Annotated in this window: 50 protein-coding genes (1 of these 50 running past the window's edge); 21 read left to right on the top strand and 29 right to left on the bottom strand. The window is 50.8% G+C overall.

Annotation, left to right across the window (positions count from 1 at the left end; all coding sequences use genetic code 11):
* From IC617_RS06645 to IC617_RS06625, 5 genes are all read right to left on the bottom strand, one after another.
* Positions 1 to 387: the 5' portion of a SapC family protein gene (locus IC617_RS06645; RefSeq protein WP_369410376.1), read on the bottom strand. It extends 333 nt beyond the left edge of the window; only the first 387 of its 720 coding nucleotides appear in the window; its start codon is at positions 385 to 387; its stop codon lies beyond the left edge, outside the window.
* Between the two features lie 58 nt (positions 388 to 445).
* Positions 446 to 1,996 carry a tryptophan halogenase family protein gene (locus IC617_RS06640; protein WP_191144207.1) on the bottom strand — a complete coding sequence of 517 codons (1,551 nt, stop codon included), beginning with the start codon at positions 1,994 to 1,996 and terminating at the stop codon, positions 446 to 448.
* A 105-nt stretch (positions 1,997 to 2,101) separates the two neighbouring features.
* The gene (locus tag IC617_RS06635; protein ID WP_191144206.1) at positions 2,102 to 4,885 is read right to left on the bottom strand and encodes a TonB-dependent receptor; all 2,784 of its coding nucleotides are present in this window, start codon (positions 4,883 to 4,885) and stop codon (positions 2,102 to 2,104) included.
* A 359-nt stretch (positions 4,886 to 5,244) separates the two neighbouring features.
* On the bottom strand, positions 5,245 to 6,147 hold the full coding sequence (locus IC617_RS06630; protein ID WP_191144205.1) for an ElyC/SanA/YdcF family protein: 903 nt from the start codon (positions 6,145 to 6,147) through the stop codon (positions 5,245 to 5,247).
* Between the two features lie 47 nt (positions 6,148 to 6,194).
* Positions 6,195 to 6,803: a glutathione S-transferase family protein gene (locus tag IC617_RS06625; RefSeq protein WP_191144204.1), complete on the bottom strand. Its 609-nt coding sequence runs from the start codon at positions 6,801 to 6,803 to the stop codon at positions 6,195 to 6,197.
* A 162-nt stretch (positions 6,804 to 6,965) separates the two neighbouring features.
* Between IC617_RS06625 and IC617_RS06620 the strand changes: the two genes are divergently transcribed.
* Positions 6,966 to 7,814 carry a DNA ligase gene (locus IC617_RS06620; protein ID WP_191144203.1) on the top strand — a complete coding sequence of 283 codons (849 nt, stop codon included), beginning with the start codon at positions 6,966 to 6,968 and terminating at the stop codon, positions 7,812 to 7,814.
* Positions 7,815 to 7,818: 4 nt separating this feature from the next.
* On the opposite strand, the gene IC617_RS06615 is transcribed toward IC617_RS06620, so the two are convergent.
* Positions 7,819 to 8,976, bottom strand: a complete 1,158-nt coding sequence (locus tag IC617_RS06615) for a hypothetical protein (RefSeq protein WP_191144202.1) — start codon at positions 8,974 to 8,976, stop codon at positions 7,819 to 7,821.
* Between the two features lie 114 nt (positions 8,977 to 9,090).
* Between IC617_RS06615 and IC617_RS06610 the strand changes: the two genes are divergently transcribed.
* Positions 9,091 to 9,825: a phosphatase gene (locus IC617_RS06610; RefSeq protein ID WP_191144201.1), complete on the top strand. Its 735-nt coding sequence runs from the start codon at positions 9,091 to 9,093 to the stop codon at positions 9,823 to 9,825.
* 26 nt (positions 9,826 to 9,851) lie between these two features.
* Here the strand turns inward: IC617_RS06610 and IC617_RS06605 are convergent, their stop codons facing one another.
* Complete coding sequence (locus IC617_RS06605; RefSeq protein ID WP_191144200.1) at positions 9,852 to 10,703, bottom strand: AraC family transcriptional regulator; 852 nt, start codon at positions 10,701 to 10,703, stop codon at positions 9,852 to 9,854.
* A 168-nt stretch (positions 10,704 to 10,871) separates the two neighbouring features.
* Here IC617_RS06605 and IC617_RS06600 point away from each other — a divergent pair, with 168 nt between their 5' ends.
* From IC617_RS06600 to IC617_RS06580, 5 genes are all read left to right on the top strand, one after another.
* Positions 10,872 to 12,227 (top strand): MATE family efflux transporter, encoded by a 1,356-nt coding sequence (locus IC617_RS06600; RefSeq protein WP_191144199.1) that lies wholly within the window; start codon positions 10,872 to 10,874, stop codon positions 12,225 to 12,227.
* A 408-nt stretch (positions 12,228 to 12,635) separates the two neighbouring features.
* Positions 12,636 to 14,423, top strand: coding sequence for an AMP-dependent synthetase/ligase (locus IC617_RS06595; protein ID WP_191144198.1), 1,788 nt, complete (start codon positions 12,636 to 12,638; stop codon positions 14,421 to 14,423).
* Positions 14,424 to 14,519: 96 nt separating this feature from the next.
* Positions 14,520 to 15,170, top strand: coding sequence for a sulfotransferase family 2 domain-containing protein (locus tag IC617_RS06590; protein ID WP_191144197.1), 651 nt, complete (start codon positions 14,520 to 14,522; stop codon positions 15,168 to 15,170).
* 12 nt (positions 15,171 to 15,182) lie between these two features.
* Positions 15,183 to 16,193 carry a glycosyltransferase family 8 protein gene (locus tag IC617_RS06585; RefSeq protein WP_191144196.1) on the top strand — a complete coding sequence of 337 codons (1,011 nt, stop codon included), beginning with the start codon at positions 15,183 to 15,185 and terminating at the stop codon, positions 16,191 to 16,193.
* Between the two features lie 8 nt (positions 16,194 to 16,201).
* The gene (locus IC617_RS06580; RefSeq protein WP_191144195.1) at positions 16,202 to 16,996 is read left to right on the top strand and encodes a hypothetical protein; all 795 of its coding nucleotides are present in this window, start codon (positions 16,202 to 16,204) and stop codon (positions 16,994 to 16,996) included.
* Positions 16,997 to 17,004: 8 nt separating this feature from the next.
* On the opposite strand, the gene IC617_RS06575 is transcribed toward IC617_RS06580, so the two are convergent.
* From IC617_RS06575 to nudF, 11 genes are all read right to left on the bottom strand, one after another.
* Positions 17,005 to 17,658, bottom strand: a complete 654-nt coding sequence (locus IC617_RS06575; RefSeq protein ID WP_191144194.1) for a sulfotransferase family 2 domain-containing protein — start codon at positions 17,656 to 17,658, stop codon at positions 17,005 to 17,007.
* 15 nt (positions 17,659 to 17,673) lie between these two features.
* A complete protein-coding gene (locus IC617_RS06570) occupies positions 17,674 to 18,474 on the bottom strand; it encodes a glycosyltransferase family 2 protein (RefSeq protein ID WP_191144193.1) in 801 nt (266 codons plus the stop codon).
* 170 nt (positions 18,475 to 18,644) lie between these two features.
* Positions 18,645 to 18,896: an RNA-binding regulator gene (gene rbp, locus IC617_RS06565; RefSeq protein ID WP_191144192.1), complete on the bottom strand. Its 252-nt coding sequence runs from the start codon at positions 18,894 to 18,896 to the stop codon at positions 18,645 to 18,647.
* A 147-nt stretch (positions 18,897 to 19,043) separates the two neighbouring features.
* The gene (rraB, locus tag IC617_RS06560; RefSeq protein WP_191144191.1) at positions 19,044 to 19,424 is read right to left on the bottom strand and encodes a ribonuclease E inhibitor RraB; all 381 of its coding nucleotides are present in this window, start codon (positions 19,422 to 19,424) and stop codon (positions 19,044 to 19,046) included.
* Between the two features lie 15 nt (positions 19,425 to 19,439).
* On the bottom strand, positions 19,440 to 20,162 hold the full coding sequence (locus IC617_RS06555; protein ID WP_224745854.1) for a 1-acylglycerol-3-phosphate O-acyltransferase: 723 nt from the start codon (positions 20,160 to 20,162) through the stop codon (positions 19,440 to 19,442).
* Positions 20,163 to 20,319: 157 nt separating this feature from the next.
* Positions 20,320 to 22,620 (bottom strand): DNA topoisomerase IV subunit A, encoded by a 2,301-nt coding sequence (parC, locus tag IC617_RS06550; RefSeq protein ID WP_191144190.1) that lies wholly within the window; start codon positions 22,618 to 22,620, stop codon positions 20,320 to 20,322.
* A gap of 32 nt (positions 22,621 to 22,652) precedes the next feature.
* A complete protein-coding gene (gene parE, locus IC617_RS06545; protein ID WP_191144189.1) occupies positions 22,653 to 24,542 on the bottom strand; it encodes a DNA topoisomerase IV subunit B in 1,890 nt (629 codons plus the stop codon).
* Between the two features lie 91 nt (positions 24,543 to 24,633).
* Positions 24,634 to 25,209 carry a YqiA/YcfP family alpha/beta fold hydrolase gene (locus IC617_RS06540; RefSeq protein WP_191144188.1) on the bottom strand — a complete coding sequence of 192 codons (576 nt, stop codon included), beginning with the start codon at positions 25,207 to 25,209 and terminating at the stop codon, positions 24,634 to 24,636.
* The gene (cpdA, locus tag IC617_RS06535; RefSeq protein ID WP_191144187.1) at positions 25,210 to 26,040 is read right to left on the bottom strand and encodes a 3',5'-cyclic-AMP phosphodiesterase; all 831 of its coding nucleotides are present in this window, start codon (positions 26,038 to 26,040) and stop codon (positions 25,210 to 25,212) included. It lies immediately after the preceding gene.
* Positions 26,041 to 26,044: 4 nt separating this feature from the next.
* Entirely contained in the window at positions 26,045 to 26,518 is a 474-nt protein-coding gene (locus IC617_RS06530; protein ID WP_224745853.1) for a DUF1249 domain-containing protein, read from the bottom strand.
* Positions 26,488 to 27,147 carry an ADP-ribose diphosphatase gene (gene nudF / locus IC617_RS06525; RefSeq protein WP_191144185.1) on the bottom strand — a complete coding sequence of 220 codons (660 nt, stop codon included), beginning with the start codon at positions 27,145 to 27,147 and terminating at the stop codon, positions 26,488 to 26,490. The genes IC617_RS06530 and nudF overlap by 31 nt, the downstream gene beginning before the upstream one ends.
* Before the next feature lie 157 nt (positions 27,148 to 27,304).
* Between nudF and tolC the strand changes: the two genes are divergently transcribed.
* Positions 27,305 to 28,624: an outer membrane channel protein TolC gene (tolC, locus tag IC617_RS06520; RefSeq protein ID WP_191144184.1), complete on the top strand. Its 1,320-nt coding sequence runs from the start codon at positions 27,305 to 27,307 to the stop codon at positions 28,622 to 28,624.
* Between the two features lie 70 nt (positions 28,625 to 28,694).
* On the opposite strand, the gene hldE is transcribed toward tolC, so the two are convergent.
* The gene (gene hldE / locus IC617_RS06515) at positions 28,695 to 30,119 is read right to left on the bottom strand and encodes a bifunctional D-glycero-beta-D-manno-heptose-7-phosphate kinase/D-glycero-beta-D-manno-heptose 1-phosphate adenylyltransferase HldE (protein ID WP_191144183.1); all 1,425 of its coding nucleotides are present in this window, start codon (positions 30,117 to 30,119) and stop codon (positions 28,695 to 28,697) included.
* Positions 30,120 to 30,271: 152 nt separating this feature from the next.
* Between hldE and lpxL the strand changes: the two genes are divergently transcribed.
* Positions 30,272 to 31,213: an LpxL/LpxP family Kdo(2)-lipid IV(A) lauroyl/palmitoleoyl acyltransferase gene (lpxL, locus tag IC617_RS06510; protein ID WP_191144182.1), complete on the top strand. Its 942-nt coding sequence runs from the start codon at positions 30,272 to 30,274 to the stop codon at positions 31,211 to 31,213.
* Positions 31,214 to 31,237: 24 nt separating this feature from the next.
* Here the strand turns inward: lpxL and IC617_RS06505 are convergent, their stop codons facing one another.
* From IC617_RS06505 to IC617_RS06495, 3 genes are read right to left on the bottom strand one after another with little or no spacing between them, the layout of a single operon-like run.
* Positions 31,238 to 31,726, bottom strand: coding sequence for a hypothetical protein (locus IC617_RS06505; RefSeq protein WP_191144181.1), 489 nt, complete (start codon positions 31,724 to 31,726; stop codon positions 31,238 to 31,240).
* Positions 31,683 to 34,580, bottom strand: coding sequence for a bifunctional [glutamate--ammonia ligase]-adenylyl-L-tyrosine phosphorylase/[glutamate--ammonia-ligase] adenylyltransferase (gene glnE, locus IC617_RS06500; RefSeq protein WP_191144180.1), 2,898 nt, complete (start codon positions 34,578 to 34,580; stop codon positions 31,683 to 31,685). Before glnE ends, IC617_RS06505 begins: the two co-directional genes overlap by 44 nt.
* Before the next feature lie 52 nt (positions 34,581 to 34,632).
* Positions 34,633 to 36,138 carry a CYTH and CHAD domain-containing protein gene (locus tag IC617_RS06495; protein WP_191144179.1) on the bottom strand — a complete coding sequence of 502 codons (1,506 nt, stop codon included), beginning with the start codon at positions 36,136 to 36,138 and terminating at the stop codon, positions 34,633 to 34,635.
* A gap of 148 nt (positions 36,139 to 36,286) precedes the next feature.
* Between IC617_RS06495 and IC617_RS06490 the strand changes: the two genes are divergently transcribed.
* The 4 genes from IC617_RS06490 (at position 36,287) to putA (ending at position 42,317) form a co-directional block, all read left to right on the top strand.
* Entirely contained in the window at positions 36,287 to 36,967 is a 681-nt protein-coding gene (locus IC617_RS06490) for a TIGR00153 family protein (RefSeq protein ID WP_191144178.1), read from the top strand.
* Positions 36,968 to 36,990: 23 nt separating this feature from the next.
* Positions 36,991 to 38,259: an inorganic phosphate transporter gene (locus tag IC617_RS06485; RefSeq protein ID WP_191144177.1), complete on the top strand. Its 1,269-nt coding sequence runs from the start codon at positions 36,991 to 36,993 to the stop codon at positions 38,257 to 38,259.
* A gap of 194 nt (positions 38,260 to 38,453) precedes the next feature.
* Entirely contained in the window at positions 38,454 to 38,990 is a 537-nt protein-coding gene (locus IC617_RS06480) for a TIGR04211 family SH3 domain-containing protein (protein WP_191144176.1), read from the top strand.
* A gap of 153 nt (positions 38,991 to 39,143) precedes the next feature.
* Positions 39,144 to 42,317, top strand: a complete 3,174-nt coding sequence (putA, locus tag IC617_RS06475; protein ID WP_191144175.1) for a bifunctional proline dehydrogenase/L-glutamate gamma-semialdehyde dehydrogenase PutA — start codon at positions 39,144 to 39,146, stop codon at positions 42,315 to 42,317.
* Positions 42,318 to 43,119: 802 nt separating this feature from the next.
* Here putA and IC617_RS06470 read toward each other — a convergent pair.
* Together IC617_RS06470 and IC617_RS06465 are read right to left on the bottom strand one after the other, a co-directional pair.
* The gene (locus tag IC617_RS06470; protein ID WP_191144174.1) at positions 43,120 to 43,875 is read right to left on the bottom strand and encodes a general secretion pathway protein GspB; all 756 of its coding nucleotides are present in this window, start codon (positions 43,873 to 43,875) and stop codon (positions 43,120 to 43,122) included.
* A complete protein-coding gene (locus tag IC617_RS06465; RefSeq protein WP_191144173.1) occupies positions 43,876 to 45,420 on the bottom strand; it encodes an ExeA family protein in 1,545 nt (514 codons plus the stop codon).
* Between the two features lie 187 nt (positions 45,421 to 45,607).
* On the opposite strand from IC617_RS06465, the gene IC617_RS06460 reads away from it, so the two are divergent.
* Together IC617_RS06460 and IC617_RS06455 are read left to right on the top strand one after the other, a co-directional pair.
* A complete protein-coding gene (locus tag IC617_RS06460; RefSeq protein WP_191144172.1) occupies positions 45,608 to 46,831 on the top strand; it encodes a multifunctional CCA addition/repair protein in 1,224 nt (407 codons plus the stop codon).
* A 51-nt stretch (positions 46,832 to 46,882) separates the two neighbouring features.
* Positions 46,883 to 47,077, top strand: a complete 195-nt coding sequence (locus tag IC617_RS06455) for a hypothetical protein (protein ID WP_224745852.1) — start codon at positions 46,883 to 46,885, stop codon at positions 47,075 to 47,077.
* A 75-nt stretch (positions 47,078 to 47,152) separates the two neighbouring features.
* Here IC617_RS06455 and IC617_RS06450 read toward each other — a convergent pair whose 3' ends face one another.
* Positions 47,153 to 48,301, bottom strand: coding sequence for an iron-containing alcohol dehydrogenase (locus tag IC617_RS06450; RefSeq protein WP_191144171.1), 1,149 nt, complete (start codon positions 48,299 to 48,301; stop codon positions 47,153 to 47,155).
* Positions 48,302 to 48,463: 162 nt separating this feature from the next.
* On the opposite strand from IC617_RS06450, the gene IC617_RS06445 reads away from it, so the two are divergent.
* Positions 48,464 to 49,342 (top strand): AraC family transcriptional regulator, encoded by an 879-nt coding sequence (locus IC617_RS06445; protein ID WP_224745851.1) that lies wholly within the window; start codon positions 48,464 to 48,466, stop codon positions 49,340 to 49,342.
* A 22-nt stretch (positions 49,343 to 49,364) separates the two neighbouring features.
* Here the strand turns inward: IC617_RS06445 and IC617_RS06440 are convergent, their stop codons facing one another.
* The 3 genes from IC617_RS06440 to folB are packed head-to-tail and all read right to left on the bottom strand — an operon-like array spanning position 49,365 to position 51,040.
* A complete protein-coding gene (locus IC617_RS06440; RefSeq protein ID WP_191144170.1) occupies positions 49,365 to 50,168 on the bottom strand; it encodes an undecaprenyl-diphosphate phosphatase in 804 nt (267 codons plus the stop codon).
* A 26-nt stretch (positions 50,169 to 50,194) separates the two neighbouring features.
* Positions 50,195 to 50,680 (bottom strand): 2-amino-4-hydroxy-6-hydroxymethyldihydropteridine diphosphokinase, encoded by a 486-nt coding sequence (folK, locus tag IC617_RS06435; protein WP_191144169.1) that lies wholly within the window; start codon positions 50,678 to 50,680, stop codon positions 50,195 to 50,197.
* A gap of 3 nt (positions 50,681 to 50,683) precedes the next feature.
* Entirely contained in the window at positions 50,684 to 51,040 is a 357-nt protein-coding gene (gene folB / locus IC617_RS06430) for a dihydroneopterin aldolase (protein WP_191144168.1), read from the bottom strand.
* A 125-nt stretch (positions 51,041 to 51,165) separates the two neighbouring features.
* On the opposite strand from folB, the gene plsY reads away from it, so the two are divergent.
* Complete coding sequence (gene plsY / locus IC617_RS06425; protein WP_369410377.1) at positions 51,166 to 51,789, top strand: glycerol-3-phosphate 1-O-acyltransferase PlsY; 624 nt, start codon at positions 51,166 to 51,168, stop codon at positions 51,787 to 51,789.
* A gap of 15 nt (positions 51,790 to 51,804) precedes the next feature.
* Here plsY and tsaD read toward each other — a convergent pair whose 3' ends face one another.
* Positions 51,805 to 52,818 carry a tRNA (adenosine(37)-N6)-threonylcarbamoyltransferase complex transferase subunit TsaD gene (gene tsaD, locus IC617_RS06420; protein ID WP_191144166.1) on the bottom strand — a complete coding sequence of 338 codons (1,014 nt, stop codon included), beginning with the start codon at positions 52,816 to 52,818 and terminating at the stop codon, positions 51,805 to 51,807.
* Between the two features lie 208 nt (positions 52,819 to 53,026).
* Here tsaD and rpsU point away from each other — a divergent pair, with 208 nt between their 5' ends.
* The 4 genes from rpsU (at position 53,027) to rpoD (ending at position 57,532) form a co-directional block, all read left to right on the top strand.
* Positions 53,027 to 53,242 carry a 30S ribosomal protein S21 gene (gene rpsU / locus IC617_RS06415; RefSeq protein WP_087506114.1) on the top strand — a complete coding sequence of 72 codons (216 nt, stop codon included), beginning with the start codon at positions 53,027 to 53,029 and terminating at the stop codon, positions 53,240 to 53,242.
* 24 nt (positions 53,243 to 53,266) lie between these two features.
* On the top strand, positions 53,267 to 53,716 hold the full coding sequence (locus tag IC617_RS06410; protein WP_369410375.1) for a GatB/YqeY domain-containing protein: 450 nt from the start codon (positions 53,267 to 53,269) through the stop codon (positions 53,714 to 53,716).
* A 110-nt stretch (positions 53,717 to 53,826) separates the two neighbouring features.
* Positions 53,827 to 55,590, top strand: a complete 1,764-nt coding sequence (dnaG, locus tag IC617_RS06405; protein WP_191144165.1) for a DNA primase — start codon at positions 53,827 to 53,829, stop codon at positions 55,588 to 55,590.
* 100 nt (positions 55,591 to 55,690) lie between these two features.
* Positions 55,691 to 57,532: an RNA polymerase sigma factor RpoD gene (rpoD, locus tag IC617_RS06400; RefSeq protein WP_191144164.1), complete on the top strand. Its 1,842-nt coding sequence runs from the start codon at positions 55,691 to 55,693 to the stop codon at positions 57,530 to 57,532.
* The last annotated feature ends 139 nt before the right edge of the window (positions 57,533 to 57,671 follow it).

Here is a 57,671-nt window from a genome sequence, read left to right as displayed (position 1 = left end):
ACTCTCGCCGCCGGTTTGAGTCACCCTTGGGTGGTTCATATCGATCGTCACCACCGTGTTTTCTGGCGTTGCCGCAGTGCCAGTAGGACCGTTGACCGCCACCATAAATGGCTGCCGACGAATATGCAGCGGAATGTAATTGGCCTGCCAACGTTCTGCTTGCAAAAACAAATTGTTGCCCGGTTCAAATCCCAGTAGCGCATGCATGCCAAACTGGCCGGTATTGGGGTCTTTTAACAGGCACACTGGATACTCCAACACCAGCTGGCGCAGCTCATCGGCGACAACTGGCACCAAATGAATGTTTTCGCCGTAGTCGGCACCACGGTCGGTGATGACGCGGATGTTTTGATGGCTAGCTGGATCGAGCGGGGTAAAATTGCTCACTACATTATTCCTTACTTTGTTCATACTGGCGGTGCTTAATACCTGCAATCTAGTACGGTTACACCGGTTGTAAGCCATGCTGATAAATCTTATTCAGAAGCTCTCGATTGCTCGGCATCGACGCCAGTAGCTGTTTAACTTGCATTGAGTTTTTAGCGAACCATTTGTTCGCATTGGCATGGCTAGCTGCTGTCAGTGGATGTGGCGATTGAGTTTGGAAGCCCATGCCATACATCACATATTGATAACTGGCGGCAGGAAACACTTCTTGCAGGCGGTCAAAATCACTGTGCCATGGCGGCTGGTGTTGCCAAAGGGTGAGCATTTCCTGCAAGTGATCGGGGATGCTGGCGCTTGCTCGGTTGTCAATCCAGAATTGGCTGTCGGTGCGCTGCGATAACAGGTAATGCAGCTTGAGAAAATCGATGATCCGTTGCCAACGGTAATCAAAACTTTCGTTGTAGCGCTTGGCCACAACATCCATGCTGCTGCGAGTCGCCGGTAACTGCTCGGCAATGGTGCTAGCGGCGATTTCAATCAGCATCAGCGCTGATGCTTCGAGCGGCTCCAAAAATCCAGCAGCCATGCCAACCGCAACGCAATTATTGACCCAGAATTTAGCTCGATGACCAGGGTTAATCTCAATGGTTCTTACCGATAACGACTCAGCATCTGAATAGCTCGGTTTGATGTAATCAATCAACTCTTGATGGGCTTGCTGCTCGCTAATATGAGCAGAGGAAAAAACATGGCCAACGCCGCGACGCGATGGCAGGCCAATATCCCATATCCAACCTGCACTTTGCGCTGTTGAGATGGTGTGGGAGGCAATCGGACTTTGCTCATTTGGGTATGGCACATGGGTCGCCAACGCGCGGTCGGCAAACAATACATCGCGGCAGGACACAAACGGCACTTGATAATGCTGACCTAACAACAACGATTTAAAGCCGGTGCAATCAATAAATAAGTCGCCAGCAAGCTTGCCATGATTGGCGGTCTGCAAGGCGGCGATGTCACCATTAGTGGCGGCGTCAATGCCGGTGACATGATCAAGAATATGGCGAACACCCAATTGCTCAACACAGTGCTCACGGACAAAATCAGCAAATGCGCCGGCATCAAGGTGATAGGCATAGTTGGCCAGCGCATCGTATTCAGCAGTCGTAATTAATTTGGGCGCAAGGCCCTGCTCACACAAGGCTTGCTGATAACAAACGGAATCAGAAAATGACTTGTGTTGATGCTGTTCGAGCCAGTTCAAGACTAAGTTACTGTTGTCAAAGTCTTGCGGCAAAACCAGCGGATGGTAGTAATAATCATCGGTGGTACCGGTGGTCCAGCGGGCAAATTTTGCCCCCTGCTTAAACGACACCTGACACCGGCGAATAAAATCGGTCTCGCGGATCCCCATGTTTTTGAGGGTGCGGCGCATGGTCGGCCAAGTGCCCTCGCCCACACCTATGGTGGCAACGTCCGGGGATTCGATCAGGGTGACTTGAATGGCACTGCCATGTTGTTTGGTAATTTGCGCCGCTAAAGTGCCCGCTGTGATCCAACCGGCACTGCCGCCGCCAACAATGACAATCGATGTTACTGCCTGATTCATTCAGCTACTCCTTCAAACAATAACTCAGAGCCCACCTGTCTATTCCCTGGCAGACTCTGGTGTTAATTCACTAATGCCCAGCCATAAGCGGCCGGGCGTTTAGTGTTACCACTTGGCGCGAACACCAAACGTGTAACGCGGGCCATACTGCTCGGCAGTCAACAATTGCTCTTCGAATCGAGCGTGACGACGCACGGTCTCATTGAGCAAGTTGATACCGTCGGCAAATACCGAGAAGGTGTCGTTGATGTCGTAGCTAATGCTGGCATCCAACTGACCATAAGACTCGGTGTAGGTTGGCTCATTGCCTAGCGCTTGTAAGAAGTCATCGCGCCAGTTGTAAGCGAACCGCACTTCCAGGCTATCGTTTTCATAGAAACCCACTAAGTTGGCAGAGTCACTCAAGCCGGTAAGCGCGACTGTGGTGTCAAAGTCAAAGCGATTGAAGCTCTCATCGCTATCAACAATGGTGTAGTTCGCCACGGTACCAAAGCCGGTGTCGCCAAACATGTACTGCACGTTGAATTCCCAGCCATCAATCTCATTGTTTTGCAGGTTTGATGGCGTCGAGACTTCCCAAATGATCACTGGATCATCAGGCTGGCTCAGACAGTTCGGATTTGGCGTGGCCGATGAGTCAGGACAACCTGGACGCGGATTGACACTCGGATTAGTCAGCGCGTTCCCATTGACATCAGCGATGGTGCGGTTTTCAACACCGGCGCCAATAAAGTTCTCAACAAATTTTTTGAAGTAACCGACCGACGCATAACTACCATCATCGCCGTACCACTCCAACGAGAAGTCGAAGTTATCCGAGGTGATTGGCAACAAGCTTGGGTTACCTTGCGAGGCCAAATACGGACCATCAGGACGTGCATCTGTGGTGGTACCGGGGAACATCGCGCTAATATCGGCGCGAGAAATGGTCCGGCTGTACGAGAAGCGGGTAACGATGTCATCGGTGACATCCAACTGGAAGTCAACGTTCGGCAAGATCCGCGTGTAATCACCCGATAGCTTTTGCGGCGTGGCACTATCGGCATAGACCTCTCGCAATTCCTCTGGGTGGTTGAAGTTCATCGCGACGATGCCGGGCTGAACGGAATAGGCATCAACGTCAGTATCTTCGTAACGGACACCGGCATTAATCCGCACCGGTAACTGGTTGAATTCAGTTTCAATATCTACCGACAAGTAAGCTGCAATGGTGTCTTCTTCCATGCCATTGGTGGTGATATTCGGCGCCTGATAAACGCCTTCCGCTTCAACAATGTCGATAAAGTCATGAACATTGTATTTTGGGATGTAAGGGAATAGATCTTTGTAGCCCGAGAACTCATCCATGGTGTCGCCGGCATCGACAAACTTCAGATCTAAGTCATCAAGCGGCACATTGACGAAGGCAAACACTTCACTCAGATAAGTATCCACCTCGTATTTAGTTTTCTGAATACCAAAGGTAATTTTGTTGAGATCACCTGAGCCATCGTTAAACCAAGTACCGGCTAGGTGAGCCTGCTTGATGGTGTTTTCCACTTCATAGCCACGCTGCTGATACAAATCAGAAACGATATTGGCCTTGTCGTATGCGCCACCTGGCAGCGATGAATCATCGACAATGATGGCTGGAATATCACCGACGAAATCAGCGCCGATGAGATCCACTGAGCCCGGCGGGTTTTTCAGGTTGGCTAGGGTTTCAGCGGTATCGCCATCTGGGTTTGAGTGAGACTCTGAGTCATGGTAATCAAATTCAAAGCTCAACTTGTCACTGTAATCCCACTGCAAGTTCAAGCCCAGCGAATCGTTTTCTTTTTCCTCGTAGTATTCCCAAGCCCAAAAGTTCAATTCATCATTTGGGTTGCGGGGCATCAGCAGCGTGCCGTTCTCATCGGTGGCGCCGGTTGGATCATCAAACCAGAATGCCGAGCGGTTGGTGTAGCTCTTTTCTTCAAAACGAGAGATGGTGTAATCGGCTGTCGCTGTCAACGAATCAATCGGTGAATACTGCAACACCAATTGAGCATTGGTACGCTCGCGCTCGGTGTCATAATGCTCAGATGTTGCGGTCCACGCAGTCCAAAAGGCCTGCTCGGGATTTTTGCTGGTATCAATGGCACTGGTGTCGATTTTGTCGCGGTTACCACGGTTGCGAACCCAACCATCGGTGCCGGCGCGGTCACGGTGGCTGTCGCGCTCTGAGTAGGATGCAGAAACCAGTACGCCGAGTTTGCCATCAAGGAAGGTATTGGCAATCATGCCAGACACTTCTGGAGTTAAGTCATCGCCCTCTTCAACACTGGTATCATGAATGGCTTTGGCGCTAACGAATGCCTTAAAGCCGTCGTAGTCAAACGGCTTGGCAGTTTGAATATCAATGGTGGCACCAATACCACCGGAGCTGACATAGGCCTTGCCGGTTTTGTGTACTTCAACCCCTGAAACCGTCTCTGATGCGATTTCACGGAAATTAAAGCTCCGCGAAATGCCTGCCGACTGCAGTACCGACGAGTTCGGCATTTGCCGTCCATTCAAGGTCACTAGGTTAAAATTCGGACCAAAACCACGAACAGTGACCTGATTACCTTCGTTGTTGTCACGATCAATTGAGACGCCTGAAATACGCTGTAAAGATTCAGCAAGGTTGGTGTCGGGGAATTTGCCGATGTCTTCGGCGGTAATTGCGTCAACCACACCATACGATGAACGTTTGACGTCAGCCGACTTGGTTAATGAACCTCTAATGCCAGATACTTGGATTACTTCAACCTCTCCATTCTGGTCTTGCTCTGCTTGTCCTTCAGCCGCGTGAGCGGTGGCGACTGAGCCGGTGGCCATCAGTATCGCCATGTAAACAGAATTTAGTTTAAATCTGTTGTTTATCATTATCGCTGCCCTTAGTGCATTAGATTTATAAGTTAGATAAACAAGCCCAGGTCAGACGATTCCCCCCAGATTCGATCCCTGAACTTGCTCGCAGAACATATGCGACATTGACATTTCTGCAACAAAGAAACCGGTTTTTTGTTAACAATCTACGGTTTTTTGTTTGTTATATGTTCAAATTCATGGCTCAGTTCGAAGTTTTAGATTTGTTTTGATCCAGGTCAAAATATCGATCGATGGCCTTTGATCGTGGTTAACAATCAAATTTATACCATCAACAAAACAGCAGAAGGATTAGTTTCTCTAATCGGTAGGAAAGCGGCAGCCAAGCCGAAATCAGCGTGACTCAGGCTGGCAGGCTATATTGCTTCAGGTGCGTCAGTGGTTGGTTCTTGAGACGGCTCGCCGCTATCGTTTGGGGTAGGCTCTTCAGGTGCCTTTGGCGATAAGTCTAAAGGTGGCGGCGGCTGTGGTTTATCCTCGCTAGCAAATAAATTTTGCAAGGTAACCAAGGTGTTACCCAGAGTGGCATACCAAGCTCGCTCGGAGTTATAGAGATTGGTGGCTTTCGGGATCCATTCTCGCCAGCTACTTTCTTGGCCCGATGGCGCTCGCACTAAGTGCTCAGAAGGCGCCGCAATGACGGCAATATCATGACGAGCAAACAAGCGCACCGCTCGCTTCATGTGAGTGGCCGATGTCACCAACACAGGCGGATTGGGGCCGAGTAGCTTTTTAACCGCAATGGCTTCGGTTTCGGTATCGCGGGCGACAGGGCTAATGATGATTGCGTCTCTGGGCACACCAAGAGCAATCAACAAATTGGCACCCAGCTCGGCATTACTAAGCTGACCAAAGCGAGTTTTTCCCCCTGACAAAATCAGTTTGGCATTGGGGTGGAAACGCCAGATCCGCATCGCTTCAATCAAGCGCATTGACGAGCAGGGGTGCAACTGGGAGCTGACCGGCAACTGAGGATCCTCAATGCCATAGCAACCCAGCACAATAATTTGATCGACGGGCCGGTCAAGCTGAGCGCTATAAGCCGGATAAAGCCCTTCATACTTGAGCAGCCAAGATGACGCGACTGGATAAACACTCAGACTACCGAGCATTAGCCAGGCCACACTGAGTGGCCAGCAAACCCAGCGGGAGGCAGCGGAAAACCAAGCGGCCAGCAACGCCAATGTCATCAGCAAAAATGCAAATGGCATCGGCGAGACTAAGGTCGCAACCAGCTTTTTAATGACAAAAAAGTCCATGCCTCACCCAGCAAACAACAATTGCAATGAAACGCTCTACCTGAATCCTACAACTCATTGTCTTTCATTGGAATATATCCGGCTATTTCAGTGATCCGCTGCAACCAATCGGTGATCGCCGGATAACCAGATAAATCAAAACCGCCTTCATCAGCGACATGGGTGTAACCATACAGGCTGATATCAGCAATCGTTGCTCCCGAGCCAACCAGATAATTGGTTTGGGATAGCTGCTGCTCCATCACGGCCAGTGCTTTGTGGCCACCGAGTTGCTTGCTGTCGTATTCCGCTTTGCGCTCGGCCGGTAATCCCAAATACACCGCAATGTAACGAGCAACAGCAATAAATGGTTCGTGACTGTACTGCTCAAAAAATTGCCACTGCAGTACTTTGGCGCGCAGCCAAGGTTGTTGCGGCAACCACTCGGTGCCTTCGGCCAAATAATTAAGGATGGCGTTTGATTCCGATAGGGTTTCGCCGCTGGCCAGCTGCAACAGCGGGATCTTGCCATTGGGATTAAGCTGCTTGAATGCTGGCCGCTGGCATTCGCCGGCCAGAATATCGACATGACGCCATTCGTGTTCAATATTGAGAAATGAAAGTAATAGTTTGATTTTGTAACAATTACCCGATGCTGTGTCGCCATAAACGATCATGGGCTGCTCCTTGTTATCTTGCTATGTCACTACCACAGCGAACCGGCGGTGATGGTGACGATCAGAATCTCTAAAAGTGACAGAAATCATCCAACAATTGCAATACTGGTCATTTTTTAGGCTAGGATGAATTTGTGAGTCACAATCAAGGAGGATTAACTCATGCTAAAAAGCCACACCCTGACACTGATCGGCTGCGCCTTACTGCCGGCCCCTGCCCTGCTAGCAGGGCAACATCCGCAACCACCGTTGATGCTTGCCAGCGAATATCAAGAGCAGATTCAACTTGGTAATTATCTGGTTAGCGAAAAGTTCGATGGCATTCGAGTTTTTTGGGACGGCCAACACTTACTGACCCGCTCGGGCAACCTAATTAACGCCCCGAGTTGGTTTACCCAAGGTTTTCCACAGATCCCGCTCGATGGCGAGCTATGGCTCGGTTATGGTCAATTCAGCCAATTATCATCGGTGATCAATAGCGCCAAACCACCACTCGATATTTGGCACCGAGTCCAGTTTATGGTGTTTGACTTGCCAACCATCCGAGCGCCGTTTGATATGCGATACCAACAATTGGGTAATCTTCTCGCTGAGCTCAAGCAAACTCAGCTAAGGCGTGTTGAGCAACACACGCTGAGTTCCGATCAGGAGGTCCGCCAAGCGCTGACTTCGGTACTGCAACGAGGTGGAGAAGGGCTGATGTTTCGCCATCGCAACGGCTTATATGAGCCCAAGCGAAGTATGCAGTTATTAAAACTAAAGCCTTGGCAGGATGCCGAAGCACAAGTGATTGGTCATCGCCCCGGTCAGGGCAAATATGCGGGCCAATTGGGCGCGCTAGTGGTGCGGGCAGCCAATGGTCAAGTGTTTAAAATTGGCACCGGCTTTAGCGATGAGGAACGGCAACAACCGCCCTCGGTAGGCACCACGATTACCTATCGTTACAGCGGCTTCACCAATAGCGGCAAACCTCGTTTCGCCAGCTATCTGCGCCCTCGGCCCGTCGAATGACGGGCTACATCAGATTGTTCAAGGCGGCAATTTTGCCGCCATATCGGGCATTTTGCTCTCGCGTCGTACTCAATTCCTGGGCCTTTTCCAACGCCACTAAGGCATCTTCATATTCGCCCAATGCCAATAACACTCGCGCCTTGCCAAAATAGAAGTTGTGAATGTAGTCGGCTCGGCGTATCGCTTTATTGTAGTGGCGCAAGGCATCGTTGTAAGAGCCTTCTAGGTAGTAGCTTTCCGCTTCACGCGCTAACACAAACGGACTTTCAAGCTTGATTTGGTCAAGTCGAAGTGACATCAGCAATGCTTCATAATCTCGATTTTCGGTGCGGTAGAAAAATGCCAAATTGTTGAGCAGTACCGGATCCATGGCATCGAGTTGCATACCAATGTTGTAGGCCTGCTCCGCCAACTCTACTTCTCCCATACGCCTCAGCACGATACCAATCAGCGAATAACTTTTTGATTTTTGCGGCGCATTTTGCAGGGCGTGGTAAGAGAAACTGTAAGCCAAATCCAGATCGTCAGCGGCCAGCGCTTCTGCCGCTCGGTTGTGGTAGAAGGAGCCGACAATATCGTCTTTACTCAGCTCGTAGCGTTTCGCATAGCGGTACAGGTCATTCTCAGTGAAATCGACAATAAAGCCACTCGAGCCCCAGATTTTGTTGAGATTTTGGCGGCTGCGGATATACACATTGATGTGGTCGCCGAGGGTTTCAAAGCTATCATGCATTTCCCAGAAAAATGGTACATCCGGCTCAAGAAAGTAGGCCTTGAGTTGAAGGTGCTCAGCAAAGGCATGAGTGAGTATCGATAGCGACAAACAATTACCGGCCTGCTCGTGAAAGGTTTGCGACGCGGTAAATGTGGTCTTGTTGTCATACACCACATCAAAACCATCAGGCTGAGTCATCCAGCGGCGAAACGACGACATCAGCCGTTGTTCATCTTGACGATGCCGATTGAACTTGTCATCAAGCACGGCTTTGGCTTCGTCCGGCAAGGCAAATATCTGCTTGCGCGTCGGAATATCCTGACCGAGTTGGTGAGTTGGTGGCGGCAAATTCAACTGGCTGAGTTGAACTTCAGGCGGAGGCGTGTCGGTCGAGCTGCAAGCAGCTAAACTAACCAGTGCAATGAGCGCAATGAACAGTCTATTCATGGTTTAATACCTTTGCCATAGACAAGCTCTAGTATAGAAAATCGCCAAAAAAACGGTTTTCGCCACATCACAGTTTTATCAGAAAGCAGCCCAAACAGCCACGCTGAGGTAGTCATGAAAATATTGGTCGATACCCACGCTCACACCATCGCCAGCACTCACGCTTACAGTACCGTTCATGATTATTTGCAGGTGGCCAAAGAGCGCGGCTTACAAGCCTTTACGATTACCGATCATGGTGTAGCAATGCCCGATAGCCCGCATATCTATCACTTTGTCAATATGAAGATTTTCCCTCGCGAAATGGAGGGCATCATTGTTTTTCGCGGTATGGAAGCCAATATTCTTGATGCCAGTGGCAAGCTTGATGTGCCTGACGCCATCAACGATAAACTCGATTTAGTCATTGCCAGTTTCCACGAGCCCGTGATCAAGCCAACTCACAAAGATGATCACACTCAGGCGCTTGTTGGTGCCATCCAATCAGGCAAATGTCAGGTCATTGGCCACCCCGGCAACCCAAACTTTCCATTCGATTATCAAGCAGTCGTGCAAGCCGCCAAGCAGCACCATGTTGCGATTGAGATTAACAACAGCTCATTTCTCGAATCCCGTCATGGTAGCGAACCCAATTGCTTGAGCATTCTACAAGCGGTGAAAGATGTCGGCGGTTTGGTGAGTATTGGTAGTGACAGCCATATTAGCTACCAACTCGGTGAATTTAGCAAAAGTCTCGAGGCCATCGACAAAATCGGCTTTGCGCCAGAGCAAATCATCAACCGCGACTTGGCCAGCTTCAAAGCGTTTCTAGCAAAACACAACAAAGCCGTGGTCGCAGAGCTGCCTTAAAACGAGTTGGCTTAAAGTGAACTAGCTCAAGCGTGGCGCCGCTCGTTGCGCCAATGCTGCGGTGACAATCCAACATGCTTCTTAAAGCAGTGAGAAAAGCTAAGGCCATCTTCATACCCCAATGACTGGGCAATTTGCTTGACGGATAACTGCGAGTGCAGCAACAAATCTTGGCCCCGTTGGATCCGCATCCCGGTGATATATTGCATCGGACTGGCGTCAAGATGCTGCCTCACCAGCCGATAAAATTGCGGCTCCGATAAAAATATCCGCTGCGCTAGCTCAGCTACGGTCCAAGGATAATGAAGCTGGCGACCCACTTCATCAAACAAACGTTGCAGCCGGATCTGCTGACGTGGCAATTCACTGTCGCGCTCAAGAATCCGATCCAAGTAGTTCAGTAGGACTTTGGCGAGCAAATCCAACTGTTGTCGATCGGCAGGCCGTTTTAACTCGGCAGCAAGCAGCGACAAGGTTTGATTAAACTGCTCGCCTTGGCCGGAAATCGCTTCCACTCGACCTTGTTGCTGATGCAGAAATTGCCAACGTTCATCATCAGCCAGTAAAAACCAGCAGCACTGCCATTGATCATGATGCTCCAGAACAAACAAATGAGGCGCTCTGGCGGGCAACACCATGACGCTGTCACTGTCAATTTGGTAACGACCCGCGCGAGTGTGCAATACGCCACCACCTTCGAGGGTAAATAAAATGGTGTGATAGTCCGGCGCCGCGCGGCCAATGCGATAGCTGGTTTTGAGCAGCGATTGCCCAGCTAAGGTCACGCCGGCTGCTTTCAGCTCAGGCACATCCAGCGTGGCGACAAAGCGCTCTTCGCAGTCTGGATGTAAATGGAAAATATCCCGCCATTCCATCATTCACCTCGATGATAGTTTTAAACATACTAATGATAACTCTGAACCTACTCAAGTTCACCCTGCGCCCTATACTTCGGCCCTATTATCTGGCTGGTTATTTTGTCACCACGAATAACTGTCGCCTTATTTATTCGCTATTTCACATACGCTGTTTGATGTGGAGGACAAATGATGCAGTTACCAAACGCCCTCAAAACCAGCTTTGCCTTGGCCTGGCCAATCTCGATTCAACAAGTACTGATGACAGTATTAGGGATGGTCGATGTCATGATGGTTGGCCATTTAGGCAACGCAGCCGTGGCAGCGGTGGGTTTAGGTAACCGCATTCAATTTGTCATCATCGTTATTTTTGCTGGCCTCGGCACCGCTTTGAGCATTTTGGTGGCGCAATACTGGGGCGCCAAAAACATTCGTGGCATTCGCAATTCGGTGCTGTTGGCAAGCATTTGTGGCTCTGCACTGTTGGTACCTGTGGTGATCTGGCTATGGTTGCAAGCAGAGACGGTGGTGGCTTGGGGCTCGCCCGATCAGCAAGTGATCGCACTTGGCGCCAACTACCTGAGGCTCACCTTGGTCGCCTTAGTCTGCAGCTTGTTCCTGATTATTCTTGAAGCAGCCATGCGTAGCGTTGGTGAAGTCAAAACACCGTTGGCCATTAGTACCGCTGCCATTGCCATTAATATTGTGCTGAATGCCGTCTTTATCTTTGGCTGGGGACCAATCCCAGCGATGGGGGTTGCCGGCGCCGCCATTGCCACCTCGGTTGCCCGTGCGCTGCATGTCGTCATGCTGCTGGGCTTTATGCTGTGGCAACGCCATGTCACCTTGCCACGGCTCGACAATCTGGCGGTGATTAGCTCGCTGAGCGCCTGGCGCCGTTATTTGCTGTTAAGCCTGCCGATGATGGTTAACTTTGGTATTTGGTCCAGTGGCACCTTCGTTTATGTCATGTTGTACGGCCGAGTCAGTACCGAAGCATTGGCAATTGCCAGCATGCTGACCCCGATTGAAGGCGCGCTACTGTCGCTGTTCTTTGGTATGTCATCTGCAAGCGCCATTTTGGTGGGGCAAAAGCTAGGCGCCCGCGATCACCAGCAAGCTTGGACGTTGGCCCGCGGCTTTGCTCTATACAACCCCGCAGTGGCGATGTTGGTCGGCATTGTATTGGCTTTAAATTACCAGTACGTATTGGCTCCTTATGCCGCTTTAGGCGAGGAAACCTTACGTTTAGCGAGTCAAATCCTGTTAATGATGGCTTTGCTGAGCTGGCTCAAAGTCACCAATATGACGCTCTCCATGGGGATCTTGCGCACTGGCGGACAAAACAAATACTGCTTGCTGTCTGATACGTTTGGTATGTGGTGTGTGGGGATCCCGATGACTTGGCTGGCAGTTGAAATGCAATGGCCCTTCATCTGGGTTTATTTCATGGTGTATTGCGAAGAAATCGTTAAAGCGGCGTTGTTTTTCCGCAAGCTCTTCAGTCGCACATGGATGCAAACTATCGCCGCGCCCGAACATTAGAGTCTGTTGATCTTTGCTGTGTGTTTTTGCAGCAATTTATTGGTGATTTAGGCAAGGAAGCGGTTATGAAGTTGACTGGCCGTCAATGAATAATCGCTGACGCTGAATAAATTGCCAATAAACGCTGCCCGAAGGGTTCGTCAAAATGCTCATTTCGCTACGTCACTCGCTATTTGTATAGATTGCTATACGTCATAGCTCGTTTCTTGCTCAAAAGAGCATTTTGAACGAACAAAATTCATACACCAAAGATCAACAGGCTCTAATCGAGCATTGATGGTGCCTACGCTTTACAGCGAGCCGTTCAATCTAGATTCAGGGAACACTTGTAAGCTCAATTGAAAGTAAGTACGCTTGCGGCAGCATCTAGCTGCATCATCTATAGCTTTCATATCAATAGACAGTGACATGAATCGATATCACTTAGTGGAACTCTTGCGCGAAAGGATTTCGCAAAGTGGTGACAACGAAGCCCTTCGCTTCGAAACCGAAAACGGCTGGCAATCAATCAGCTGGCAACAATTCGGCGAACAAGTACAAGTGTTCGCTCAAGCTTTAATCAGCAGTGGTCATCAAAGCGGTGACAAAGTCGCCATTTTCTCCCGCAACATGCCGGAGTGGACCATTGCCGATTACGCCATTTTATCGGCTCGCGGCGTCGTGGTGCCGATCTATCCGACCAATACGTTGGCGCAAACCCGCTACATTATTCAAGACGCCAGCATTGATATCCTCTGCGTTGGCGAACAAGCTCAATATGATCTGGCGCTGGAATTGCTGCACTCGGGTGATATTAAACAAATCATCGTCTTTGATGATAACGTCGATCTCAAAGGCTGCAGCGCCGCGGTGTATTCGAGCTATTTCGTCGCCGCAGATAGCAAAGCCCACGCCGAACTGATTGAACGCTCCGAGCAATTCAGCATGAGCGATCTGGTCACCCTAATTTATACCTCGGGCACCACCGGCGAGCCCAAGGGCGTCATGTTGGATTTCGCTAATTTTGCCGCCGCGATGAAGGTTCACGACGAGCGCTTAACGCTTGATCAGAGCGATGTGTCCTTGTGCATGTTGCCACTATCCCATGTCTATGAGCGTGGCTGGACCTATTTTGCCCTGTTCAAAGGCGCCACCAATGTCTATTTGCGCGATCCAAGCCGCGTGATGGATGTCATTGAGCAGGTAAAACCGTCGGTGATGTGTGCGGTTCCGCGGCTTTATGAAAAGGCCTACGCCACCATTCATGCCAAAGTCGGTCAAGCACCGAAGCTGCGCCAGCGAATTTTCGCTTGGGCCAGCAAAGTCGCATTGGCGCGTCTGAGCCGTCAACAACATGGTTTGGCAGCAAACTGGTGGCTTGAAAAACAGTACAAGCTGGCTGACAAACTGGTGTTCGCCAAGCTAAGAGCTCGCTTTGGCGGCAATTGTCGGTTCTTCCCTGTTGGTGGAGCTGGGCTCGATCGTGACGTCCACCAGTTCTTCCTGGCGGCTGGTATGCACCTGAAATTGGGTTACGGCATGACCGAAACGACCGCCACCGTGAGCTGCTTTAGCGATCAGGATTACACCTTGGGCACCGTTGGCACACCAATGCCTGGGATCCAGCTCAAGCAAGGTCCGGATAATGAAATTTGGGTCAAAGGTGACACCGTGATGCGCGGCTATTACAACAAGCCGGAGGCAACCGCCGAAGTACTGACAGATGATGGTTGGTTAAAAACCGGCGATGCGGGCTATATCAATGACCGTGGCGACTTGGTCTTTACCGAGCGACTGAAAGAATTGATGAAGACATCCAATGGCAAATATGTGGCGCCACAAGTGGTTGAGGGCACCCTTGGCAAAGATCGTCTGATTGAGCAAATAGCCATTGTTGCCGATGCTCGCAATTTTGTTTCAGCGCTGATTGTGCCTTGTTTTGAAACCTTAGAAGAGCACGCCAAGGCATTGAATCTGGCTTATAAAGAACGATTGGAATTGGTCAAACATCCGCAGATCCTAGCCATGTTCAACGAGCGCTTAGAAGCACTGCAGCAAAGTCTAGCGCGCTACGAGCAAGTCAAGCGCTTCACCTTATTGAGCAAACCATTTTCAATGGAGCTGGGTGAGATCACGCCAACCTTAAAATTGCGCCGTAAAGTGATTTATTCGCGCTATCAAAGCGAAATCGAAGCCATGTATAGCGCCGTTAGCTAAGCCGCTTTGAGCTGCCGCTGAAGGCATCAACGCTCTGTTGTCACTCATCATTTTGAGCTATCATCAGGGCGTTTTTTATGCCACCGGATCAAGCCTTTGTTACTCTCCCATAAACACCAATTCTTATTTATTCACATTGCTAAAACTGGTGGCACCAGTGTTCGCTCGGCACTTGCAAAGTATCGTTGGGGCCACCGTTACTCAATTCCGCAATGGCTCGCTAGCCGCCTCAGTGGCTTTACTGGTCATCATATTGGCGCCAAGTTTCCACGCCATTGCAAAGCGGTAGCCGCAAAAGAAATGCTGCCCGGCGAGTACTTTGACGGCCTCTATAAATTTTGTGTGGTGCGTAACCCATTTGATCTGCAGGTCAGCTCGTTTTATCACATTCAAAAAGAACACCCGCAGATCTTCACTCGTTACCAGATCAGCAGCTTCTCTGAATTTCTCGCCGTTCGCCTCGATCCGCAGCGACCTTTTGAAGAACTACTTCACGCACCGCTACAGTCTGATTATGTGGTGGATCTCCATGGCAAGGTGATCGTCGATAAGATCTGCCGCTTTGAACAGCTGCAGCAGGACTTTGATGAGGCCTGCGATGCCATTGGCATTCCTCGGGTGGCATTACCCCATAAGCGCAAAGCCAGTAGCCGAGAAAGCTACCAACAGTACTACTCAGAGCACGATATTAAGCGGGTTGAACAGCATTATCAGCGTGATTTAGACATACTCGGTTACCAGTTTTAACGAGATGCGACCATGACCCAGCCTCATATTGCAGTTGCCTGCTGCGCCGATGAAAACTATGTCATCGGCCTGTCAATGGCGATGGTCTCGTGTTTCGCTCAGGCCAGCGGCGACTATCACTACAAGCTTTATGTTATTGACTGCGGATTGGCGGCTTCATCCATCACTTCACTCAACGACAAATTGCAACAAACAGCCCATCGTAATGGTGCGAGCTTTGAACTTGCAGTGCTGAAACCACCAGCAGCGGCGATCGCCAACTTACCCGAGCATTTGGGCTCTTGGATCACCTATGCTCGATTTTTGTTAGCAGACATGGTGGATGAATCGACCATCATCTATCTTGATTCCGACATCCTCTGCTTACGGGGAGTGGAAGACTTTGTTCGTTATCAAACCGGTCACGAGGCCATTGTTGGCGTGCGCGACCCCATTGCAATCGTCGCTAATGATTGCCCCTGCCCCGAGCACTTATCGAAACCTGATGATCCATACCTCAATGCCGGCCTGCTATTGCTCAACCTCGACTGGATGCGCACCAACCTGCCGCTGAGTAAAGTGCTGCAATGGGTCGAGACCATAGGTATTGAGCAATTAACCCATGCCGATCAAACCATTATTAATATGGTCTGTCAGGGCCACAAAACCGTGATTGACAAGCGCAATAATTGGGTGCTGGAAACAGTCAATGCCAGTCAGTTGATGGCCGCCCTACCGAGCGTCAACATTCACTACATTAATCGGCCAAAGCCGTGGCAACCGCACCGCAGCGAACCGCGGAAATTACTAGCCAATAAGCTATTTATCGAAGCCGCGGCGCACTATCAAATTGCCGATTTGGCCGCTATTGAAGTCAATGACAAAGCGTGGCGAAAGGCTCAATTAAAGGCGGCGTTTTACCGCCTGATTAACCCAAAGCGTGGCAAGGTCTACCAAGACATTGTCGCTACGGTTGAGCATGCGCAAACAACCTCGCCATTACTTTCTGAACAGCACTTGTTCAGCAACAAACCAAAATCATAGGACAAACCATGGCCGTACAAACCGCAGACAGCAATCAGGTGGTGCATTCGCTTTGGATTGGCAATCAATTATCAGCCATCGAGCAACTTACCATCAGTTCGTATCTGGCGAATGGTCATCGGTTCCACCTGTATACCTATGGTGAGGTGAGCGGTGTACCCGCCGGAACCACGCTGTTGGATGGTAACGACATTTTACCCGAGCACAGTATTTTCAAAGCCAACGGCGGCAGCCTGGCTATTTTTGCCGACTGGTTTCGTTGGGAATTGCTCTCCCAGCAAGGCGGCACTTGGGTGGATATGGATTTGGTGTGTATCAAACCTTTCGACTTTACCGAAGACGTGGTTTTTGGCAGTCAAAAAATGGCTGAGTTAAACGTCGCCATGCTGAAATTTCCAGCCGGTCACCCAGTCTGTCAATTTATGGCGCAGGCGTGCCGCCAGCCCACAGCGCCTTGGCCAAATGACAAAACCAAACATAAGATTCAGCGCTTTTTCCGCAAAGCGCTGCCGCGCTCAGCTCAATTTGGTTCAAGAGGGAGTATCGGGGGCCCGAAAGGTTTTACTCAAGCAGCAAAACACTTTGGCATCATGGATCAGGCTAAGCCCTACACATACTTCTACCCGATTCATGCCACCAACTGTGATGCCATATTCGATGACACTTTTGCTGCCGATCGACTATTCAACAATACCTACGCTGTCCATTTGTGGAATGAATTTCTTGCGGCTAAGCAGATCGACAAAAACCATCAATTCCCAGATGGCTCACTGATCGAGCAACTTAAACGCAAGTACCTTTAAGCTGTCTCTTAATCAAAGGTATAACCAAGAATATCAATATCGCGTTGGAAGTGTTTGGCGACCAGCTCGGCCGTTTCGTCGGTGTAGTAATCGCGATAGGTTTTACGATCCGTGGCTTTGCGCTTGTGGGGCAGCTCGATAGTCGGCAGCTTTAATTGGTCACAAACGCTGTTGAAATCCTGCTGTAGGCTTTCATAGTGGCCGATAAAATCGACAATCACATTACCATGCAAATCAACTAGGTAGTCGGTTTGCAGCTCAATTGAAGTATCTATGTGGTACTGGTACGGGCGTTCAGGGTCAAACTTCCATTTTAAGAAAGTTTCAAAATCATCACGGCCAGCCATCACCTTTGGCCGCTCACGCTTAATATGATGAAAAGAGCTAACTTGCAGATCCCAAGGGTTGCGGACAAAAACAAACTTGTACAATTGATCGAAGTAATCACCCGGTAGCATTTCCTTGGCCGCAATGACTTTAGAGTGGCGCGGGAACTTAGAGCCAATATGGTGCCCAGTCATTTGACTCAATTTGCTACAAATAAACTGCGGTAAGCTGTATTTATGCCCCCACCGGTACTTGGAGAGCGCAGTGCGCACGCTAGTGCCGCCAGTTTTAGCGATATGAACAAACAAAAAATTGTGCTTGTGAGATAACAACATCAGGAGTCTTTAAACTCATTTGCCACGAGGCGATTTGGGTCCGTTTTCTGACTCGCCATCACGGGTTAATTCAAGCAATTTCGCTTCCTTAAGAAATGCATACATAGCTTCTACCACGGCATGAATAAAGCCTCGTCTTCCTGACAAGAACATGCGTCGTAGAAAATAACTTTTCAAAAAAATAATCGGCATCACCAGCCACAGCTTGGCAAGGCGGCTGCGCTTGCCGGCAGCGTATTTTTCTTCTGCTCGCAAGCTCGAATATTTGTTTTGCTTACCGACTAATTTGGCGACCGAGTCATAACCGTAATGGTTAATGCAGCCCTTTATTCGAGCCACTTTGCCGTTGACCGACACATTTTCGTGAACGGCTTTATGCAGCGGAAATTCAATTTTGTCTTTTTTATACACCCGAACAATCGAGCGCTTATGAGAGCTCGGATGCATTGGTCCACCAATAAAATAATCTTCAAAACGAACCCGAATCGCGTCACATTGGTCGGTTTTAATCAGCGCCACAATTTCATCAAGTACTTGAGCGGGAACGACTTCGTCGCCATCGAGATTAAAACACCATTGATTGCGGCATAGCTGCATCGCAAAATGCTTTTGCTTGGCGTAGCCAAGCCAGTCTTGATGAACCACGGTAGCACCAAGCGCTTGCGCCGCTTCGACCGTGCCATCGGTCGAGCCCGAATCAACAACAATCACTTCATCCAAGTGCTGAACACTGCGGATCGCCTGCTCAATGTGATCAATTTCATTGAACGTAATGATAAAAACGCTAATGGCAGGAACGGTCGTCGAACGGTTCATGGATTGCGGTTTGAGCTCCTTGAAGGGGCAGCGAAGCGGTTAACTGATGCCCGAGTTATCGCTGCATTGTAACCAAAGCGCAATGAAATGAAAGAAAAGGAGGGAGAAGCATGCCCAATCATTGATCGGCTGGGCATACTGAACGAGCATTTAGTTGCCTAGCAGGCAAATTAACGAGCGGCGCGAGGCCGCGCTTTATTGACGACCAAGTTGCGCCCCGCCAATGGCTGGCCATTCAATGCATCGATGGCGGCTTGCGCGGCGCCATCATCCGGCATATCAACAAAGCCAAATCCTTTTGAGCGGTTTGTTTCACGGTCCATCACAACATTGGCAGAAGCGACATCGCCAAATGGTGCAAATGCTTCATTTAACCCTGCGTCAGTAAATTTGTACGACAGGTTTCCTACGTAAAGTCTCATCGGGGAATCTCTTTCATTGCGACCAGCGAGCCCTCGCTGGTAAAGCTAATATTTGCCGTCAAGCGCTTGCCCTTCTGGCATCCGGCACCAGATTAGCCGCTAAATATGGCAAAACCATGACGGCAATTCCCCACTCAGACCATTGGTTTAAGATTCCTGTTCGGGCTCTTCAGTGCCATCTGGATCAACAAAGTAAGTGCCCCAACCATCGTAATAAATACCCCACTTTTCGGCATTTTCGAGCATCGTCTTGCACTCTTCATCAAGCACCGCCAAGTCGAGAGGTTGCTCATTCACGACATCAAAACTGAACAGATTATTGCCTTCTTCATCTTCGACTTGCTCGGCATCAGTGACTTCATAGCCGGCTTTAAACGCTGCCACCGCGGCCGCTTCGAGCAAATTAAAGTCATCTGCCGAGAAATGGTGCTCCAGCACATACAAGCCGTCAGGGTCGCTGCCATCATCAAGCAATGCCTGGCGAATTTCGCGGTTAAACTGTTTTAATGATTCGAGTTCTTGGTCCATGGGATTCCTCAGGAATTAGCGATTAGCGCGCTGCTGAGCCTGCTCGGTGAGCTCGGCTATGGTCGCAGCCATTGTTTGATGAAGTTGATCCGCCACGTGGCGAACGTCGTCGTTGGGCTGTAGTTTTATTGGCGGCAAAATTTGCACTGGCACCACTCCATTGCGCCAACGTTTCAGGTCAATCAGTTTTGCGGTGTCAGCGACGCACACCGGCACCAGTGGCACTTTAGCAAGCATTGCGAGGCGAAACGCGCCGGTTTTAAAGGGCAATAAGCCGCGACCATAACTGCGCGTGCCTTCTGGAAACATCCACACTTTGCGTTGCTTCGATTCGATTTCAGAGGCTGCTTGGCGCAAGGTATCGTTGGCTTTGCCGGAGTGCTTTCTGTCAATCAGAATATTGCCACTAAGCCAATAAAACAGGCCAAAGATCGGCAACCAGATCAGGCTTTTTTTGCCAATGGTGGCAGCATTTGGTGGAAATGGCGCCGGACAAATCACCAGATCAAGGGTGCTCTGGTGATTACACACCAACACGCAAGGGCCTAACTCACGAACATGCTCATGGCCACTGACCTGAACCTTGAAACCAAGCAAGGGTGCAACCCAGCCAAAAGGCCGAGAAACCCAATACACCGCATTTTTATGGAACGGGCGAAGCAAACAAAGGATGAGCAAAGGCACTGCCATTAGCAGCAAAAAGCCAACACTTAATACAACTCGGATGGGATATAGCATGAGCAATGCCTTTCACACTTTTTTCGCGGCAGTATAGCCGCTTTCATTGGGCAGTCCATTGCTAGGGTCGGTTATTTAATTGCAACTCATGCCAGCAAGCCATCAAGCGACTGGCGGGTATAAACTCCGGCCAGTCACAACAAAGCATGTGATGTGATTATGCGTCGCTACTTGGCTCGTCACTCTCGACGCCATCGGGCGTCTCTGGTTGCTCGATCAGAATTTCTTCAACACGTTGTAAGCCGCGCGGTAACTTATTCCCTCGGCGTCCTCGGTCGCCCTTATAATGTTCTAAATCAGAGGGTTTCAGAGTTAGTTTGCGCTTACCTGCTTTTAACACCACCGACAGGCCCGGCGGTACTAACGCGATTTGCTTGACGTATTCTTCGCGACTTTGAACTCGGGCGGGTGGCACCTGAATGATCTTGTTGCCCTTGCCTTTACCCAGCTCCGGCAGTTGATCAATCGGGAATACCAGCATTCGACCTTCGGTGGTGACGGTGACCACTAAAGCATCGTCTGCAGGTACCGGTTTGGGCTCCAGCACTTTCGCGCCAGCAGGTTTGTTGAGCAGCGCTTTACCAGCCTTCTGGCGACTGAGCATGGCATCAAACTTACAGACAAAGCCATAGCCAGCGTCCGAGCTAATCAGGTACTTCTGCTCATCGCTGCTCATCAACACATATTCAAGGTTTTCGCCGGCAACCAGACTAAAACGGCCGGTCATTGGCTCACCTTGGGAGCGCGCTGACGGCAAGGTGTGGGCATCGGTCGAGAACGTGCGGCCAGAGGAGTCCATAAATACCACCGGCTGATTGCTACGCCCTTCGGCGCTGTCTTGATATTGGTCGCCCGCTTTGTAGCTCAGGTTTTCGGCATCAATATGGTGGCCCTTGGCCGCTCGCGCCCAGCCCTTTTCTGACAACACCACAGTAATTGCTTCGGATGGCAGTAGATCTTTCTCGGTCAGCGCTTTGGCTTCACTACGCTCGACAATCGGACTGCGGCGATCGTCGCCATATTTTTCCGAGTCGGCTTGCAGTTCTTTTTTCATCAGCGTCTTTAAACGACGATCCGACGACAACAACTGCTCCAATTTCAGCCGCTCAGCATCCAGCTCTGACTGCTCGCCGCGGATCTTCATTTCTTCAAGTTTCGCCAAGTGGCGCAACTTCAATTCCAGAATCGCTTCTGCCTGCCGCTCAGAAATACCAAAACGAGCAATCAAGGCTGATTTCGGATCATCCTCGGTGCGGATGATGTGAATAACTTCATCAATATTGAGGAACGCCACCAACAAGCCTTCAAGCACATGCAATCGATCGAGCACTTTGTCGAGGCGATATTGCAGACGTCGAACAATGGTGTCTTTGCGGTACACCAACCACTCGTTAAGCAGCTTGTTCAGCGCTTTGACCTGTGGCCGGCCATCCAAGCCCAGCATGTTGACATTGACTCGGTAGGTTTTCTCCAGATCGGTAGAAGCGAACAAGTGCTGCATTAATTGCTCACAATCGACCCGATTTGATCTCGGAACAATCACCAAACGCGTGGGGTTTTCATGGTCCGATTCGTCACGCAGATCAGCCACCATGCTGAGCTTCTTGGCCTGCATTTGACCGGCGATCTGCTCTAAGATTTTGGCACCCGAGGCTTGGTGAGGTAACGCCGAAATGACAATATCACCATCTTCGCGCTTCCACACCGCACGCATCCGAATGCTGCCGCGGCCTTTTTCGTACATGGCCAGCAAATCTTTTTTCGGGGTGATGATTTCCGCTTCAGTCGGATAATCCGGCCCCTGCACAAAGTCCATCAATTCTTCGACGGTGGACTTGGGGTTATCGAGCAAATGAATACAGGCAGAGACCAATTCGCGGACATTATGCGGCGGAATGTCGGTGGCCATACCAACTGCGATACCGGTGACACCATTGAGCAAAATATGCGGTAAGCGCGCGGGCAATACCGATGGCTCTTTCATAGTGCCATCGAAATTAGGGATCCAATCAACAGTGCCCTGCCCTAACTCGCTCAATAGGACTTCACTAAAGCGGGTCAGCTTAGATTCGGTGTAACGCATGGCGGCGAATGATTTCGGATCATCCGGCGCGCCCCAGTTACCTTGGCCATCAACCAGCGGGTAACGATAGGAAAACGGCTGAGCCATCAATACCATGGCTTCATAACAGGCACTGTCACCGTGGGGGTGGTATTTACCCAACACGTCACCGACAGTACGAGCCGATTTTTTGTATTTTGCTACTGCCGATAAGCCAAGTTCTGACATGGCGTAGACAATGCGTCGCTGGACCGGCTTCAAGCCATCACCGATGTGCGGCAGGGCCCGATCCATAATCACGTACATTGAATAATTCAAGTACGCTTGCTCGGTGAAGCTATGCAGTGGAAGTCGTTCGATTCCTTCCAGACTTAAGTCAGCTGCGTCATCAGTCATAGTCATTCTGTCGTTAGCGTGTTGTTATTCTGTTAGTCGATACTGGCCAAGTTGCCTTTGGTTTCCAGCCATTCTTTACGATCGCCGGAGCGCTTCTTGGCCAACAGCATATCCATCAGCTCTTCGGTATGTTGCAGCTCATCAATGGTTAGCTGGACGAGGCGGCGAGTGTTTGGATCCATTGTGGTTTCACGCAACTGCAGTGGATTCATCTCACCCAAGCCTTTGAATCGTTGGACGTTTACTTTGCCTTTCTTCTTTTCGGCAGCAATCCGATCGAGGATTCCCTCACGCTCAGCTTCGTCCAAGGCGTAGTAAACGTCTTTGCCAATGTCGATGCGATAAAGCGGCGGCATCGCGACATAAACATGACCTTCCTGCACTAGCGTGCGGAAATGGCGCATGAACAACGCACATAGCAAGGTGGCAATGTGTAACCCATCGGAGTCGGCATCGGCGAGGATACAGATCTTTCCGTAGCGCAGGCCACTTAAGTCAGCGGAGTTGGGATCAATCCCCAGAGCAATGGCAATGTCATGTACTTCTTGAGAAGCAAGAATTTGTTCTGATTCAACTTCCCAAGTGTTGAGGATCTTACCGCGCAGCGGCATGATCGCCTGAAAGTCGCGATCGCGCGCCTGTTTAGCTGAGCCGCCTGCCGAGTCACCTTCCACCAAAAATAGTTCGCCACGCATCGGATCATCGCTGGAACAATCGGTCAGTTTGCCGGGCAATGCCGGCCCTGAAGTCACTTTCTTGCGAACCACTTTGGCCCGCGAGCGCATCCGCTTTTGCGCATTAGAAATGCACATTTCGGCCAGCGCTTCAGCAAAATCGACATGCTCATTGAGCCACAAGCTAAAGGCATCTTTCACCACGCCAGAAACAAATGCAGCCGACTGGCGCGACGATAAACGCTCTTTGGTCTGGCCGGCAAATTGTGGATCTTGCATTTTCACCGACAGGATGTAACTGCAGCGCAGCCAAATGTCATCCGGCGTCAGTTTTACTCCGCGCGGCAGAATATTGCGGAATTCACAAAATTCGCGCATCGCTTCAAGCAAACCGTTACGGAAACCATTAACGTGAGTACCACCTTGGGCAGTAGGAATCAGGTTGACGTAGCTTTCCTGCGGGCCATCACCACCTTCAGGAAGCCAAACCACAGCCCAGTCAACGGCTTCGTTGTTAGCCGCCAGACTACCGGTGAACGGTGTTTCCGGCAGCATTTCAAATTCTTTAACGGAGTCGACCAGATAGTCCTTCAGGCCATCTTGATAACACCACTCATGCTTCTCATTCTTGCTCTTGTTGTGGTATTTGACCTGCAAGCCGGGGCACAAAACGGCCTTGGCTTTGAGCAAGTGGCGCAACCGAGAGTCAGAGAAATTGGCTGAATCAAAATAGCTGGCATCCGGCCAGAACCGCACCCGAGTACCGGTATTACGTTTACCAACGGTGCCGGTGACCGTCAGCTCTTGCACTTTTTCGCCATTTTCAAAGACGATTTCGTGCACCTGACCATCACGCTTGACGACTACTTCTAGGCGCTTGGTCAGGGCATTGACGACCGAGATCCCCACCCCGTGCAAACCACCTGAAAATTGGTAGTTTTTATTGGAGAACTTACCGCCGGCGTGGAGCTTGCTGAGAATCAATTCAATGCCCGACACACCATGTTCGGGGTGAATGTCGACCGGCATGCCGCGCCCGTCGTCAATCACTTCCAGCGATTGGTCTTCGTGCAGAATTACTTCGACTTTACTGGCATGGCCAGCAAGGGCTTCATCGACACTGTTGTCGATCACTTCCTGGCCGAGGTGGTTCGGTCGGGTGGTTTCGGTATACATACCAGGACGGCGCTTCACCGGATCTAAACCGCTGAGCACCTCAATGGCATCGGATGTATATTGCTCTGACATAAGACGGGTCGTTAATTTTAGGTTGCCTAATAGTTCAAAAAGGGCGAATAGATGTCAACTGCGCAGACTGTCTATGGCCGGAGTACTTGAGCTAGGCCAACAGAAATTTCAACATGTTGGGCAAATCTTCAGCAAAATGCTGGTAACTGTGATCGCCGCCACTGCGGATCCGACAATCACAATTGTGGAAATACTGCTCAGCCTGCCGATAATCAAGCACTTCATCACCAGTCTCCAACCAAACTTGCAGCAGCTGCGCGTTGTTGACTGGGTGTTCAATGGCGCGCAATTGCGCCATGTGCTGCAGGGTGATGGTGATGGCGTTGCCGGTATACGGATTGGTTTGCGGCCCTAGGTAATCCTGCAGCAAAACGTAGGGCGCTACCGCCGGATTAATCAATACCGCTCGAACACCGAAGCGCTCGCTCAAATGATGGCCATAAAAGCCGCCTAACGATGATCCGATGAGTGCCACCTGCGACTCAAGCTTGGCCTGCGCCACCAGCTTAGCCAGTTGCTCGATGGCGATGTTTGGCTCATCGGCAAGTCGGGGAGTCAGGTAACGCACCTGCGGCAGGTGCTGGCTCAGATACTGCCCTGTTAACTGGGCTTTATGAGACTGTTCAGAACTCATAAAGCCATGAATATAAAACAGAGTTTGCTGCAATTAGTAACCTTGAGCGCGCAAATTAGGAACAAAGGCATCGGATGCCAGACGTTTGAGTTCCGTTGTCAGCGAACCATCGCGATGCAAACTGAGGTAGCGATAACCCGGCGGTCGCTTGTCCAAAGCAAATTGCTCGGAGCGTGGTTTGAATTGAATGCAAGTTGAAGGCGTTGCGATTAAATGCAAATGATCGCGAGTCTGCTGCCAATCTTGATGAACATGCCCCCAAACCACGCCGCGCGCATTGTCAGCCTGCGTGAGCGCTGATAACAACGACTCACCATTTTTCATCCGATGCTGATCAAGCCAGCGACACCCCATCGGCACAGGGTTGTGATGGACGAATACTAAGGTGAAATGATCGGGGTGTTCCGCTAACGACTGCGCTACAAATTCCAGCTGCGATTGGGCCAATTCGCCAAAGGTGAAACCGCGCACCTGAGAGTTCAACATTAATAGCTGCCAATGATCGGTGAGTACGCGATCGGCGCAGGACAACGGCTCGGCGCCAAGCAGATCAGGCATGATTAAGCCATCGTCATGATTGCCCGGCAACCAAACCACAGGCTTACCGAATACAGCGATTTCTTCGGCAAATGCTTGATAAGACGCTGGGCTATCGTCTTGCGAAATATCACCAGTGACAACGACCAAATCGAACGGCTGCTTGTCCGACTTAATGCTGGCTAACACCGCAAGAAAACTGTCGCGCGTATTCACTCCAAGTAAGTCTTTATCTGGGTCGCCAAACAAATGAGTATCTGTGATTTGGAGAATAGTTAGCGTCCCAGTTTCCGACTCAGCTAATGTCAGAAATTCCTGATTATTCAATTTATTACCAATTTATCAATTTTTTATGTAATTCGTTATTTGAGCCGACACCGTGGTCTAAACAAAATTCAATCCATTCGGCAAGAAACTGATTAAGCTGCATTTTTTCATCGCGCTGATGCATGCGTATATTCGGATAATCATAGCTTGCCCGAACACTGCAGATCTGCTGACAACTTAACACTTCTGCCATCCGCGCATCGTGGTATAAGCGCACTTGCATAGTCGGCGCCAAGTACTTTGGCATCCCTTGTCGACGCTGCGTTAGCCGAATGGTGGTGGTGTAAGGCGCCTCATCTTCAATATCCAACCCAAGGGTCTCACCGGCTTGACTAAAGGTCATGGTGGCTTCGCCTGCGAGTCCATTGATCAGCCGAGTTAAGCTCGCATAATTACGCGCACAACAAGCGTGAAGCTCCGAAATACTAGGAACATAGCGCTTGTTGTTTAGTTGTCGCTGAGCTTGGTTTGCAGCCATTGTTGTCGAATACGTTGATGATTCATTGCCAGCCATTGTAACCCGATAATACTAGCAGCATTGTCAATTTTTCCGGTTTCAAGCAGTTTTAGCGCGTCTTCGGTGCGATACACATGAACCCGAATATCTTCGTGCTCGGTGGCTAAACCATGCAAGCCACCCGCGTTACTACTATCAACCTGACCAATAAACAGACTAATTCGTTCGCTACAACCACCTGGGCTTGGCAGGTAGCTGCAAATCAACTCCACCTGCTGAACATCAAGGCCGGCTTCTTCAACCGCCTCTCGACGAGCAACATCTTCGGCCGACTCTCCTTCCTCGATGATCCCTGCTACCAATTCGAGTAACCAAGGGTATTCCGAGGTTTCGACCGCGCCGAGTCGAAATTGTTCAACCATAACCACCTGATCCAAAACAGGATCGTAGGGTAAAAGTACTGCAGCGTGACCGCGCTCAAGCATTTCGCGTTCAATCACTGGGGTCCAACCACCGGCAAACAAACGATGACGCAATTGATATTTACTCAGCTGAAAAAAACCTTGGTAAGCAGCCTCAGTAGCGACGATTTCAACATCGTTGACCGTCAAGCCCGCCCCTGGCGGTGAGATTTCATTTTTTTTGCTCATCAACTACTCCTAGCACTTGTTAACCGTTTGTAACCGTCTATGCTACCAACAGAATTTTACATTTTTAACGTTGGCAGCAGCCTTAATAAGTTCATAATACGCAGGCATTATCGTATACACTAGTTGCTTGCAACAGTTCAGGAATGGGATTACACCAATGACAAAAACACTTCGTGCCGTGAGCATGGGAATTGCTCTCGCAGTGTGCAGCTCGCCGTCCTTCGCTGATGATCTTCATCAGATTTATCAAAAAGCTCTGGAAAAAGACGCCGTATTACAGCAAGCCATTGCCCAGCGTGACTCTGCGATGGAAGCAATTAGCGTAAGCCGGGCACCGTTACTGCCCCAAATTAACCTTACCGCTGACTACAGCACCATTGGCAGTAACCGTGATGCCAGAGAGTTGGATCGCGGCACAGCGACCCTAAGTCTTAATCAAAGCATTTATGACCGTTCCAATTGGGTAGGCCTGGATCGCGCCGAGAAGGTTGCCAGCCAAGCCAATACCAACTACCAAGCAGCATTGCAGGATCTGATGGTTCGCGTCAGTGAAGCTTACTTTGATGTACTTAGCGCCCGTGACCAACTTGAGTTTGTCCAAGCGACCAAAAAAGCCATTGCCCGCCAGTTAGAGCAAACCAAACAGCGCTTTGCCGTTGGTTTAACCGCAATCACCGATGTTCACGAAGCTCAGGCCGAATATGACCAATCGGTTGCCGACGAAATTGTGGCGCTGAATCAACTAGAAAACAGCTATGAGGGCTTGCGCGAAATCACCGGCATGTACCACAAAGATCTGAACGTACTGAATACCGAGCGCTTCAGCCCAGTGCAACCGGATCCAAAACAATCAAGTGATTGGCAGAAAATGGCCAATGACAAAAACCTCAACCTGATCATCAGTCAGTTGGGCGTTGATATTGCCATGCAGGACATTGAGCTGGCGCAATCAGGCCACTGGCCAACATTCTCGTTGTTTGCGCAGTTGAACGCAGCCGACAACGACTATGACTTAGATGCCATTGGTAAATCGTCTTACACCGACAATGTCATCGGCGTGCAAATGAACCTGCCAATCTACTCTGGTGGCGGTACGACCGCGCAAACCCGCGTGGCCCGCGCCAACTACGTTGAAGCAAGTCAGGTATTGAATGAAACCTACCGCGCCGTGATGCGTGGCGTGATTAACGCTTATAACAACGTTAAAGCGTCGATCAGTGCTGTTCGCGCATTCGAGCAAACGGTCATTTCTCGGGAAAGCTCATTGCAAGCAACCGAAGCAGGTTTTGAAGTCGGTACTCGTACCATCGTTGACGTTTTAGACTCAACGCGGAACCTGTTCGATGCCAAGAGCCGTCTGTCTGATGCTCGTTACAACTACATCCTCAGCGTGGTGCAATTGAAGTTTGCTGCCGGTAACTTATCCGAGCAAGACATCATTCTGATTAACAATGGCCTGACTCGCCCAACCAGCTAGGGTCATTTCGCCCATTGGGAGATCAAAAAAGGAGCGCTTCGCGCTCCTTTTTACTTTCTAATTCAATATATTACTGCTGCTTGATTTGCTCGATAATCTTTGTCGTTGAGCAGCCATCTTCAAAGTGCAGCACTTGCACCTCACCACCGTTGGCCCAGACCGCTTCTGCTCCGGCTATTTCATCAGGCTTATAATCACCGCCTTTGACCAGCAAATCAGGCAAGGTTTCGCCGATCACTCGAGCCGGCGTATCCTCACTAAACGGCACTACCCAATCAACGTCACCCAACGCTGCTAACACCGCCATCCGGCGATCAACCGGGTTGACAGGACGGCCTTGACCTTTGAGTCGGGTGACCGAAGCATCATCATTCACCGCCACAATCAGCCGGTCACCTAGGGCTCTGGCGGCTTGTAAGTACGACACGTGACCAGCATGAAGAATATCGAAACAACCATTGGTCATGACGATTCGCTCACCGCGCGCTTTGGCTTGGGCCACAGCAAAACCAAGCTGCTGCTCAGTCACCACGCCAAAACCAGATTCCGTGCCATCAGCAATGGCTTGCGCCAGCTCCATTTGCGACACGGTCGATGTACCCAATTTGGCCACCACAATACCGGCGGCGATATTGGCCAGTGCACACGATTCCGCAATCGGCGTACCAGCGGCAAGTGAGGCGGCTAATACCGAAATCACGGTATCGCCAGCACCAGTCACATCGAATACTTCTTTAACCATGGCCGGCAAATGCAATTCGTCACCATCACCAGAGATAAGCGTCATACCATGCTCACCACGAGTGACCAGCAGCGCATCTAGCTCCAGCTCATGTCGCAATTTGTGCGCTTTAGCGACCAAGTCGGCCTCTGACTGACAAGGGCCGACAACCGCTTCAAATTCACCGAGATTCGGGGTTAACAAAGTTGCCCCTCGGTATTTTTCAAAGTCCGTTCCTTTTGGATCGACCAACACAATGCGATCCGCCTTGCGAGCCATTTGAATGAGCTCAGCCACCTGGCTTAACGCGCCTTTCGCGTAGTCCGATAGCACCACCACCTTGGCATCAAGTAGCGCTTGTTCAAAAGCTGCGGTCATCGGCGCGGCATCAATGTCTGCAAAACTATCTTCAAAATCCAACCGGATCAGCTGCTGGTGACGGCTAATGACTCGTAATTTGGTGATTGTCGGCAAGCCATCGACCTGTTGAAAATCGGTTTTCACGCCAACACCACCGAGCGCTTGTTGCAGCACCTCGGCGGCTTCATCTTTACCTGTCATCCCCAGCAGTCGGGTATCTACTTTTAACGCCGCCAAGTTCAGCGCCACATTCGCTGCACCACCCGGTCTGTCATCAAACTGCTCGACTTTCACCACAGGCACCGGCGCTTCCGGACTAATTCGGCCAGTCGGGCCTTGCCAATAGCGGTCTAGCATCAAGTCACCGGCAACGGCAACTTTGGCAGTTGAATAGTCGGGTAAGGTCAATTTCATAGCGAATCCGATCGAAAAGGTGGGTCTGAATTTAAGTGGCGCACAGTCTAACACATGGTCCATCTGTGAGCTGTTGTTCTATAGTAACTTTCATCACAGTACCAGCTTCGTTAGAATACGCGATTCGTTTTTTGCAGTCGCTTGATGAACTCATGACAGAAAAGACCCCCGGCGATTTCCAATGGTTTATGTTGCACCCCAAATATTGGCCGGTGTGGTTGGGCTATGGCCTGCTGTGGCTACTGGTGCAATTGCCATTTCGCTGGATCATTGCGATTGGCCATGGTCTAGGGACAATCGCTGGCTGGCTAATGCCGCGCCGCCGCCATATTGCCGCAACCAATATCAAATTGTGCTTTCCTGAGTTAACCGAGCAGCAACGCCAAGCAATGCTTAAACAGAACCTCAAGGAAGCTGGCGCCGCCTTGATGGAAACCGGCATTGCCTGGTTCTGGCCGGAACAACGCCTACGAAAAATCACCGAATTACGGGGTGTTGAGCATTTCGAGAGCATTCAACAACAGGGACAAGGCATTGTCTTGCTCGCCTGCCACATGATGAGCTTAGAGATTGGCTGCCGGCGTTTTGCCATCGATTACCCCGCGGGCGGCATTTATCGGCCCAACAAAAACGCCGTGATGGAGTACTTTCAGTATCGAGGCCGCAGTCAAACCGGCGCGCTGATGCTCAATCGCAATAATATTCGCAGTGCTTTTAAAGCGCTGAAGAAGGGGCATGCCGTGTGGTATGCACCGGACCAGGATTTAGGCCCCCGCCGCTCCATTTTTGTGCCTTACTTCGGCATTCCTGATGCCGCAACAACACCAGCGACCGGCTCAATGGTATCGCTGGGAAAAGCCGCTCTGGTGCCCTTTTTTCAATATCGCAAAACCGATGGTTCAGGCTATGTGCTGGAAGTTCAGCCACCAGTTGAAGACTTTCCAAGTGGCGATGAACATGCCGATACCAGCCGCGTCAACGCCATCATTGAAGCCAATGTCAGGCGATACCCAGAGCAATATCTGTGGGTTCACCGGCGCTTTAAAACCCGCCCCGACAAGTCATTGCCATCAAGGTACAAAAAACGCCGCTAGCTGCGGCGTTTCTGGGCACTTGCTCTAATTCGACTCGATCCAACTGGCTTTGTTGAAATCATAACTTAACCGGCGCCAACCCGGCCCTTCTGGATCGGTCAGCTTAATTTGCCGTACCAACGCGCCCCAACGGACATACACTTTGTCCTGCTCGGCATAACCCACCATTAAACTTTCGGCAGGCGGATTAATGCTCTGTTTTTGATAGTGATTATTTTGCCACGAGTACAGGATCAAACCGGCAAAGCGCTGATCGACCTGCTGCAGCAACACAATATCAGGCTGCGGGTTGCCCACCAGTTTGTCGAGCCAGATTGCCGTAAAAGGTTGGTCATATGCTTCGTACAAAGTTTGCTGAATGCCATCAGGCGTGTCGATGGTAAGGACAAACATCCCTTTGCGACAATCGCCGGTTACACTCAGTGACACCTGATAACCGGCCTTGTCAGCATTGAGGACTTGCTCGCATTCAGCTCGCGCTAGATTGCTGAAGCTGGCGCTCAGTATCAGCAAACAAATGCTGCCAAATCGCAATAACCTGTTGCCTTTCATCGGTAAACTCCGTCACAGAAACCTTAGCTTTCTGACGCTGTAACGCTAGGTGATGACCTTTGTTTCGGTACAAACAGTATGCATCGACTAGCGCTGTGGCTTGCTGCTCGGTCAACAACTGCTGCTCAGCCGCGGTCTCAAAAATACGCAAATTATCTGACCAATCGGCCATGCTCGGCAGCGCCTGACCGAACCCTAACACTAGATATTGGGCGATAAATTCGATATCGGCAATGCCGCCGGGATCTTGTTTCAGATCGAACAACTGCTCATCCTTGGAGCCTAAATGGTCACGCATTTTGTGCCGCATTTTGACCACTTCGAGCGCCAGTTCGGCCATATTGCGCGGCAAGCAAACAATTTCTCGTCGCAAGCTAGCAAAGGCCTCAAGCAACGGCTCCGAACCAAATACCGCTCTGGCTCTGACCAGCGCTTGATGCTCCCACACCCAAGCTTCCTCTTTCTGATATTGAGCCAGCGAATCAAGGTGAGTGATCAATAGCCCAGATGCGCCAGATGGTCGCAATCGTAAGTCAATTTCATACAACTCACCGGAGTGCGTCCGCGTCGTCATCAAGTGACTGAATCGCTGCACCAACTTGACCAAAAACTGAGTGGTATCAATCGGTTTGTCGCCGGTTGTCACGCCAGGGTTGACCATATGGAAAAACACGATATCCAAGTCAGAATTGTAGCCCAGCTCCAAGCCACCGAGTTTGCCGTAACCAAGCACCGCCACACATTGGTTGGCACTGGTCATGCCCTCGGGAGTGCCGTGGCGCACCGATAGCTGCTGCCAAGCGGCATGGACACAATAGTCGAGCAACACTTCCGCAAGGCGAGTCAAATGGTCACTAACTTTGGTGATCGCTAACTGACCGGCAACATCAGCGGCGGCAATACGAAGTTGGTGGGCCTGCTTAAAGTGGCGCAGCGCTTCCATTTGCTGCTCGAGATCATCTTCATCGACCCGTAACATGTATTGGCGAAGCTCATCTTCGTAAGCTTCTAGTGCCGTTGGTTGGTATAGCTGAGCAGGCTCCAACAACTCATCAAGCAACATCGGGTGATACGCTAACTGATTGGCAATCCAGCTGCTGGCCTGACACAGACTGACCAATTGGTTCAGCGCTTTGGGGTTTTCCAACAGTAATTCAAGGTAAGTGGTTCTAGTCAGCACCGGCTCAATCACACCAAGTACTGAGGGCAAGGTTTGCGCCGGTTGCTCGGTCTGACAGACAGCGGCCAGTACCATGGGCATCACCCGCTCTAGCGCGTCCCGCCCACGCGGCCCTAACTGGCGCTTTTTGCTCTTGTCATAAAAGGTCTGCAAGTCAATAACAAAACGATCAGCATCGGCAATACCGAGTTCTCGGCACGTCCCTTCAACCAACTCTTGCTGCCAGACGTCTGGCCACAACGGCAACGCTTGTAGCACTTCTTGCTCTGGCTCTTCATCACCGGGCTGCTCACCAATCACCATGGTAAAGCTCTGATGGACCAGTTCTCGTTGTTGGTCAAGATCATCGAGTAATTGTTGCCAGTGATCACAGCCCATAATGGCGGCAATACGGCTTTGCTCGAATGATTCGTCCGGCAAGGTTTGAGTCTGCGCATCGCGCACACCTTGCAACGCATGCTCGAGCTTACGCAGGTAACGATAGCCATTGGCTAGTGCCTTCATATCGGTATCTGGTAGCGCATTTAACTGCTCAATGACGGCTAACGTTTGCAGTAAATTGCGGCCACGTAAGGCTCGTTCGCGGCCACCGCGCATCAGTTGCACCGCTTGCGCCACGAACTCAACTTCACGAATACCTCCGGCGCCTAACTTGACGTTCGCTTTGAGTTGCCGGCGGCGGACCTCTTGCTCAATCAGCAACTTCATCTTGCGCAGTGACTGAAAGGCAGAAAAATCAATATAACGACGATAGACAAACGGCGTCAGCAATTGTCGCAGCTCGGTCGCGTAGTCGCTGTTGTCACCCAGCACCCGCGCTTTGACCATGGCGTAGCGTTCCCACTCGCGGCCATGGTGTTGGTAATAATCTTCCAGCGCGGAAAACGGCATCACCAGCGGGCCACTGTCGCCAAACGGGCGCAACCGCATGTCCACTCGAAACACCGAGCCATCGGCGGTGGTTTGATTCAACACATGGATTAAGCGTTGGCCCAGCCGAATAAAGAACTCTTGATTGTCGCGTTCGCGGCGGGCGCCCTGGGTGGAGCCTGGCTCAGGATAGGTAAAGATTAAATCGACATCTGACGACACATTCAGTTCTTCACCACCCAGCTTACCCATGCCAATGATCAGCAAGGGTTGCGCTTGACCGGCGCTGTTGCTTGGCGTGCCCCAGCGCTGCGCTAAATCGTGATAAAGCCAGTCGTTGGCCTGAATAATAATTTCATCGGCTAGCGCTGAGGTGGCCTCTAGCACTTCATCTATATCAGCCAAACCAAGTAAGTCGCGCCAGATGATGTGAAACTGCAGTTGACGACGGGCCTGACGCAATCGCGTCATCAGCACCGGCTCGCTATCGGAGCCGGCGATGTGCTGGCTGACTTGCTCAGCAATCAATGGCTTACTCAGCGCCGTGTCGAGCGAACCGGATTGGAGCCAAGTTGCCACCGCTTGCGGCGCTTGCATCACCACATCGAACAGAAAATCCGATAAGGCAAAAGCATGACTCAGTTGGGCTTGGAAAGGGAGGAGGTTAGCCACATCGTGGCGATCAGTTAGTTTTTGCCATTGCCGCTGACCATACTGTTGCAGGTCAAGCGGCAAGGCTGGCCATGCGACGGGTTGAATCGTCATGGATATTCCTTGTGTTGTTTGATTGAACTGGCGCAGCGTCGCTGCATTTACCTCAACGCCAATAAGGCTCCATCGCCAAGGCCGCGTGTTTGCTTTGCTCGACCAGTTCTAACCAAGATTCTCGTTTGCGCTGTAACCAACGCTCAAATGCTTCTTCGTCTTTTAATTCAATGCCATTAACAACCCGCTGCAGAAACGCCAACAAGGCTAGCTCCTGACAACCGCGTAACATGTCGTGCCATGGTCCGCGATAGGCTGATGTTGCCTCTGGGTCAAACATCTTGCGGAAGCAATTACCACTGAGTAACGCCCGCTCTAAGCGCTCACAACCTTTGGCACACTCATCGGCGCTGAGCGCTCGATTAGCGGGAAAACGCTCGGCAACGTATTGCTTGGAATGATCGAGTACATTACGTGCTAATTGCGCCACCGGCTCGTCCAATTGCGGCTGAGCACAACCTTCTAGGCGCCAATACTGACAGGTCAGCCACTCGCTTAATTGCAGTAACCACTGGCTGTAATCGCGACTTGATAATAAAGCCGAGGCCAATTTTAAGTTGGTGCTGTTATCACATTCTTTCAACGTCTTGCGGACTTTTCTCTTATCTTCCAGACGCTTCATGTATTGATCTTTTTGCTCAAGCAACTGCTCGCGATACAAAGCATCAGCCACCCATTGCAACTTGACCAGCCAAATTTTGGCATTGGCCAGCAGGTTTAATGAAGCTTCGTCCAGCACCTCATTGAAGTAATGACGAATTTGCAAAATCCACAGCAAGCCGTGTCGCACTTCTTGCAGCGCGGCAATACTGTCATTGCTAAAAAACACGTCCTGATTGCTTTGCAGTTGCCGCAATGCCGCCGACGTCAGTTCGGTCATGGCTTCTTCAATTGACAGCGCCGCATCAAGGTTCAACAGTGGCAGCGCCATCGGCTCCGGCTCTGGCGCACCTTCTAATAGACGATAACCGCGCGCCGCTTTACTGGCTTGGCCTGGGCGAACATCAAATTTCTTGCAAACTTTGTGCGCCAATTTGAACAACAGTGATGGTGGGCCTTTGACCAGCTCCATTTCCATTTCACAGATCGGCACGCTGCGCTCGCCGCTACTGATCTCACCGTGATCAATGACCACCTCAACAATGGCATCGTCGCTGTAACTAAGCAGCCAAGTTTGGCGGGTAAAATTGGTGGTGAATTGCGACAGGAGGGATTCTTGCAGAGCGGCAACGTCGGTGTTTTCAGGCCAGATATCGCGGTCGAACAAAAACAAATCCGGCCGCCGGCCATCAATCGGCACATTGTATTCGGGGCGCGCATGGAGGCCTCCGATGACCTTACCTGCGGTTTTGATCGTTTGCTCCGAGCGGTCGTCAACCGTACGAACTCGCAAACCACAGTCGAGTTGCCGTAGTTGCCGGTCGGCTGTATCGAAATAAATATTACTCAGTTGCCGTTGATAGCTTTTGATGACCTGCGGACGCTGTTGCATCCAATTACTGAGTGTTTCCAAGTCGTTGGGGTCAACCAACAGCTTTAACTCAATCTCTGTATCCATGTCGTTTCATCAGACGCCGATTTGTTTTAAAACAGATCGATCGAACAAATTCTGCCTATTCTTAATTTCGGGTGTACCAACAGCGAATCGTTTCGGTTAACATGCGCGCCGATCAGTAACCGTGCATTTGCACGGATAAGGATAAAACATGCCATTAACGAACATTATGGGTGTATTTGCCCAGTCGCCGATTAAACCTCTGGTTGAGCATATTAATAAAGTTCACCAGTGCTGCGAAGGTTTAATCCCATTTTTTGAAGCTGTTATCGAAAAAGATTGGGCACTTGTTGCTGAGTTGCACCGAAACATTTCGCTAGCAGAGAAAGAAGCGGATAGCCTCAAAGCTCAGGCACGAGCAAAATTACCTGCTGGTTTATTCATGCCAGTAGAGCGTACCGACATGCTCGAACTCGTTGGTCAGCAAGACCGAATGGCCAACCTCGCCAAAGATGTTTCTGGCCCGGTTACTGGCCGCAGCTTGGAAATTCCAGCATCGATGCAAAAAGACTTCATGGCTTATGTGAAGCGCTGTATTGATGCCGTCTCTCAGGCCAAAAAAGCGGTCAATGAGTTGGATGAATTGTTGGAAACCGGCTTCGCAGGCCGAGAAGCCGACTTAGTCGAGAACATGGTTCGCGAACTGGATGTGATTGAAGATGATACCGACCACATGCAGATCTTACTGCGCGCTCAGCTACTGAAGTTGGAGCCGGAAATGAACCCAATTGATGTCATGTTCCTGTACAAAATGATGGAACAAATTGGGTCAATTGCTAACCGCGCCGATTCAGCTGGTATCCGTCTGGAACAGATGCTGTCGCGCTCGTAACTATCTCTCTCTGAGGATTTGTAATGGTTGACGTACTCGTTCAACACGGCCCAATGCTGATTGCAATTGCGGCCATCGTAGGCTTTTTTATGGCCTGGGGTATTGGTGCCAATGACGTTGCAAACGCCATGGGTACCTCGGTTGGTTCTAAAGCACTAACCATTAAACAAGCCATTATTGTGGCGATGATTTTTGAATTTGCTGGTGCTTACCTTGCCGGTGGTGAGGTGACCAGCACGATTCGTAAAGGCATTATTGATGCCGGTTACTACACCGATGTTCCTGAATTATTGGTGTTCGGTATGATTGGCGCCCTGATGGCCGCCGGTTTATGGTTGTTAGTGGCGAGCTACCTCGGCTGGCCAGTATCAACCACCCACTCGATTGTTGGTGCTATCGTTGGCTTCTCTGCCGTTGGCGTTGGTATCGATTCGGTAAGCTGGGGTAAAGTCGGTGGCATTGTTGGTAGCTGGATTGTTACCCCGGCAATCTCCGGTTTCCTTGCCTATCTGATTTTCCAGTCCGCCCAAAAACTCATTTTTGACACCGAAAACCCAATTCGTCAGGCCAAGCGTTTTGTCCCGATGTACATGGCTTTTGCTGGTTTCGTGATGTCTTTGGTGACCATCAAAAAGGGCCTCAAGCATGTGGGTATGGACTTCACCAACCTCGAAGCCTACACCCTAGCCATCGCCATTGCGGTCATGATTGGCGTTATTGGTGCGGTACTCATTGGCCGATTGAAGCTGGATGAAAAGGCCGACCGCCGAACCATGTTTGCCAACCTTGAGCGGATCTTTGCTGTGTTGATGGTACTGACCGCTTGTTGTATGGCCTTTGCGCACGGCTCTAACGATGTAGCCAACGCCATTGGTCCGTTGGCTGCGGTTGTCAGCATTGTTCAACACGATGGGGAAATTGCCAAAAAAGCCGCATTGGCTTGGTGGATCCTGCCATTAGGTGCAGTTGGTATTGTCGCCGGTTTGGCAATTTTCGGTCACCGCGTGATCGCCACCATTGGTAAAGGCATCACTCACCTAACGCCAAGCCGTGGTTTTGCGGCTGAGCTAGCGGCAGCGTCAACCGTCGTCATCGCCTCAGGCACCGGCCTGCCAATCTCAACCACTCAGACCCTGGTTGGTGCGGTATTGGGTGTGGGTATGGCGCGTGGTATCGCGGCGCTGAACCTCACCGTTGTCCGTAACATCGTAGTCTCTTGGGTTGTCACTCTACCTGCCGGTGCGATTCTGTCGATTATCTTCTTCTACATGCTCAAGGGGATCTTCTCTTAAGGGTGTGATTACCTTCATGAGAATCGACTGAAATGATAGAGGGAGCTTCGGCTCCCTCTTGTTTTTCTGCTCACATCTTCCTAGCATGGAGTCATCAAACATTAGCCCCATCTGCTGACGTCTTAAATCTTATGAGATCATTTTGTTTCGCATCAGTTTTCGGCCTGTTGCTTGCTCTAACCACATCGTCATTCATGCTCCATGCTGAGGAGCAAGATCGCTACTTTATCACCGAAGATTTGTACACTTTTATGCACACAGGGCCGGGAAAACAATTCCGAATCCTTGGTAGTGTCAATGCCTCAACCCCAGTAGTCTTGCTGGAAACCAGTGATGATGGAAAGTTTGCCAAAATTCGCGATGATCGTGAGCGCGAAGGCTGGGTTGAAGTATCAACTCTAGCGCAGGGTCAAACCAAGCAGCAGATCATTGACGATCTTAATCAAAAGCTTATCTCTATCAGCACCGACATCAACACAGACAAGGGCGAAATAGCTCGCCTGAGCAGTTTGATTGGCGATCTAGAGCAGCGGCTCGAGCAACAGCAACAAGCCGTATTGGAAGCCAACAAACAACGCGATGTGCTGCAACAACAACTCAATAGCTACACCGATGAAATTGAGATGCAGTGGATGATTAACGGTGCCCTGGTTGCCGGCGGCGGCTTGTTATTGGGGGTTATCCTTTCTTTCTTGCCGCGCCGAAAGAAACGTCAGGACAACTGGATGTAGCGGCTCAAGCAAGCCTCAGTCGGTCGTTCTGACGTCATAATAAAGAGTTGCAAAGGAGTGTTTTTACACTCCTTTGTTGTCCCTGTCGGACCACAAACAACTCAACAATGAAATAGAACAAACCAAACTACCGACACCAATTGAGGTCTTGCTATGTTTCAGGACGCATCCATTTCGCCCGACGCGAATGCCCTGCTCTTTCCTGCTGATGCATCAGCTTCCAGTATTCAATCTCATATCAGCTCATTCTTCTTAAAAGATGAGAATGCCGTTGTTGAACAACTATTGGCGCTATTGCCCGACGATGAGCAGTTAGCTCAGCAACACAGTCGCCAAGCCAGCCAACTGATTGAACAAGTTCGGCAGCACAATCAAGGCGATGGTCTCGATGCCTTCTTGCAACAATACAGCCTCGAAACCCATGAAGGCATTGTGTTGATGTGTTTAGCCGAAGCGCTCCTGCGGATCCCTGATCCTGATACTGCCGATGCCCTGATCCGCGATAAATTATCCACCGCGAACTGGTCACAACACCTCAAAGCCAGCGATAGCCTGTTCGTCAATGCCTCAACTTGGGGCTTAATGCTGACCGGTAAAGTGATTAGCACCCCAGAAGGGCTCGATGCCGAGCCGGAAAAATTGGTTGGTAAAATAGTCTCTAAACTTGGCGAGCCAATTGTTCGCAAAGCCATGTATGCCGCGATGAAGATCATGGGCAAACAGTTTGTCCTTGGCACCACCATTAAGTCGGCCCTGAAAGCCGCCGCCGCAGATCGCAAAAACGGCTATTGGCATTCGTTCGACATGCTAGGCGAGTCAGCGCTCACTTCTCACGATGCCGCCAGATACCATAACGCCTATTCACTTGCCATTGAACAGGTCGCGGAAAACCGCGGCACCGGCGATGCCCGCTCTGCATCAATATCCATCAAGCTCTCGGCATTGCATCCTCGTTACGAAGAAGCCCAATCTGAGCGGGTTCTGGTGGAAATGCGCGATGCTGTGCTCAGCTTGATTCGCAAAGGCCGGCAGCTTGATGTTGGCATCACCATTGACGCTGAAGAAGCCGATCGTCAGGAGCTTGCCCTGCAACTGTTTGAATCACTGTATCGCCATCCAGAAACCCAAGGTTGGGGTCAATTTGGCATGGTGGTGCAAACCTACTCCAAGGTGGCCTTGCCGGTATTGCAATGGCTTAACGCGCTAGCCAAAGAACAAGGCGATGAGATTCCAGTGCGGCTAGTCAAAGGTGCTTATTGGGACACCGAAATCAAACTCGCTCAGCAACTTGGCTTGTCTTATTACCCCGTGTTTACGCGCAAAGCTTCGACGGACGTGTCCTACTTAGCCTGTGCTCGCTATGCCTTGTCTGAACAAACCAAGGGCAATATTTATCCGCAATTTGCCACACACAACGCCCATAGTGTGGTGACCATTTTGAATTTTGCTGGCCAGCGAGAATTCGAATTCCAGCGCCTGCACGGTATGGGTGACGATCTTTATGCACTAGTGAAACAGCAGCATGCCAATGTCCGCTGCCGCATTTATGCTCCAGTTGGCGACCATAAAGACCTGTTGCCTTACTTGGTTCGGCGCTTGCTGGAGAATGGTGCCAATACCTCTTTCGTTCACAAACTGCTCGATCCGAAAGTAGCTCCCGAGCAACTTGCCGCACACCCAGTACTGCTGCTGAAACAAAAAGCTTCGCTGGCCAATGAGCAAATTGTCATGCCGCCAGATTTGTTCAGCGACAGGCGCAACTCGGCAGGCGTTAATCTGCATATTTCAGCCCAGCGCCAACCCTTTCATGCTGAATTGGAAAAATGGCAGGATCACCAATGGCAAGCTGGCCCCATCATCAATGGCCAGCCACAGCAAGATGGTGAGCCGCGCCAAGTGTCATGCCCTGCTCAGCATGGTCAAGTTGTCGGGCAAGTATCCGACGCCTCGGCAACAACAGCCGAGCAAGCCATTGCCGCCGCTCATAGCGGCTTCGCTCAATGGCAAAAAACCTCGGTTGAAAGGCGAGCTGTAGCACTTGAGCAACTGGCTGATTTGTTGGAGCAACACAGCAGTGAGTTGATCGCGTTGTGCGTTCGCGAAGCAGGCAAAACCTTGCAAGACAGCATTGATGAAGTGCGCGAAGCGGTTGATTTCTGTCGCTACTATGCCCAACAAGGGCGACAACTTTGCGCCGATCCGCAACTGATGCCTGGGCCAACCGGCGAGTCGAACATACTGTCCGTTGAAGGTCGCGGGGTGTTTGCCTGCATTAGTCCATGGAACTTCCCATTGGCAATTTTCCTCGGTCAAGTAGCCGCGGCCCTTGTCACCGGTAATACCGTGGTGGCGAAGCCAGCCGAACAAACCAGTTTGATTGCTGGGCGTACAGTTGAATTAATGCTCGAAGCTGGCATTCCTGCTTATGCCATCCAACTGCTGCCCGGCTCTGGCGCCGTGGTTGGTCAGGCGTTAAGCGATGATGAGCGTGTGGCGGGCGTTTGCTTTACCGGCTCCACTGAAACAGCCAAGCGCATCAATTTGTCGTTGGCTCAGCGCGATGGCGCAATTGTGCCGCTGATCGCCGAAACTGGTGGTCAAAATGCAATGATTGTTGATAGCACTGCGCTGCCAGAGCAAGTGGTCAAAGATGCTGTTCATTCGGCATTTGCCAGTGCCGGCCAACGCTGTTCGGCATTGCGCGTTCTGTATGTTCAGGATGACATTGCCGATCGGGTGATTGATCTGCTGCAAGGCGCAATGGCTGAACTTCGAGTTGGTTATCCGGGCAATTACGCCAGTGATTTAGGCCCGGTGATTGATGCGAGCGCGCAGCAAAAGCTACTGAGCCACATTGATCAAATCAGCCAGCAAGGCAAATTGCTTTATCAAACCCCGTTGCCAGCGCAAATAGATGGATATTTTGTTGCGCCAAGCCTGATTGAGATCAGTGATATCAGCCAGCTTGAGGAAGAAAAGTTCGGCCCGATTTTGCACCTGATTCGCTACAAAGCTAAGAATTTAGCGCAAGTGATTGATGCAATTAACAACACTGGTTTTGGCTTAACGCTGGGGATTCACACACGTAACGAAGGCTTAGCGCAATCCATCGCGCGCCGCGTCCGAGTGGGGAATGTCTATATCAATCGCAACCAGATCGGGGCCATGGTAGGCGTCCAACCATTCGGTGGCCAAGGCTTGTCTGGTACGGGCCCGAAAGCTGGAGGACCGCACTATTTGCAACGCTTTGTCACCGAGCGGACGGTAACCAATAACCTCACGGCTATTGGCGGCAACGCTAATTTGCTGAGCCTTGGTGACGGTTAAGTCTCTCGGTGAGTATCAGGCAAGGCCGTAGCAGGCTGAATCGCATCGCGCTCCCAGACTTAGCAAGTGGGAAATGATTTACTCTGACGAAGACCTTCCGCAGCAGGGATGCTGCGGTAGAGCCATCAGGGATGATTTCTCGGCGTGTCTGAGTGAGAGCAAATTGCTTCCTGCTTGCGGTTCACGCCTAGAGAGCAACAACCCCACCAGACTTAGCAAGTAGGCAGTGATTTACTCTGACGAAGACCTTCCGCAGCAAGGAAGCTGCGGCAGAGCCATCAGGGACGATTTCTCGGCGTGTCTGAGTGAGAGTAAATTGCTTCCTGCTTGCGGCTCACTTCAGCCGAGCATCAGGCAAGGCCGTAATGAACAACAACCCCACCAGACTTAGCAAGTTGGAAGTGATTTGCTCTGACGAAGACCTTCCGCAGCAAGGAAGCTGCGGCAGAGCCATCAGGGACGATTTCTCAGCGTGTCTGAGTGAGAGTAAATTGCTTCCTGCTTGCGGTTCACGCCTAGAGAGCAACGGGCAAGGCCGTAATGAACAACACGCAGTGACGCTCAAGTCCATCCTTGGAGCGCTCCACAAAAAGCATCCCTGCTTTTTGAGGCACTGCTCAGTTGTTAATCACGGCCATGCCCTAGCAGGCTGAGTTGCATCACGCACCCAGACTTAGCAAGTGGGAAGTGATTTACTCTGACGAAGACCTGCCGCATCAGGGACGCTGCGGCAGAGCCATCAGGGACGATTTCTCGGCGTGTCTGAGTGAGAGCAAATTGCTTCCCGCTTGCAAATCAGCCACTACCAATCACTCAGCGCAGGCAAGCTGAAGCGCTGCCCTTGCATTTCCATCACCACTTTATTTGGCAAAATAGCAACGATTTGGACCGAGTCATTGATCCAATCGCCTTCTTGGATCTCGCTACCATTCACTTTCACCATCCGCTTTGACGGATCCGATGAATACGAATGAGCGCTAAATTCCATAGTGGGGACTTGATTCTGAAATGCCTGCGACTTGCGGGTTAGAGGCTCTACCTCAGCTGTTGCTGCCGCATTCTGCTGTTGTGGAGCCACCTGCTCGGTTTCCTGCACCGCCTTGCGGAATAACGCTGCCAGCTCATCACCACCGAGGCGCTGATCATCGTTAGTCGCCGGAGGCGCTTCGACTAATGCTTCTTGCTCACCATTGGCAATTCCGGCATTGATCGGCTGCTGGGGTAACGGTTGGGCCACCGGATCTGATTCTGGCTCAGGTGTCAGCACCACAGGCGAGCGCGGTTTAAAGCGGCTGTAATCAACCGTTCCTAGCACCTTAATCTCTGGTTCTGGCGCATCAGCAATAATCACTTCTGCTGCAGCTGGCTGACGATTCCAAGGTTGTAACCAGTAACTGAGTATCGCTGTAGCAAGCACCAAAACAACCGCCAATGCAGGCTGTAACCAACGGCTTCGCTTGGCTGGTTTATCAACCCCTGCTTGCGTATGGAGACTCGGCACATCCCCCACTTCGGCATCGCTGGCGTTACGCTTGAGCGCATCAAGAATGTATGACATTTACAACTCCTGCGATAACTGCAGCGGAACATCGCCCATCTGAGCATTCAACTGGATCAAGGTTTGATCGCCTGCAATACCATCCGGCTCCAGATTTTGGCTCAGCTGAAACCAGCGAATGCGTTCGGCAAGCTGGGCATCATAGCGCTTCAATACGCGAGGGGGCTGGCCCTGCAAAAAGCTCAACTGCGTTTCAAGCCACTGAATTTGCGATGCAGAGGCATTGGTCCCTATGTTGCCCTGATAGCCCTGCGGTGGCTGCCATACCAACACCGACGAGCCCTGATAATGACTCAATAGCCAATCCATGTTGGTTTCTAACTGCTGCCCAGCCATGTGAAGCTTCACCTTATCACCTTGGACATGGGTCAACACCGCATAAAACTGCATGCCTTGCTCATCTTGCAATTTCAGCAGCGCGGGATGATCAAGCACCGCCAAACGGTTAATCGGCTGTTGACTCCATAGGCATTGCAAACCGTAGCGCCTTAAACTCTGACAATCGGAGCGCGATTCATTCACTCCCCAAATGGCCGCTAATTCTCGAAAGCCGTCGGGTAAATTTCGACTCTGCTGAGCCACGGCTAGCCAATCGGATTCAGGCAGAGCTTCAGCAACCACCGGCTCAGGCTTCGGCATTGGCCAAAGTTGCCAAATCAAGATAACAGCTGCAACGCAGGCGGCTAAACCGGAAATGCCCTGCCACAACCACGAATTACTCTGGCTGGTATCTTCAACCAAGCCCTGCACTTCGCGCGATGCCGCTTTGAGCAGCTTGCCATCGACCTGCCATTGCTGTGCAGCATATGCCGCCAACATTGAGCGGTCGCACAGCAAGTTGATCAGTCGCGGCACGCCACCGGACAATTTATGCAGTTTGTTCAATGCACTGCGGGTAAATACCGGACGCTGACAGCCCGCCACTTTTAAGCGGTGCTGAACGTACTGAATGACTTCATCACGGGTTAATGGCAATAAATGATAGCGAGCCGTGATGCGCTGCGCGAGCTGACGGAGTTCGCGCTGACGCAGCAATTCCTGCAATTCCGGCTGACCAATCAGAATCACCTTAAGCAGCTTTTTCTTATTGGTTTCAAGATTGGTCAGCAAGCGCAGCTGCTCCAATACTTCGGGCCGCAAATGCTGTGCTTCGTCAATGATAAGCACGGTGTTTTCGCCGGCCTCATGGCGTTCCAACAAATGGTCGCGAAGCCGGTCAAACAGCACCTTAATGGTGTCTTGATGAGCATCATAAGGCAGATGCAGTTCATCGCAGATCGCCGCGAGCAGCTCTTGCGCATCCAGTGCTGGATTAAGAATAAACGCCGTGCGGGTGTTTTCCGGTAATTGCTCGAGCAAACAGCGGCAAACGGTTGTTTTGCCGGTTCCCACTTCGCCAGTCAGCAGTACAAATCCACCGGTATCGTTAAATCCGAAGGTCAGGTGAGCAAGCGCCTCGCGATGGCGATCGCTTAAAAACAGGTAGGCTGGATCTGGGGCGATAGAAAACGGAACCTCAGACAGACCAAAAAATTCGGTATACATAATGGCTTTTTGTCCGTGCGATGGCGTCAAGGTATCGCCTGTGCCGAAGCTTGTCAAAGAGTCGATGCGCTGGTGTCCGAGGATAGAGCACAATAACCTCTCTGCCAGCGATCACCATGTGTTTGTTTACCTGCAGTGGTAGGCTGTGCCATCATTTTTACAGGGCAGATGAAACAAACAAGGTACGATGCAGATCTATTTGGTAGGTGGCGCAGTTCGAGATCAGTTACTTAATTATCCCTTCCACGAACGGGACTGGGTGGTCGTCGGTGCGATGCCCGAGCAACTACTGGCACAAGGCTATAACCAAGTTGGTAAAGACTTCCCCGTGTTTTTGCATCCTCAAAGCAAAGAAGAATACGCCCTCGCTCGCACCGAACGTAAAGCCGGCCACGGCTACACTGGCTTTACGGTGCACGCCAGCCCCGATGTCACTCTGGAGCAAGATTTACTGCGTCGCGATTTAACCATCAATGCCATTGCCCAAGCGGAGGATGGCACCCTGGTCGATCCTTTCAATGGCCAAGCAGATATCAATAACCGCGTGCTGCGCCATGTCTCCGATGCCTTTGTCGAAGATCCGTTGCGGGTGTTGCGCGTGGCTCGCTTTGCCGCTCGTTATCATGAGTTAGGCTTTACAGTAGCTCCTGAAACCCAGGCCCTGATGACCGAGCTGGCGGCAAGTGGCGAGCTTAGTCACCTGACCGCGGAGCGCGTTTGGAAAGAAACCCAACGCAGCTTAGTCGGGCCCAACCCGCAAGTTTATTTTCAGGTGTTGCGTCAATGCGGCGCTTTGCAGGTGCTATTTCCCGAGCTCGAAGCGCTCTATGGCGTGCCCAATCCGGTGCGCTGGCATCCGGAAATTGATACTGGCGTCCATACCATGATGGTGTTGGAGCAAGCCGCCAAACTAACCGACAGCAGCACCATACGTTTTGCTGCTCTGCTTCATGATTTAGGTAAAGCATTGACGCCATCGGAGCACTGGCCGTCACATCATGGTCATGAGTTGTTGGGGCTGCCGTTGATCAATGATATTTGTGACCGCTTCAAGCTACCCAACGATCATCGGGAGTTGGCACTATTGGTCGGAGAGCTGCATGGCAAGGTTCATCGCGCGGCGGAGCTGCGCCCCGATACCATAGTGAAAATGCTCAATCAGCTCGATGCCTGGCGCAAACCACAACGCTTTGATGAATTTTTACAGGCCTGCGAAGCGGATCATCGCGGCCGACTTAACTTTGAACAGCTACCGTACCCCCAAGGTGATTACCTACGCCGCTGCTATCAAGCTGCTAATGCCGTTAATGTGCAGGAAATTATCGCCGCAGGCATTCAAGGCCCAGCCATTCGAACAGAGCTTGAAAAACGCCGCGTTGGCGCTGTCCGCCAAATAAAGCAAGAACTTTGACGGCCACCTCAACGCTGACCTGACGGTGAATTAAACTGATAGGTGGAGGTGATGATTATGCTCAGCCAACACCCCGGTTTGATTCTCCATGGCGAATCACTGCGCCGAGCCATCCGCTGGATGTCCAACTTTCACTGCCACGATCGACAAGCTGTCGAAGAAGCCAGTCTGCGTTTTGATTTATCGCCATTGGAGCAAGAGTTTCTGCTCCAGCACTTTGTCTTTCCGGCAGATGATCGACGATAAAAATAAAAAAGCCGCAGGGCATCACGCCACTGCGGCTTTTTAGGCTATCGCTTAGCAACAGCCAAATCAGTTCAATTAATCGGCAACGGCCATTTCTAAAATTTCACGACTTTCTTTTAAGGTAATCGCTTGGTTTTCGCCCAACTCAAGCATGCCGTGGCTTTCTAACTGAGCAATAATCGCATCAATTGCGCTAGCCTTGTCGGTCTGGTGCTCGGTCAATTGCGTTGCGACTTGCAAGCTGTGATAGAACAGCTCCATTTCAACAATGGTTTGCTCTGCCACATCATCACCACTGAGGCCGAACACATTACGCCCCAACTGCTCCAGTTTGGCTTGCTTATACTTCATTTGATTGCGCAGCAATGATGGCTGAACAATCGCTAGTGAGCGGGCATGGTCAACACCATACAGCGCCGTTAATTCGTGGCCGATCATATGAGTTGCCCAGTCCTGAGCAACACCAGCTCCAATCAGGCCGTTGAGCGCTTGGTTGGCAGTCCACATTAGGTTGGCCCGCCACTGATCGTTGTCACGTTGGTCAAACTGACCAGCCAGTACTCGTAAGTTTTTCAGCAAGGCTTCGGCATAACCGTCTTGCACCATGGCGCCGGCAGGAGATGTTAGGTACTGCTCGCAAATATGTACCCACGCATCAACAATACCATTGACCAACTGACGCTCTGGCAATGTCTTCATGACATCCGGATCAAGCACCGCAAACTGGGGCTGAACCGCAGGCGACAAAAACGGCAGTTTGTCGTGAGTCTCTGCTTTAGTGACCACCGCTCCAGAGTTCGATTCAGAGCCTGTGGCCGGTAGCGTTAGCACGCAGCCAAGCGGCAATGCCTCAGTGACCTGATGCTTGCCGGTCATAATGTCCCAGCTGTCGCCATCATATTTTGCCGCGGCTGCGGCGAACTTCGAGCCGTCAATAACCGAACCGCCGCCCACAGCCAGAATAAAATCGATGCCTTGCTCTTTGATGATGGCAATGGCTTTATCCATGGTTTCTTTGGTTGGGTTCGGTTCTACGCCGGAAAACTCGGTCCACTGATGCTGGCTGAGCGTTTCGACCACTTGGTCATAAACGCCATTACGCTTAATAGAGCCCCCGCCATAAATGACCAGCACCTTGCTGGTTGCAGGGATCGCATCGGCGATGGCTTGAATTTGGCCTTGACCAAAATGAATTTGGGTGTGATTTACGTATGAAAATTTCATTCTCAGCCTCTTTTAAAAGTATTGAACAAGGTTAGTCGGCGATTTTCGAAAAGCATAATAATCCCAATCAAGATAGTTAATAACCGTCATTAATCGATTTTTATTGCCTATTTCTATCAAAACAGGTTTACTAGCTCGCATTAGGGCAGTGAAGGTCAGCCAATGTTCAGTCAACTGATGCAAACTTACGTCGATCAACACGGGCTAAACAGTCGTGAAGGTATTATCGATACGACAATTCCCGGTGTTCGGTTTTATCGTTCCAGTGTCGGCTGCGAACGTCAGCCCTTGTTGTATCAATCGGGCATCATCATTCTGGCTCAAGGCCGCAAAACCATTCATCTGGCTGATCAACACGTTAACTATGGTCCGGGCGATTATTTGGTGCTCGGCGTACCAATGCCATTGGAATGTGAAGCCTTTGCAATCGACGACAAGCCTCTGCTTGGGCTAAACATTGATGTCGAGCCGTCACTACTTCACCAACAAGTCGATCAATTGATCCGACACGGCTATCAGTGTAATTCGGAGCGCTGCAACCCGGATCTAGGACTGCATTCGGTACAACTGGATGAGCGGATGGCGGATGCCGTCAAACGGCTGTTGATCGCGCTGCAGTCGGAAGTCGAAGCGCATATTATCGGCTCGGCCATTGTCGCCGAAATCATCTACTACATCCTGATTGGCCCCAAGGGTCATGTGTTGTTTGACTTGGCCCAACATGACGGCCACTACGCGCGGATTGCCAGAGTGCTCAATCGGATTCATCAAACCTACGCGGAGAACCTCACGGTCGATGATCTAGCGGCCAGTGCCAATATGAGTGTTTCGGCATTTCACCGTTCGTTCCGGCAAGTGACGCTGGAGTCGCCGTTGCAGTATTTAAAGAAGGTTCGCTTGATGAAAGCCAAGGAATTGATTGTCAATGAGGGCAAACGAGCCAACGATGCCGCATTAATGGTTGGCTACAGCAGCCCGTCGCAGTTTAGCCGTGAGTTTAAGCGCCACTTCAATGCCACTCCCAAAGCGCTAGCCAGTTGAATCGGAGTGGCATTGCTGCCAGTTATAGTTGTGACCAGCCAAAAGCAAACAAACCGATCCCCAGCAAAGCTCGGTAAATCACGAACGGCGTCATGCCGATGCGATCAATCAGTTTAAGAAAGAAGTGAATACAAAGATAAGCACTGACTGCAGCGAGAAATGCACCGAGCAGTAAGATGCCCCAGTCTGCAGACTCTGATGAGCTCGCCAGCGCCATGGTGCGGTTGCCTGTTGCTAGCACAATCACCGGAATCGACATTAAGAAGCTATAACGAGCAGCAGCCTGACGCGTCAGCCCCAGCATCAAGGCCGCCGTAATGGTAATACCGGAGCGGCTGGTACCGGGGATTAAGGCTAGTGCTTGCGCCAAACCCAAAATCACCGCCTGCCGCCAACCCACACTGTATTCATCACGATCGCCTTTGCAGAATTTATCTGACCACCACAACAGCGGCGCAAATAGCAGTGTGGTGGTGGCAATGACCCAGATTGAGCGTAAATAACCTTCAATTAACGAAGAGCAACAAAGCCCAAAGATCACCGCCGGCACAGTCGCCAGCATAACGCTCCAAGCTAGCCGAGACTCGCCATTATGGTGGCCGCGCAACGATTGCAACCACGCTAAGAAGAGGCTTTTAACCTCATGACGGAAATAGCCCACCACGGCAATCAATGAGCCAGCATGCACGGCAACATCAAAAGCCAACCCTTGATCATCCCAGCCAAACAGCTGTGACGGTAAAATCAAGTGAGCTGAACTTGAAATGGGTAGGAATTCGGTAAGCCCCTGAATAAGGGCCAGCAAAATGGCTTCGAATACCGACATCGGACATCCTTGTTATTGACTGCGAATTAACACCAATCGAATGGTATTGGCTTCAAATTTTGTTGGTGTGGGTAGTTGGCCCACATATCCTGATAACTCTGTTGTGTCTTCGGGTGGCACAACTGCGGCGCCACTTCTGCCAGCGGCCACAGCACAAATGCATTTTCAGTGATTTCATGACGAGGAATTTGCACGCCATCATCACAAATCACATCGTCATACAGCAACAAATCTAAATCAAGGGTGCGATTACTAAACTTCGCCGCGGTTTTGCAGCGGCCATTGTCCAATTCAATGGCTTTTAGTCGTTGCGCCACCTGCTGCGGTGTCTGTTCGGTTTGTAAGCCGATGACCAAGTTATAAAAAGCGGGGCCATCAAAACCGACCGCCTCGCTTTCATATACCCGCGACACCACTAAGGCACCGAATTCAACCAGCAATGCTTGTCGTGCCGCGCGAATATTTGCCGTGCGGTTAATATTGCTGCCAACGCTGATGTAAACCTGAGCCATGTTTTAAGCTGCTCGGCGGACAATACGTAAACCAACGGATTGAGCCGCTTTCACCGCGCCCGGCTTGTGTACTGTTAAGGTCACCTGTTGCACACCAAATTCGCCGATAATGATTTGTGCCACTTGCTCTATCAGTGTTTCCAATAGCTCAACCCGAGCATGTGTCACATGATCAATGATTCGATTCGACACAGCTTCGTAATCGAGGGTATCGGCCAAATCATCCGAAGCAGCAGCAGCGGCAATATCGGTTGTCATTTCGATATCAAACAGCAGATTTTGTTGAATCGTTTTTTCCCAATCGTAAACACCTATCACGGTGTCCACGCTCAGGCTTTGAATAAACACTGTGTCGGTCAAAACTTGGAGCTCGTCGGTTAGATAAATCGGCTGGTCGGATAGGGCTAGCCATGCTAGCGTTGTAGGCTACGTCCCCTAACTGCGCCCGAATATACCTCAGATACGTAATGGATCAAACGCTGACAATCACTTTATTCACCGGACTCATGGTCACAGCCGCATACCTTTTCGGCTCGATCAGCAGTGCGGTGCTAATCTGTCGCGTTTGTGGTTTGCCCGACCCCAGAACCAAAGGGTCGAAAAACCCCGGTGCGACCAATGTGTTACGAATTGGGGGGACGGCGCCAGCGGTTGCCACACTGCTATTCGACATTTTAAAAGGAACACTGCCGGTTTATGGCAGCTACTTCTTGGGGTTACCGCCATTTAGTTTGGGCTTAATCGCGATTGCCGCTTGCCTTGGCCACATGTATCCGGTGTTTTTTGGTTTTCAGGGCGGCAAAGCGGTTGCTACCGCTCTGGGTTCGATTGGCCCGATTGGCTGGGACATGACCGGCTTGTTACTGGGGACTTGGATAGTCACGGCATTGATTGGCCGCTATTCGTCACTTGCCTCCCTAGTGACCGTGGTGTTGGCGCCATTGTACGCTTATTGGCTAAAGCCCGAATATACCATCGCCGTGGCCATGCTTAGCGCCCTGATGATTGTTCGCCACCGAGCGAACATTGGTCGCCTGATCAACGGCACTGAGCCGCATATTCTGGATAAAACCCAACGCAAGCGGAACAAGCAATCGTCCTCAGACTAGGGTCTGTTGGCGCAATTAAACCGGCGGCAATTGCTCTAGCGGCCAACGCGGGAAGACTTCAACCCCTTCTTTAGCTACTTGCCCAGCCTTCAAGCGCTGCATGCCAGCATACGCGATCATTGCACCATTATCGGTACAGAGCTCCGGCCTCGGGTAATAGACCTTGCCGTTACGCTTGCTTAACTCCACTTCGAGCTGCCGGCGCAATTCGATATTGGCGCTGACACCACCGGCAATCACCAATCGGTTGAGGCCAGTTTGCTTGAGCGCTCGGCGGCATTTAATAATCAGCGTATCAATCACCGCATCCTGAAAGGCATAGGCAATATCGGCGTGAGTTTGTGGATCATCGCCATTATCGCGAATGGTGTTAGCCGCATGGGTTTTCAGCCCGCTAAAGCTAAAGTCCAGTCCCGGCCGGTCGGTCATTGGCCTGGGCAACTTAAAACGCCCCGGTGTGCCGTTTTGCGCCATTTGCGCCAAGGCTGCTCCGCCTGGATAATCCAAGCCGAGCAATTTAGCGGTTTTATCAAAGGCTTCACCCGCAGCATCATCAATCGATTCACCGAGCAACTGATACTCACCAATGCCCTCAACTTTGACCAGCATGGTATGGCCGCCGGAAACCAATAACGCGACAAACGGAAAATCGGGAATATCTTGTTCAAGCATTGGGGCCAACAAATGCCCTTCCATATGATGAACCGGCACCGCCGCACAATCCCAAGCAAACGCTAAGCTATTGCCAAGGGTGGCGCCAACCAATAACGCGCCAATCAAACCAGGGCCTGCGGTATACGCAACGCCATCAATTTGCTCAGGCGTACAATCGGCTTCAGCCATGACTTCGCGGATCAGCGGAATCGCTTTTCGAACATGATCGCGAGATGCCAGCTCAGGCACCACACCGCCGTAATCTGCATGTAACTTTATCTGGCTATAAATCCGATGCGCTAATAAGCCTTGCTCGTCGTCATACACGGCAATGCCGGTTTCATCGCAAGAACTCTCGATTCCTAATACACGCATGGAGTGCCTCTCAGTGGTTATCGACTACAGATCATAAAACGGAGGCGGATTTTAGCTTGCGAAGGATAAAGACGCAAAGGCCCTTTACAATGCCAAACGAGCGGATTACAATGCCGCACCATTTTTAGCCGAGCTCTCTTTTTAACCAATTATCTGGTTGAGGGCTTGATTGATAAACTACTGAACATACCTTTGAGGTGATTGGCTAATGCCTGTTGTTAAAGTCCGTGAAAATGAACCATTTGACGTAGCGCTGCGTCGTTTCAAGCGTTCTTGTGAAAAGGCTGGCGTGCTGTCTGAAGTTCGTCGTCGCGAATTTTACGAGAAACCAACCACTGAGCGTAAGCGTAAAAAAGCTGCTGCTGTTAAGCGCGCTCAGAAGAAAGTGGCTCGCGAAAACGCGCGTCGCATTCGCCTGTACTAATTACAGACTGAAGAACGTTAAATCGTGTCTGCTTTAATTGCTCAGATCAAAGATCAGCAAAAAGATGCCATGCGCGCTAAAGATAAAGCGCGCCTTGGTGCTTTGCGTTTGATCCTCGCTGAAGTCAAACAAAAAGAAGTCGACACGCGCACTGAATTAAATGACGACGACGTCATCGCTATTTTGACCAAAATGGTCAAGCAGCGAAAAGATTCAGTGACGCAATTTGAGGCTGCTGGACGTGATGATTTAGCGTCCAAAGAGAAAGCAGAAATTGGCACTATTGAACAATTTCTGCCACAACCTCTGAGCGATAGCGAAGTTAATGATCTCATTGACCAAGCCATTGCCGAGTCCGGTGCCGCAGGCATGCAGGATATGGGCAAGCTCATGGGTTTACTCAAGCCTCAACTTCAAGGCCGTGCCGACATGGGCGCGGTGAGTGGCAAGGTTCGCGCTAAGCTCAACGCCTAAGCTGAATCTAAGCTACAAACTGTTTTCGAATAAGCCGTGCTTTTTTAAGCGCGGCTTGTTTGTCTTTATCATTTGGTTGTTGTTCCAACGGTAGAGGTGACGAACGCTGCATGGCTATTCTCCGATCATTCATTGACGATTTGCTGGCCCGCACTGATATCGTCGACTTGATCGATGCTCGCGTCCCGCTAAAAAAAGCCGGTAAAAACTACTCTGCTTGCTGCCCGTTTCATAACGAAAAAACACCTTCTTTTAGTGTCTCTCCTGACAAGCAGTTTTATCACTGTTTCGGTTGTGGCGCTCACGGTAATGCCATTGGCTTTTTGATGGAATTTGATCGCCTAGAGTTTCCCGAAGCGATCGAAGAGCTGGCCCGTGACCACGGCCTTGAAGTGCAATACGAAGAGCGCTCTGGCGGCCAACGCAAGCAACAACCCAAGCAGGTAGCCAACGATCAATATGAGCTGATGAACTTAATCAGCAAGCAATATAGGCAAAATCTAAAGCAACACGCACAAGGCCCAAGCGCTGTCGAGTACCTGAAAAAGCGCGGACTGACCGGTGAAACTGCGCAGAAATTTGGCATCGGATACGCCGGAGCGGAATGGGACAACGTGCTGCAAACTTTCGGCACCAGCGAGCAACAACAGCGCACTCTGGTTGAGCTCGGCATGCTGATCGAAAATGACAATGGTCGTCGTTATGACCGTTTTCGTGATCGCATCATGTTCCCGATTCGCGATCGTCGCGGCCGAGTGATCGGTTTTGGTGGTCGCGTCCTCGACCAAGGCGAACCGAAATACCTCAACTCGCCCGAAACACCGTTATTCCATAAAGGCCAGGAATTATATGGTCTGTACGAGATCAAACAGGCACACCGCAACATCGACCGGGTATTAATCGTTGAGGGCTACATGGATGTGGTGGCGCTGGCACAACATGGCGTTGACTATGCGGTGGCGTCGCTAGGCACTGCAACCACGCCAGAACATTTGCAGCTGCTGTTTCGCCAAACTCGTCATGTCACCTGCTGTTATGACGGCGATAAAGCGGGCCGAGGCGCAGCATGGCGCGCCTTGGAAAATGCATTGCCGCTGTTACGCGATGGCTGGACCTTAGATTTCGTATTTTTACCCGACGGCGAAGATCCCGACACCCTAGTACAAGCGCAAGGAAAAGAGGCATTCGAACAGCTGCTGGCGGAGGCTACACCACTTTCAAAAGTGTTGTTTGATCATCTACTTGCTGAGCATAACGCCGCTTCCGATGCCGGTAAAAGCGCACTGGTCGCCGCCGCCAAACCACTGTTAGAGCAACTGCCACCTGGCGTCTACTTTGACATGATGCAAGACCAATTAGCCCAGCTGGTCGGCATGACCCAAGAACAGCTAGGCCGACACATTCAGCAGCAACGGCAGCAAGGCAATCAAGGTCAACAGCAAAAAATGACCATGACACCAGTGCGAAAAGCCATCGCCTTGCTACTGCAGCAGCCCCAGTTAGCCTCGAGCGTCGAGCCGCAACCGGAACTGGCACAGTTAGATATTGCTGGCGTCGATTTGTTTGTTGATCTGCTAGTGACTGCGCGCAATTCAAAAGCCGCCCATGCCGGACAGTTGCTGGAGCATTATCGCCAACACCCTGCCTTTAATGCCTTGGCCAAACTGGCGGCGATAAGTCGCGAAGGGGTGAGCGATGAAAACACCGAGTTGGAGTTTCTCGATACCTATAGCTACTTGATTGATAAGTATCTAGAGCAGCGCATGGAGCAATTGCTGCTAAAAGAAAAGCAAGGCCAGCTGACACGTGACGAGCGTCACGAATACATGACACTGCTGCAGGCCCTCAAGCCCAAGACAGTGAGTCAAGATTAGAAATACGGGCTGGTCGCAACGCGTAAATCGTCGTATAATTGTTCGCTTACGTCTGCGCCTAGCACAGCATAAATTCAATATTGTTTAAGTGGAAGACTCTATGGAGCAAACTCAACAATCTCAGCTCAAACTGCTTGTTCAAAAAGGCAAAGAGCAAGGTTATTTGACCTATGCCGAAGTCAATGATCACCTTCCGGCTGATATTGTCGATTCCGATCAGATTGAAGACATCATCAGCATGATCAACGACATGGGCATCAAGGTGTTTGAATCTGCACCTGACGCCGATGATTTAATCATGTCCGAAGGCAATCAAGATGAAGATGCCGCAGAAGCAGCAGCTCAAGCCTTGGCCAGTGTTGAGTCTGAACTCGGTCGCACCACGGATCCAGTCCGCATGTACATGCGTGAAATGGGTACCGTTGAGCTACTGACCCGCGAAGGCGAAATCGTCATCGCCAAACGCATTGAAGAAGGCATTAACCAAGTTCAAAGTGCTGTCGCTGAGTACCCTGCGACTGTTGCCCATTTGATGGACCAATGGGACAAATTTGAAGCAGAAGAAATTCGCTTAACCGATATTATTGTTGGCTTTGTTGATCCAAACGACGACGGTAATGCGGCTCCGACAGCAACTCACGTCGGCTCTGAATTATCAGAAGAAGAGCTGGAAGACGAAGACAAAGATCTCGACTCAGATGATGAGGACGAGGAAGAAGTCGATACCGGTCCAGATCCAGAAGAAGCACGTGAAAACTTTGCTGCACTGCGCGATACCTTTGATGCCATGCGCGCAACGCTGGCAGAAAAAGGCCGCGATCATGCTGACACTAAAGCTAAAATCCTTGAACTTTCAGATCTGTTCAAGCAATTCCGCTTGGTACCAAAGCAGTTTGATCTGCTAGTTAAGAAAATGCGCTCAACCATGGATCGCGTTCGCACTCAAGAACGCTTGATCATGAAAATGACCGTTGAGCACGCCAAAATGCCGAAGAAGGCATTTGTCAGCGCATTTGCAAACAACGAAACTGACGGCACTTGGATTGAAGTTGCTGCCAACGCCGGCAAAGACTACTCGGCCAAAATGGCAGAGCTGAAACCTGAACTAGAGCGCTGCATCGGCAAACTAACGGCCATTGAAGAAGAAGCAAACTTGCCAATTCTGGTGATTAAAGACATCAACCGTCGCATGTCGATTGGTGAAGCGAAAGCTCGCCGCGCCAAGAAAGAAATGGTTGAAGCCAACTTACGTCTGGTAATTTCCATCGCCAAGAAGTACACCAACCGTGGCTTGCAATTCCTTGATTTAATTCAGGAAGGTAACATCGGCTTGATGAAAGCGGTGGACAAGTTTGAATATCGCCGTGGTTATAAGTTCTCAACTTACGCCACTTGGTGGATCCGTCAGGCAATCACTCGTTCGATCGCCGATCAGGCCCGTACCATTCGTATTCCGGTTCACATGATCGAAACCATCAACAAACTCAACCGCATTTCGCGTCAGATGCTGCAAGAGATGGGTCGCGAGCCTACACCGGAAGAATTGGCAGAGCGCATGCTGATGCCGGAAGACAAAATCCGCAAAGTATTGAAGATCGCCAAAGAGCCAATCTCAATGGAAACGCCAATCGGTGATGATGAAGATTCACATCTGGGTGATTTTATTGAGGACACAACGCTTGAGTTGCCTGCCGATGCAGCCACTTCCGAGAGTTTGAAAAATGCCACCAACGAAGTACTGGCCGGCTTAACCGCTCGTGAAGCGAAAGTATTGCGGATGCGTTTCGGTATCGACATGAATACCGACCACACCTTGGAAGAAGTGGGTAAGCAGTTTGACGTGACCCGTGAGCGTATTCGTCAGATTGAAGCCAAAGCTCTTCGCAAACTGCGTCACCCAAGCCGCTCAGAACTACTGCGCAGCTTCCTCGACGAGCAGTGATTGATATAGCGATAATCGCTGAAGATAAAAAACGCGGCCAATGGCCTAATGCCAGTCAGTTAAGCTGACTGGCATTTTTCTTATTGGGATATTTTCGCGCCTTGTGCTTCACGCATCTAGGGTAAATTCTGTCTTCCCG

It is taken from the genome of Neiella litorisoli, from assembly GCF_014773395.1.
Classification (GTDB): Bacteria; Pseudomonadota; Gammaproteobacteria; order Enterobacterales; family Neiellaceae; genus Neiella; species Neiella litorisoli.
Note: the sequence above shows the minus strand (reverse complement) of the source record. Positions and strands in the feature narration are given on the sequence as shown.

What these genes read in the sequence shown, in the direction of transcription:
- rbp (WP_191144192.1), bottom strand. Translation starts at nt 18,896, where the DNA reads ATGAGACTTTACGTAGGAAACCTGTCGTACAAATTTACTGACGCAGGG.
- glnE (WP_191144180.1), bottom strand. Translation starts at nt 34,580, where the DNA reads ATGACGATTCAACCCGTCGCATGGCCAGCCTTGCCGCTTGACCTGCAA.
- IC617_RS06495 (WP_191144179.1), bottom strand. Translation starts at nt 36,138, where the DNA reads ATGGATACAGAGATTGAGTTAAAGCTGTTGGTTGACCCCAACGACTTG.
- IC617_RS06595 (WP_191144198.1), top strand. Translation starts at nt 12,636, where the DNA reads ATGAATCGATATCACTTAGTGGAACTCTTGCGCGAAAGGATTTCGCAA.
- putA (WP_191144175.1), top strand. Translation starts at nt 39,144, where the DNA reads ATGTTTCAGGACGCATCCATTTCGCCCGACGCGAATGCCCTGCTCTTT.
- tsaD (WP_191144166.1), bottom strand. Translation starts at nt 52,818, where the DNA reads ATGCGTGTATTAGGAATCGAGAGTTCTTGCGATGAAACCGGCATTGCC.
- IC617_RS06455 (WP_224745852.1), top strand. Translation starts at nt 46,883, where the DNA reads ATGATTATGCTCAGCCAACACCCCGGTTTGATTCTCCATGGCGAATCA.
- IC617_RS06465 (WP_191144173.1), bottom strand. Translation starts at nt 45,420, where the DNA reads ATGTATACCGAATTTTTTGGTCTGTCTGAGGTTCCGTTTTCTATCGCC.
- IC617_RS06630 (WP_191144205.1), bottom strand. Translation starts at nt 6,147, where the DNA reads ATGGACTTTTTTGTCATTAAAAAGCTGGTTGCGACCTTAGTCTCGCCG.
- IC617_RS06615 (WP_191144202.1), bottom strand. Translation starts at nt 8,976, where the DNA reads ATGAATAGACTGTTCATTGCGCTCATTGCACTGGTTAGTTTAGCTGCT.
- hldE (WP_191144183.1), bottom strand. Translation starts at nt 30,119, where the DNA reads ATGAAATTGACCTTACCCGACTATTCAACTGCCAAAGTTGCCGTTGCC.
- IC617_RS06570 (WP_191144193.1), bottom strand. Translation starts at nt 18,474, where the DNA reads ATGAACCGTTCGACGACCGTTCCTGCCATTAGCGTTTTTATCATTACG.
- folK (WP_191144169.1), bottom strand. Translation starts at nt 50,680, where the DNA reads ATGGCTCAGGTTTACATCAGCGTTGGCAGCAATATTAACCGCACGGCA.
- IC617_RS06620 (WP_191144203.1), top strand. Translation starts at nt 6,966, where the DNA reads ATGCTAAAAAGCCACACCCTGACACTGATCGGCTGCGCCTTACTGCCG.
- IC617_RS06635 (WP_191144206.1), bottom strand. Translation starts at nt 4,885, where the DNA reads ATGATAAACAACAGATTTAAACTAAATTCTGTTTACATGGCGATACTG.
- IC617_RS06470 (WP_191144174.1), bottom strand. Translation starts at nt 43,875, where the DNA reads ATGTCATACATTCTTGATGCGCTCAAGCGTAACGCCAGCGATGCCGAA.
- parC (WP_191144190.1), bottom strand. Translation starts at nt 22,620, where the DNA reads ATGACTGATGACGCAGCTGACTTAAGTCTGGAAGGAATCGAACGACTT.
- dnaG (WP_191144165.1), top strand. Translation starts at nt 53,827, where the DNA reads ATGGCTATTCTCCGATCATTCATTGACGATTTGCTGGCCCGCACTGAT.
- IC617_RS06610 (WP_191144201.1), top strand. Translation starts at nt 9,091, where the DNA reads ATGAAAATATTGGTCGATACCCACGCTCACACCATCGCCAGCACTCAC.
- rpoD (WP_191144164.1), top strand. Translation starts at nt 55,691, where the DNA reads ATGGAGCAAACTCAACAATCTCAGCTCAAACTGCTTGTTCAAAAAGGC.
- IC617_RS06485 (WP_191144177.1), top strand. Translation starts at nt 36,991, where the DNA reads ATGGTTGACGTACTCGTTCAACACGGCCCAATGCTGATTGCAATTGCG.
- nudF (WP_191144185.1), bottom strand. Translation starts at nt 27,147, where the DNA reads ATGAGCAAAAAAAATGAAATCTCACCGCCAGGGGCGGGCTTGACGGTC.
- IC617_RS06575 (WP_191144194.1), bottom strand. Translation starts at nt 17,658, where the DNA reads ATGTTGTTATCTCACAAGCACAATTTTTTGTTTGTTCATATCGCTAAA.
- IC617_RS06440 (WP_191144170.1), bottom strand. Translation starts at nt 50,168, where the DNA reads ATGTCGGTATTCGAAGCCATTTTGCTGGCCCTTATTCAGGGGCTTACC.
- parE (WP_191144189.1), bottom strand. Translation starts at nt 24,542, where the DNA reads ATGTCAGAGCAATATACATCCGATGCCATTGAGGTGCTCAGCGGTTTA.
- IC617_RS06460 (WP_191144172.1), top strand. Translation starts at nt 45,608, where the DNA reads ATGCAGATCTATTTGGTAGGTGGCGCAGTTCGAGATCAGTTACTTAAT.
- tolC (WP_191144184.1), top strand. Translation starts at nt 27,305, where the DNA reads ATGACAAAAACACTTCGTGCCGTGAGCATGGGAATTGCTCTCGCAGTG.
- IC617_RS06480 (WP_191144176.1), top strand. Translation starts at nt 38,454, where the DNA reads ATGCTCCATGCTGAGGAGCAAGATCGCTACTTTATCACCGAAGATTTG.
- IC617_RS06625 (WP_191144204.1), bottom strand. Translation starts at nt 6,803, where the DNA reads ATGATCGTTTATGGCGACACAGCATCGGGTAATTGTTACAAAATCAAA.
- IC617_RS06450 (WP_191144171.1), bottom strand. Translation starts at nt 48,301, where the DNA reads ATGAAATTTTCATACGTAAATCACACCCAAATTCATTTTGGTCAAGGC.
- rraB (WP_191144191.1), bottom strand. Translation starts at nt 19,424, where the DNA reads ATGGACCAAGAACTCGAATCATTAAAACAGTTTAACCGCGAAATTCGC.
- IC617_RS06555 (WP_224745854.1), bottom strand. Translation starts at nt 20,162, where the DNA reads ATGCTATATCCCATCCGAGTTGTATTAAGTGTTGGCTTTTTGCTGCTA.
- IC617_RS06490 (WP_191144178.1), top strand. Translation starts at nt 36,287, where the DNA reads ATGCCATTAACGAACATTATGGGTGTATTTGCCCAGTCGCCGATTAAA.
- lpxL (WP_191144182.1), top strand. Translation starts at nt 30,272, where the DNA reads ATGACAGAAAAGACCCCCGGCGATTTCCAATGGTTTATGTTGCACCCC.
- IC617_RS06640 (WP_191144207.1), bottom strand. Translation starts at nt 1,996, where the DNA reads ATGAATCAGGCAGTAACATCGATTGTCATTGTTGGCGGCGGCAGTGCC.
- IC617_RS06445 (WP_224745851.1), top strand. Translation starts at nt 48,464, where the DNA reads ATGTTCAGTCAACTGATGCAAACTTACGTCGATCAACACGGGCTAAAC.
- IC617_RS06605 (WP_191144200.1), bottom strand. Translation starts at nt 10,703, where the DNA reads ATGATGGAATGGCGGGATATTTTCCATTTACATCCAGACTGCGAAGAG.
- IC617_RS06530 (WP_224745853.1), bottom strand. Translation starts at nt 26,518, where the DNA reads ATGGCTGCAAACCAAGCTCAGCGACAACTAAACAACAAGCGCTATGTT.
- IC617_RS06600 (WP_191144199.1), top strand. Translation starts at nt 10,872, where the DNA reads ATGATGCAGTTACCAAACGCCCTCAAAACCAGCTTTGCCTTGGCCTGG.
- IC617_RS06580 (WP_191144195.1), top strand. Translation starts at nt 16,202, where the DNA reads ATGGCCGTACAAACCGCAGACAGCAATCAGGTGGTGCATTCGCTTTGG.
- IC617_RS06585 (WP_191144196.1), top strand. Translation starts at nt 15,183, where the DNA reads ATGACCCAGCCTCATATTGCAGTTGCCTGCTGCGCCGATGAAAACTAT.
- rpsU (WP_087506114.1), top strand. Translation starts at nt 53,027, where the DNA reads ATGCCTGTTGTTAAAGTCCGTGAAAATGAACCATTTGACGTAGCGCTG.